40 protein-coding genes, 2 tRNA genes and 2 pseudogenes are annotated in these 48,780 nt (G+C 74.1%); 28 read left to right on the top strand and 16 right to left on the bottom strand.

Annotated elements, in window-relative coordinates; genetic code table 11:
- A partial coding sequence (locus QSK26_RS40345) for a Clp protease N-terminal domain-containing protein (protein WP_285780655.1) occupies positions 1-359 on the bottom strand: 359 nt, incomplete at its 3' end.
- 1 nt (position 360) lies between these two features.
- Complete coding sequence (locus QSK26_RS40340; protein WP_285780654.1) at positions 361-1,470, bottom strand: hypothetical protein; 1,110 nt, start codon at positions 1,468-1,470, stop codon at positions 361-363.
- Positions 1,471-2,068: 598 nt separating this feature from the next.
- On the opposite strand from QSK26_RS40340, the gene QSK26_RS40335 reads away from it, so the two are divergent.
- The 6 genes and pseudogenes from QSK26_RS40335 to QSK26_RS40310 form a co-directional block, all read left to right on the top strand.
- Positions 2,069-2,869, top strand: coding sequence for a sensor histidine kinase (locus QSK26_RS40335; protein ID WP_285780653.1), 801 nt, complete (start codon positions 2,069-2,071; stop codon positions 2,867-2,869).
- Between the two features lie 523 nt (positions 2,870-3,392).
- Positions 3,393-6,050, top strand: coding sequence for a class III lanthionine synthetase LanKC (lanKC, locus tag QSK26_RS40330; RefSeq protein WP_285780652.1), 2,658 nt, complete (start codon positions 3,393-3,395; stop codon positions 6,048-6,050).
- Complete coding sequence (locus tag QSK26_RS40325; protein WP_352244487.1) at positions 5,986-6,147, top strand: SapB/AmfS family lanthipeptide; 162 nt, start codon at positions 5,986-5,988, stop codon at positions 6,145-6,147. The genes lanKC and QSK26_RS40325 overlap by 65 nt, the downstream gene beginning before the upstream one ends.
- Positions 6,148-6,180: 33 nt before the next feature.
- A complete protein-coding gene (locus tag QSK26_RS40320; RefSeq protein WP_285780650.1) occupies positions 6,181-6,321 on the top strand; it encodes a SapB/AmfS family lanthipeptide in 141 nt (46 codons plus the stop codon).
- A 133-nt stretch (positions 6,322-6,454) separates the two neighbouring features.
- On the top strand, positions 6,455-8,149 hold the full coding sequence (locus tag QSK26_RS40315) for an ATP-binding cassette domain-containing protein (RefSeq protein ID WP_285780649.1): 1,695 nt from the start codon (positions 6,455-6,457) through the stop codon (positions 8,147-8,149).
- A gap of 8 nt (positions 8,150-8,157) precedes the next feature.
- Positions 8,158-9,627: pseudogene (locus tag QSK26_RS40310) on the top strand (ATP-binding cassette domain-containing protein); the annotation flags it as partial.
- Between the two features lie 237 nt (positions 9,628-9,864).
- On the opposite strand, the gene QSK26_RS40305 reads toward QSK26_RS40310, so the two are convergent.
- Positions 9,865-10,521: a response regulator transcription factor gene (locus tag QSK26_RS40305; RefSeq protein ID WP_285780648.1), complete on the bottom strand. Its 657-nt coding sequence runs from the start codon at positions 10,519-10,521 to the stop codon at positions 9,865-9,867.
- A 312-nt stretch (positions 10,522-10,833) separates the two neighbouring features.
- On the opposite strand from QSK26_RS40305, the gene QSK26_RS40300 reads away from it, so the two are divergent.
- The 4 genes from QSK26_RS40300 to QSK26_RS40285 all read left to right on the top strand — a co-directional run bounded on the left by QSK26_RS40300 (position 10,834) and on the right by QSK26_RS40285 (position 15,843).
- Positions 10,834-11,529 carry an SDR family NAD(P)-dependent oxidoreductase gene (locus tag QSK26_RS40300; protein WP_285780647.1) on the top strand — a complete coding sequence of 232 codons (696 nt, stop codon included), beginning with the start codon at positions 10,834-10,836 and terminating at the stop codon, positions 11,527-11,529.
- A 776-nt stretch (positions 11,530-12,305) separates the two neighbouring features.
- Complete coding sequence (locus QSK26_RS40295) at positions 12,306-14,093, top strand: discoidin domain-containing protein (RefSeq protein ID WP_285780646.1); 1,788 nt, start codon at positions 12,306-12,308, stop codon at positions 14,091-14,093.
- An 84-nt stretch (positions 14,094-14,177) separates the two neighbouring features.
- Positions 14,178-15,089 (top strand): DUF1996 domain-containing protein, encoded by a 912-nt coding sequence (locus QSK26_RS40290; RefSeq protein WP_285780645.1) that lies wholly within the window; start codon positions 14,178-14,180, stop codon positions 15,087-15,089.
- 112 nt (positions 15,090-15,201) lie between these two features.
- The gene (locus QSK26_RS40285) at positions 15,202-15,843 is read left to right on the top strand and encodes a DUF305 domain-containing protein (RefSeq protein WP_285780644.1); all 642 of its coding nucleotides are present in this window, start codon (positions 15,202-15,204) and stop codon (positions 15,841-15,843) included.
- 10 nt (positions 15,844-15,853) lie between these two features.
- Here QSK26_RS40285 and QSK26_RS40280 read toward each other — a convergent pair whose 3' ends face one another.
- Together QSK26_RS40280 and QSK26_RS40275 are read right to left on the bottom strand one after the other, a co-directional pair.
- Positions 15,854-16,354, bottom strand: coding sequence for a 2-thiouracil desulfurase family protein (locus tag QSK26_RS40280; protein WP_285780643.1), 501 nt, complete (start codon positions 16,352-16,354; stop codon positions 15,854-15,856).
- Positions 16,355-16,435: 81 nt separating this feature from the next.
- Positions 16,436-16,915, bottom strand: coding sequence for an MMPL family transporter (locus QSK26_RS40275; protein WP_285780642.1), 480 nt, complete (start codon positions 16,913-16,915; stop codon positions 16,436-16,438).
- 283 nt (positions 16,916-17,198) lie between these two features.
- Between QSK26_RS40275 and QSK26_RS40270 the strand changes: the two genes are divergently transcribed.
- The 5 genes from QSK26_RS40270 (at position 17,199) to QSK26_RS40250 (ending at position 21,367) form a co-directional block, all read left to right on the top strand.
- On the top strand, positions 17,199-17,561 hold the full coding sequence (locus QSK26_RS40270) for a hypothetical protein (protein WP_285780641.1): 363 nt from the start codon (positions 17,199-17,201) through the stop codon (positions 17,559-17,561).
- Positions 17,558-18,040 (top strand): hypothetical protein, encoded by a 483-nt coding sequence (locus QSK26_RS40265; protein ID WP_502888804.1) that lies wholly within the window; start codon positions 17,558-17,560, stop codon positions 18,038-18,040. The genes QSK26_RS40270 and QSK26_RS40265 overlap by 4 nt, the downstream gene beginning before the upstream one ends.
- An 84-nt stretch (positions 18,041-18,124) precedes the next feature.
- Positions 18,125-18,913, top strand: coding sequence for an SRPBCC family protein (locus tag QSK26_RS40260; protein ID WP_285780640.1), 789 nt, complete (start codon positions 18,125-18,127; stop codon positions 18,911-18,913).
- A 372-nt stretch (positions 18,914-19,285) separates the two neighbouring features.
- Complete coding sequence (locus QSK26_RS40255) at positions 19,286-20,506, top strand: CynX/NimT family MFS transporter (protein WP_285780639.1); 1,221 nt, start codon at positions 19,286-19,288, stop codon at positions 20,504-20,506.
- A 6-nt stretch (positions 20,507-20,512) separates the two neighbouring features.
- A complete protein-coding gene (locus QSK26_RS40250) occupies positions 20,513-21,367 on the top strand; it encodes an alanyl-tRNA editing protein (protein ID WP_285780638.1) in 855 nt (284 codons plus the stop codon).
- 12 nt (positions 21,368-21,379) lie between these two features.
- Here QSK26_RS40250 and QSK26_RS40245 read toward each other — a convergent pair whose 3' ends face one another.
- Together QSK26_RS40245 and QSK26_RS40240 are read right to left on the bottom strand one after the other, a co-directional pair.
- Positions 21,380-22,390, bottom strand: a complete 1,011-nt coding sequence (locus QSK26_RS40245; RefSeq protein ID WP_285780637.1) for a zinc-dependent alcohol dehydrogenase — start codon at positions 22,388-22,390, stop codon at positions 21,380-21,382.
- Between the two features lie 43 nt (positions 22,391-22,433).
- The gene (locus tag QSK26_RS40240; RefSeq protein ID WP_285780636.1) at positions 22,434-23,222 is read right to left on the bottom strand and encodes an IclR family transcriptional regulator; all 789 of its coding nucleotides are present in this window, start codon (positions 23,220-23,222) and stop codon (positions 22,434-22,436) included.
- Positions 23,223-23,351: 129 nt separating this feature from the next.
- On the opposite strand from QSK26_RS40240, the gene QSK26_RS40235 reads away from it, so the two are divergent.
- The 6 genes from QSK26_RS40235 to QSK26_RS40210 all read left to right on the top strand — a co-directional run bounded on the left by QSK26_RS40235 (position 23,352) and on the right by QSK26_RS40210 (position 34,284).
- Positions 23,352-24,290, top strand: a complete 939-nt coding sequence (locus tag QSK26_RS40235; RefSeq protein ID WP_285780635.1) for a hypothetical protein — start codon at positions 23,352-23,354, stop codon at positions 24,288-24,290.
- Between the two features lie 22 nt (positions 24,291-24,312).
- Positions 24,313-25,803, top strand: a complete 1,491-nt coding sequence (gene arfA / locus QSK26_RS40230) for an arabinosylfuranosidase ArfA (protein ID WP_285780634.1) — start codon at positions 24,313-24,315, stop codon at positions 25,801-25,803.
- A gap of 73 nt (positions 25,804-25,876) precedes the next feature.
- A tRNA-Ala gene (locus QSK26_RS40225) sits at positions 25,877-25,949 on the top strand.
- A 636-nt stretch (positions 25,950-26,585) separates the two neighbouring features.
- On the top strand, positions 26,586-28,718 hold the full coding sequence (locus QSK26_RS40220) for an ATP-binding protein (RefSeq protein WP_285780633.1): 2,133 nt from the start codon (positions 26,586-26,588) through the stop codon (positions 28,716-28,718).
- Between the two features lie 52 nt (positions 28,719-28,770).
- On the top strand, positions 28,771-31,035 hold the full coding sequence (locus QSK26_RS40215; RefSeq protein ID WP_285780632.1) for a SpoIIE family protein phosphatase: 2,265 nt from the start codon (positions 28,771-28,773) through the stop codon (positions 31,033-31,035).
- 48 nt (positions 31,036-31,083) lie between these two features.
- On the top strand, positions 31,084-34,284 hold the full coding sequence (locus tag QSK26_RS40210) for an AfsR/SARP family transcriptional regulator (RefSeq protein WP_285780631.1): 3,201 nt from the start codon (positions 31,084-31,086) through the stop codon (positions 34,282-34,284).
- Here the strand turns inward: QSK26_RS40210 and QSK26_RS40205 are convergent.
- The gene (locus tag QSK26_RS40205; RefSeq protein ID WP_285780630.1) at positions 34,277-35,098 is read right to left on the bottom strand and encodes an alpha/beta hydrolase; all 822 of its coding nucleotides are present in this window, start codon (positions 35,096-35,098) and stop codon (positions 34,277-34,279) included. The two genes, QSK26_RS40210 and QSK26_RS40205, sit on opposite strands and share 8 nt — an antisense overlap.
- Before the next feature lie 68 nt (positions 35,099-35,166).
- Positions 35,167-35,658, bottom strand: a complete 492-nt coding sequence (locus tag QSK26_RS40200) for a DUF1990 domain-containing protein (protein ID WP_285780629.1) — start codon at positions 35,656-35,658, stop codon at positions 35,167-35,169.
- A gap of 166 nt (positions 35,659-35,824) precedes the next feature.
- On the opposite strand from QSK26_RS40200, the gene QSK26_RS40195 reads away from it, so the two are divergent.
- Positions 35,825-36,571 carry an SAM-dependent methyltransferase gene (locus QSK26_RS40195; RefSeq protein WP_285780628.1) on the top strand — a complete coding sequence of 249 codons (747 nt, stop codon included), beginning with the start codon at positions 35,825-35,827 and terminating at the stop codon, positions 36,569-36,571.
- Between the two features lie 3 nt (positions 36,572-36,574).
- On the opposite strand, the gene QSK26_RS40190 is transcribed toward QSK26_RS40195, so the two are convergent.
- The 3 genes from QSK26_RS40190 to QSK26_RS40180 all read right to left on the bottom strand — a co-directional run bounded on the left by QSK26_RS40190 (position 36,575) and on the right by QSK26_RS40180 (position 39,862).
- On the bottom strand, positions 36,575-37,744 hold the full coding sequence (locus tag QSK26_RS40190; RefSeq protein WP_285780627.1) for a serpin family protein: 1,170 nt from the start codon (positions 37,742-37,744) through the stop codon (positions 36,575-36,577).
- Positions 37,745-37,856: 112 nt separating this feature from the next.
- On the bottom strand, positions 37,857-38,468 hold the full coding sequence (locus tag QSK26_RS40185; protein WP_352244486.1) for a hypothetical protein: 612 nt from the start codon (positions 38,466-38,468) through the stop codon (positions 37,857-37,859).
- Positions 38,465-39,862, bottom strand: a complete 1,398-nt coding sequence (locus QSK26_RS40180; RefSeq protein ID WP_285780626.1) for a selenium-binding protein SBP56-related protein — start codon at positions 39,860-39,862, stop codon at positions 38,465-38,467. Before QSK26_RS40180 ends, QSK26_RS40185 begins: the two co-directional genes overlap by 4 nt.
- Positions 39,863-40,051: 189 nt before the next feature.
- On the opposite strand from QSK26_RS40180, the gene QSK26_RS40175 reads away from it, so the two are divergent.
- Positions 40,052-41,500 (top strand): vWA domain-containing protein, encoded by a 1,449-nt coding sequence (locus QSK26_RS40175; protein WP_285780625.1) that lies wholly within the window; start codon positions 40,052-40,054, stop codon positions 41,498-41,500.
- 55 nt (positions 41,501-41,555) lie between these two features.
- Here QSK26_RS40175 and QSK26_RS40170 read toward each other — a convergent pair whose 3' ends face one another.
- A complete protein-coding gene (locus tag QSK26_RS40170) occupies positions 41,556-42,101 on the bottom strand; it encodes an EF-hand domain-containing protein (RefSeq protein ID WP_285780624.1) in 546 nt (181 codons plus the stop codon).
- A gap of 220 nt (positions 42,102-42,321) precedes the next feature.
- On the opposite strand from QSK26_RS40170, the gene QSK26_RS40165 reads away from it, so the two are divergent.
- Both QSK26_RS40165 and QSK26_RS40160 read left to right on the top strand, forming a co-directional pair.
- Positions 42,322-42,394, top strand: a tRNA-Ala gene (locus tag QSK26_RS40165).
- Positions 42,395-42,432: 38 nt separating this feature from the next.
- On the top strand, positions 42,433-43,221 hold the full coding sequence (locus tag QSK26_RS40160) for a class I SAM-dependent methyltransferase (protein WP_285780623.1): 789 nt from the start codon (positions 42,433-42,435) through the stop codon (positions 43,219-43,221).
- Here QSK26_RS40160 and QSK26_RS40155 read toward each other — a convergent pair.
- Positions 43,216-43,605 carry a winged helix-turn-helix transcriptional regulator gene (locus tag QSK26_RS40155; RefSeq protein ID WP_285780622.1) on the bottom strand — a complete coding sequence of 130 codons (390 nt, stop codon included), beginning with the start codon at positions 43,603-43,605 and terminating at the stop codon, positions 43,216-43,218. The two genes, QSK26_RS40160 and QSK26_RS40155, sit on opposite strands and share 6 nt — an antisense overlap.
- 103 nt (positions 43,606-43,708) lie before the next feature.
- On the opposite strand from QSK26_RS40155, the gene QSK26_RS40150 reads away from it, so the two are divergent.
- Positions 43,709-44,677, top strand: coding sequence for an NADP-dependent oxidoreductase (locus QSK26_RS40150; protein ID WP_285780621.1), 969 nt, complete (start codon positions 43,709-43,711; stop codon positions 44,675-44,677).
- Positions 44,678-44,847: 170 nt separating this feature from the next.
- On the opposite strand, the gene QSK26_RS40145 is transcribed toward QSK26_RS40150, so the two are convergent.
- Positions 44,848-45,810 (bottom strand): ArsR/SmtB family transcription factor, encoded by a 963-nt coding sequence (locus QSK26_RS40145; protein WP_285780620.1) that lies wholly within the window; start codon positions 45,808-45,810, stop codon positions 44,848-44,850.
- 43 nt (positions 45,811-45,853) lie between these two features.
- Positions 45,854-46,840, bottom strand: a complete 987-nt coding sequence (locus QSK26_RS40140) for a GlxA family transcriptional regulator (protein WP_285780619.1) — start codon at positions 46,838-46,840, stop codon at positions 45,854-45,856.
- Positions 46,841-46,912: 72 nt separating this feature from the next.
- Here QSK26_RS40140 and QSK26_RS40135 point away from each other — a divergent pair, with 72 nt between their 5' ends.
- Together QSK26_RS40135 and QSK26_RS40130 are read left to right on the top strand one after the other, a co-directional pair.
- Positions 46,913-48,211, top strand: a complete 1,299-nt coding sequence (locus QSK26_RS40135; protein WP_285780618.1) for an MFS transporter — start codon at positions 46,913-46,915, stop codon at positions 48,209-48,211.
- Positions 48,189-48,780, top strand: a pseudogene (locus tag QSK26_RS40130) (hypothetical protein); the annotation flags it as partial. The gene QSK26_RS40135 and the pseudogene QSK26_RS40130, both read left to right, overlap by 23 nt.

Genomic DNA, 48,780 nt, shown 5'->3' with positions numbered 1-48,780 from the left:
GCCACACCCTCGCCCTCACGGATGAGACCAAGAAGGATGTGCTCGGTCCCGATGTAGTTGTGACCCAGCTGCAAAGCCTCACGGAGCGACAGCTCAAGGACCTTCTTGGCCCGCGGGGTGAACGGAACGTGCCCCGACGGCGCCGCCCGCCCCCGGCCGGTGAGCTCCTCGACCTCCCGCCGCACCGCGGCCAGGTCCACGCCCGGCCCCAGCACCGCCTGGGCGGCGACGCCCTCGCCCTCGCCGACGAGCCCGAGCAGGAAGTGCTCGGTGCCGATCCGGTCGTGGCCGAGCAGCCGGGCCTCCTCCTGGGCCAGGACGACGACCCGCCGCGCGCGGTCGGTGAACCTTTCGAACATGTCATGCCTCCTGCGGGACCGGCGTGCGGGCGAGGACGAGAAGGCCGGCCGGATCGGCGACGATCTCCACCGGCGCCCGGTCGGGGTGCACCTCGTACGCGCGCGGCGGCCCGCCGTGCTGCCAGACCGCGCCGAGGGCCGTCTCGTCGCGGGCCCAGCGGGCCCCGGTGATCGTGCCGGTGACGCCGGCGTACGGCCCGGCGTTGATGCGCACGCGGGTGCCGGGGGCGTGGCCGTCGTCCGCCACGACCAGCAGGGCGTCGAGGATCTGCCGTGCGCCCCGCAGCGGGAGCGTCGCCCGCCGCAGCGGGTCGTGCAGGGTCAGCGCCCGGCTCAGCCGTTCGGCCTCGTCGCGGGTGCGCCAGTGCGGGTGGGCCCGGCCCGCGGCGAGCGCGGCGCCGGCCCGCCGCCACAGGTGCTCCCCCTCGTCGAGGAGCATCCGGGCCGCGCGGTCCAGCACGGCGCAGGCGGTGTCCACCGCGGTCTCCTCGCCCAGCTCGGCCGTCCAGGCGAGATCGCCCGCCGAGGGCACCAGCGCGGGCGTCTCGACGGCGACCATGGCGTACAGCAGGGCCAGCACGTCCTGCCGGCCCTCGCCGTCGTACAGCGGGCCGGTGCCTTCGTACAGTGGGCCGCTGCCTTCGTGCGGCGGGCCGGTGCCCTCGTGCGGCGGCGGGGAGCCGGGCTCGTCGTGCAGGGGTGGGAAGCGTTCGGCCAGGTGCCAGGCCCGTCCGCGGGGGAGGTCCGCGGCGAGGCGCGCGTCGCGGACGCGCTGGGCGAAGGGGCGGCGCTCGCGCAGGTCGAGCAGCAGCCGCCGGTGCGCGTCGCCGGTCGCGGGGTAGACGGTCCGCCCCCGGCAGGCCGGGGTCCCGGCGCCCTCGGCGGGCGGGGAGTCGAGGAGACGGGCCGCGAGCGTGTAGGGGACGCCGGTCAGCGCCATCCTGGCCCTGATGGCCCGCTTACGGGCTCGCCCGGCCACCGCTCCGCGCCCCTGCCGCTCGCCGGGGTGGTGGTTCCGGTCGCCCGTCACGGGGGTGTGGTCGCCGGGTGGACGGTCGTCGTCGGCGATCTGGGGTCGGTCGTCGCGGGTCTGGGGTCGGTCGTCGGTCACAACGCCCTCCGGGAGGCCCCACGCGTCCTGCCGATCGGGCGGCATGAGCACGCCGCGCACCGCTGCCGGTCGCACTGAGTCGGGGACTCTTGGCCGTCGCGTGCGGGCCGGCGTGGGCGGCCGCACTGGGCGCGGGCGGGTGCTCCGCCTGTCCCACACTCTAAGGTCGCCTTCCGGCATCCGGCCGGAATTCAGCCAATAGCCGAACGAAGCCGTACGGCGGTGGTGGCCGCCGCGGGATCCCGGCGTCCGCCGGTCGCCGGGTCTCCGTCTCGCTCCATCCGTCTCGTGAACCGGGTCTCCGTCCGTCTTGCTCCGTCCCTCTCGTGAAAGGGCAGGTCGGTGCTGAAAAGGGAGGGTTCGCGGGTATGAGAAGAACCGTTTAACGTGACATTTTGTCTACTGTATGGTGGTTCGGGGGTGCGGAATTCGTGTGACCGATGGGACTCAATGGGTGTCGAAATGGTTGCGGGTTTATGGCGCTTTAGCGGTTCACAACGCGCCTTTGTGGAATGACGGTGGTCATTGTAAGGTGCTTCCGGAGTCTCACAGCGGCGGTGAACTGGTGCGTCCGAGAGTTTTCGGTGTGGCGTTCGGCATGTCTGTGGCATTGGGGGGCGCCTCGTTGTCGTCCGCCGTCCTCCTGGCCCGCCGGTTGCGGCGGCTGCGCACGGAGAGTGAGCGGCAGGCCGAGGCGGTCCGGGCGGGGGCGCGGGAGTCCTTCGGGCGGGACGTGCACGATCTGGTCGGGCACTGGCTGTGGTTCGCCTCGGTCAAGGGCGAGCTGGCCCATCGGCTGGCCGAGGGGCATCCCGGGCTCCAGGAGGAGCTGTCCGAGATGATCGCCGCCGTCCAGCACGCCAAGGCCGACATCCGCCGGCTGGCGCACGGCGGCGTCCCGATCTCCCTGCCCGCCGAGGTGGGCCGCGCCCGCAGACTGCTGCGCGCGTCCGGCGTGCGCTGCCTGGTCGGCGACGTCCCCACCACGCTGACGCCCGACGTCAGCGCGCTGCTGGGCACGGTCCTGCGCGAAGGCGTGGTCAACGTGCTGCGGCACAGCAAGCCCGACGTCTGCCTGATCGGCGCCAGCGACCGCGGCGGCAGGGTGCGGCTGGACATCGCCAACAACGGCGCCGGCAGGCGCCCGCGCGCAGGGGAGGACGACGGCGCGAGCGCCGGGGGAGACGCCGGTGCGGGTGAGGGCGTGGCGGCGCCGGCCGGGGGATGGCTGCACGGCACCGGCCTGCGCAGTCTCCGGTTGCGTACGGCGGCGCTGGGCGGCCGGCTGGACGTCGCCGACGAGGAGGGCTGGTTCCGCCTCACCGCCGAACTCCCCGCCCGCCCCCACCCCCGCACCCCCCGCCCCCGCCACCCCACCCGCCGCTGCCCCCCTTCCTGACCACCACCCCACCGCCGATTCCCACCTCCCCGACCCGGCGGCATCCCTTTCCTGACCCCGTTGCCGTGACGTGCCCGCAGCCCGCCCCCATCGGCGATCCCTCTGTCCGACCCGGCCCCCGCCCGGCGGCGTCCCCTCCCTAACCCCGTTGCCGCGACGTGCCTGCGGCCCGGGTCCGTGGTTGTGGAGCTGTGAGGCGGGTCATTCTGGTCACGGTGGGTGGAGCGTCATGGGTGCCGAAATGAACGGCATATCCGTAACCGTGCGCTGCCGTACCGGCTCCCGGGCGTGCGACCCGTCCCCTCTCCACCGCTTGCCGGTTTTATGCTCGATGTGCCTAATGCCCTGTGGTGCCGGATTCCTCCGATGAAGGAAACGCTTCCATGTGCGGTGAAGGCGAAACCTTTTTCACGACCCGTTATTACCGGTGAGTAATTCACAGGCGTTCGTTGGTGTTCGTCACTAGGCGGGGGTGCTCGTCATCCGGAATTCTCTGAGCCATGCGCGGCAGGAGGAAAATCCGGTGATTACCCGATATGAGATCTACTGTCTCGCCGACGCGCTCTTCTATGACACGTTGGAGGCGCGGAGGGCGGAGCACCCCGACTTCCCCATCGCGGCCCGTGACGTGCCGGCCGGGTGGGAGCACCGGGCCACCGACACCTGGCTGCACTACGCCCCGGCGGGGCTGGTGCTGCCGGCGCAGGGATGGAAGATCCACGTGTCCGCCAGGGCGCAGGACGCGGAGCGGGCCGTCGCGGCGGTGTGGGACTACTGCGTCCCGCGCGGCATCGCCTTCAAGTTCCTGCGCGGTCCCCGGGTCCTGATGATGACCAACTCCAAGTACGCCGAGCGCGGCGCCAGCGGCAAGCTCGTCACGATCTACCCGCTGGACGAGACGCAGCTCGAACTCGTGCTCAAGGAGCTGAACGAGATCCTCGACGGGATCGAGGGCCCCTACATCCTCAGCGACCTGCGTTACGGCAGGGGACCGCTGTTCACCCGGTACGGCGGCTTCGCCGAACGGCACTGCGTGACCGGCGAGGGCGCGCGGGTGCTCGCGATCGAGGACCCGGAAGGACGGCTCGTGCCGGACGTGCGGGGGCCCGGGTTCTCCCCGCCGGACTGGGTGCCGACGCCGGCCTTCCTCGCGCCGCACGTCGCCGCCCGCTCGGCGGTCGGCGTCGAGGGCCTGCCGTACCGGATCGACGGCGCGTTGCACTTCTCCAACGGCGGCGGCGTCTACCGCGGGACCGACCTGCGCACCGGGCGCGAGGTGGTGCTCAAGGAGGCCAGGCCACACGCCGGGCTCGACGCCGCCGGGCGGGACGCCGTCTCCAGGCTGCGGCACGAGGCGGCCATCCTGCGGCGGCTGGACGGGCTGGACGCGGCCCCCGCGATCGTCGACACGTTCGCGCTCGGCGAGCACGAGTTCCTCGTCGAGGAGTTCGTCCGCGGCACCACCCTGAACCAGCTCGCCGTGCACCGCCACCCGCTCACCGACGCCGGCCGCGACCCGGCGGCCCTGAGCGACTACGCGGGCTGGGTGCTCGCCATGGTCGGCCGGGTCGAGCGGGCCGTGGCCGCGCTGCACTCCCGCGGTGTGGTGTTCGGCGACCTGCACCCGTTCAACATCCTGGTGGACGAGGACGACGACGACCGGGTCGTACTGATCGACTTCGAGGTCGCCAGTCTCGCGGGGAGCCGCGAACGGCCGACCCTGGCCCACCCGGGATTCCGGCCGCCCGCCGACCGGCTGGGCCTCGCGGCGGACCGGTACGCGCTGGCCTGCCTGCGGCTCGGCCTCTTCGCGCCGATGTCCACCGTGATGATCCCGCTGGACGCCGGCAAGGCGGTGGGATTGGCGAGCCTGATCGCCGAGACGTTCCCGGTGCCGCGCCCGTGGCTGGACGAGGCCGTGCGCACGATCGCGGGCGCCGGGTCCGCGCCCGCCGTACGCCCTGAGCCGCCGCAACCCGGCAGGGCCACCTGGCCCGAGGTGCGTGACGCGCTGAACCGGGCGCTGGTGGCGAGCGCCACCCCCGGGCGCGCGGACCGGCTCTTCCCCGGCGACCCGGCGCAGTTCACCCCCGGCGGCGGGCTCGCCCTGGCGTACGGCGCGGCGGGCGTGCTCTACGCGCAGCACGTCACCGGCGCGGGCACCCTGCCCGAGCACGAGGAGTGGCTGCGCCGGCGCGCGCTCGACCCAGCGGACGGCACCGGGATCGGCTTCTACGACGGCATGCACGGCGTCGCCTACACGCTCGACCTGCTCGGCCACCGCCAGGACGCGCTCGACGTGCTGGAGAGATGCCTGCGCGAGCGCTGGGAACTGCTCGACGCGAGCCTCTACTCCGGGCTGGCCGGCACCGGCCTGAACCTGCTGCACCTCGGCCGCGTCACCGGCGACCCGCTGCTGCGCGGCCTCGCCCTGCGCACCGTGGACATGCTGGCCGAACGGCTCGCCGCCGCCTCCCGCGACCTCCCGCCGGACACCGGCGAGCCGCTGGTCAGCGGCAGCGGCTCGCCGTACGCGGGGCTGATGCGCGGCTGGTCGGGGCCGGCGCTGCTCTTCCTGCGCGCCTACGAGGCGACCGGGGACCCCTCGGCGCTGGACGCCGCCGCGGTCGCGCTCCGGCACGACCTGCGCCGGTGCACCCGGCGCGACGACGGCCAGCTCCAGGTACGGCAGAGCTTGCGCACCAACCCGTACCTCGACGAGGGCTCGACGGGCATCGGCCTCGTCCTCGCCCGCTACCTCGCGCACCGCGACGACGAGACGTTCGCCGCGGCGCTGCGCGACATCCGCCCGGTGACGACCCTGCGGTACTACGCCCAGCCCGGCCTGTTCAACGGCCGGAGCGGGATGATCGCGGCGCGGGCGATGGGACTGGACGGGGGCGCGGCCGAACTCGCGGAGCAGACGTCGCTGCTCCGCTGGCACACCCTGGCGTACCGGGACGGGCTGGCCTTCCCCGGCAACCAGCTCCTGCGCCTGTCGATGGACCTCGCCACCGGAACCGCCGGAGTGCTGTACGCCCTTGGCGCGGCGTCGCACGACCGGCCCCTCTACCTGCCGTTCCTGGAGCCGCACGCGCTGAGGCCCGGGACCGGACATGTCAGCAAGGGAGGTGAAAAGTTCAATGGCCCTTCTCGACCTTCAGAGCCTCGAGGCTCCTGACGGCGGTCACGGCGGCGGTCACGGTGGTGGCAGCTCGCTCAGCCTCCTCGCCTGCACGCCCCATGAGAACAGCAGTCTCAGCCTGCTCTGCGGCTGATTTGTGAACGTTTCTTCGAAAGAGGTGGACGGCATGGCCCTTCTCGACCTGCAGAACATGGAGATCCCCGGCGGCGGTCACGGCGGTGGCGGTGGCCACGGCGGCGGCAGCTCGCTCAGCCTCCTCGCCTGCACGCCGCACGAGAACAGCAGTCTCAGCCTGCTCTGCGGCTGACCTCCCATGACGGCAGGCTCCGGGCGACCCGTCAGTCGCCCGGAGCCTTCCGGCCTTTCCAGCCCGAAACGCCCGAGGGCCCGGCCGCAACGTCAGCGTCCCGGCCCTGTCCCGGCCCGCCGTTCAGGAGGGAATGTTGCGCGACTCCGACCGCCTGATCGTCACCGTGGTACGGCACAGCGGCGCCTGGCCGGCCGTACTCGCGGTCGCCCTGCTCGGCGGGGCGGTCGCCGAGCTGCTGCTGCCCGCCGCGATCGGCGCCGCGGTGGACGGCCTCGTCGCCGGCGGCGACCCCGTCCGGTGGATCCTCCCGTGCGCCGCCCTGCTGGCCGTACTCGCCGGGTGCGACACGCTGGGCGTGCTCGCCGGCGGCGCGAGCGGGGCACGGGCCGCGCGGTGGCTGCGGCGGCGCGCCGTCCGCGCGGTGCTCGGCGCGGGACCGGGCGCGGGCTTCACCGCCGGGGACGTCGCCACCCGGACCGGGATCAACGCCGACGAGACCGCCCGCGCTCCGGAGTCGCTGGTCACAGCCGTCGCGCTGCTCGTCCCCGCCGCCGGCAGCCTGGTCGCGCTGCTGCTCATCGACCCCTGGCTGGCGCTCACCCTGGCCGCCGGGCTCGTCGTCATCGCCGTGGTGCTGCGCGCCTTCGTCCGGCGCACCACCGCCGTCGCGGCCGGTTACCAGCAGGCGCAGAGCGACATCGCGGCCCGCCTGCTTGACGCGCTGACCGGGGCCCGCACGATCGCGGCGGCGGGCACCGCGACGCCGGAACGCGACCGGGTGCTCGCCCCGCTGCCCCGGCTGCGCCGCCACGGGATGGACCTGTGGCGGGCCAACGCGCGGGCCGGCGTGCAGGCCGCCCTCGTGCTGCCGCTCCTGGAGGTGTGCGTACTCGCCGTGGGCGGGATGCGGCTCGCGGCGGGACGGCTCACCGCGGGAGAACTCTTCGCCGCCGCCGGGTACGCCGTGCTCGGCGCGGGCCTCGGCGCCGCGCTGGGCCGGCTCAACGTGCTCGCCCGCGCCCGCGCCGCCGCCGGCCGGATGCGCGAACTGCTCTCGACGGCGCAGATCCCGCACGGCACGGACGCCCTGCCCGCAGGACCCGGCCGGCTGGCCTTCCACGGGGTCTCCGCCGCCGGGGCGCTGCACGACGTCGACCTCGTCGTCCCCGGCGGCTCGGCCCTGGCCGTGGTCGGCCGCTCCGGCAGCGGCAAGTCGCTCCTCGCGGCGCTGGCCGGACGCCTCGCCGACCCCGCCCGCGGCCACGTCTCCCTGGACGGCGTCCCGCTGCCCCGCCTCTCCCGCCCCGCCCTGCGGGCCGCCGTCTCCTACGCCTTCGCCCGCCCGTCCCTGTTCGGCGCCACCCTGTCCGAGGCGATCGCCTTCGGCGTCGCGCCGCAGCCGGACGGCGCCGTCGAGGAGGCGGCGCGGGCCGCGGCGGCGGACGCGTTCATCCGGCGGCTGCCGCACGGGTACGACACGCCGCCCGGCCGGGCGCCGATGTCGGGCGGGGAGGCGCAGCGGGTCGGCCTCGCGCGGGCCTTCGCGCAGGCCCGCGCCGGGGCCCGGCTGCTCGTCCTCGACGACGCCACCTCCAGCCTCGACACCGCGACCGAGCACCAGGTCGGCACGGCGCTCACCGAGGAGTTCCGCGGCTGCACCAGGCTCGTCGTCGCGCACCGGGCGGCCACCGCGGCCGCGGCCGACCGGGTCCTCTGGCTGGAACGCGGCCGGATCCGCGGCCTCGGCCCGCACCGCGACCTGTGGCGCGACCCCGCCTACCGCGCCGTCTTCCAGACCGCGACAGGACGAGAGGAGGACCGGTGACCTCCCGTATGGCGGTGGGGGGCGGGTTGACGCCACGGGTGCTGGTGGTGCGGGCGTTGTGGCGGCGGCCCCGGCTGGTGGGGCGGCTGCTGGGGTGGTCGGTGGTGGAGGCGGCGCCGGGGTTCGCGGCCGGGCACGCGGTGGCGCGGGCGGTCGACGACGGGTTCGCCGCCGGGGACGTGGGCGCCGGGCTGGGATGGCTGGCGTTGCTGGGCGGGCTGTGGGCGCTCGCCGGGGTGGGGGCGCGGCAGAGCCTGCTGACGATCGGGGCGGTCGTGGAGCCGTTCAGGGACGCCCTGGCGCGGTACGTCGTGGCGGGCGCGCTGCACCGCGCGGGGAGCGGGGGAGCGGAGGGGGACGGGGCGGTGGGGCGGCTCAACCATCAGGTGGAGCTGGCCAGGGACTCCCTGGCGGCGGTGATCAGCGTCGTGAGGTCGTTCCTGTTCGCGCTGGTCAGCGTGGTGCTGGGGCTGCTCACCCTGGTCCCGGAGGTGCTGGGGCCGGTGCTGGTGCCGTACGTGGCGGGGCTCGTGCTGTTCGCGTTGTCGCTGCCCGCGCTGGCCCGGCGGCAACGCGAGCTGATCCTCGCCGACGAGCGCACCGCGGCGACGGTGTCCGGTATCGCCGCCGGGCTGCGCGACATCGTGGCCTGCGGCGCGGAGGACCGCGCGGCGGCGCTGGCCGAGCGGGACGTCGCCCGGCAGGCCGCGGCGGCTCTCGGGCTGGCCAGGCTCACCGCCGCGCGTACGGCGCTGCTGGCCGTGGCCGGCGGCCTTCCCGTGCTGTGCGTCCTGTGGGCCACCCCCTGGCTGGTGGCCTCCGGCGCGACCGCCGGGATCCTGCTCGGCGCGCTCACCTACGTCGCCAAATCGCTGGTGCCCGCGTTCGGCGCGCTCGTGCACGGCGTCGGCGTCAGCGGCGTACGGCTGCGCGTGTCCCTCGCCCGCATCCTGGCCACCAGTGGCACGCCGGAGCCCGGCCCGCGGCCGGTCGCCCCGCGCGGGGTCGCGGTGGAGCTGCGGCGGGCGGTGTTCGCCTACGGTCCCGGCGCGCACCCGGTGATCGACGGCCTGGACCTGCGGATACCGGAGGGCGACCACCTGGCCGTGGTCGGGCCGAGCGGCATCGGGAAGTCCACCCTCGCCGGGCTCGTCGCCGGGCTGCTGCCCCCGGACGCGGGGGAGGCGCTGGTCGGCGGTGTGCCGGCGACGCTGGCCGAGCGCGGCGCGCGGGTGCTGATCCCGCAGGAGGCGTACGTCTTCCGCGGCTCGCTGGCGGCCAACCTCGCCTACTACACGACGTCCGCGCCCGGCCCGCGCCGGATGGCGGAGGCGGTGGCGGCCGTCGGGGCGGCGGACCTGGTGCGACGGCTGGGCGGGTACCACGCCGACGTGGACCCCACGGTCCTGTCGGCGGGGGAACGGCAGCTCGTCGCGCTGGTCCGGGCCTACCTGTCGCCGGCCAGGCTGGTGATCCTGGACGAGGCGACCTGCCACCTGGACCCGGCCGCGGAGGCGCGCGCGGAGGCGGCGTTCGCCGCGAGGGGCGGGACGCTGGTCGTCATCGCCCACCGGATCTCCTCGGCCCGGCGCGCCCGGCGGATCCTGGTCATGGACGGCACCCGCGTCCGGTCCGGCACCCACGAGACCCTGGTCGCCGACTCCCCGCTCTACGCGGCCCTCACCGGCCACTGGACCGGCGCGGAACCGCCCGGTTCACCATCTGGCCCGGCCGCGGAGGACGCCCACGGTGTGCCCGTCCTCCTGCCACAGCCAGCCCGACTCGCGGGCGATCCTGATCGCCTCGATCCGGGTGCGCGCGCCCATCTTGGTGAGCACCCGTGACAGGTAGTTGCGCACGGTGCCGGACGACAGGCACAGCCGCTGCGCGATCTCGGCGACGGTCGCGCCCTCCGCGGCCACCCGCAGAACCTCCAGCTCACGCTCGGTCAGCGGGTTGCTCGCCGTGCCGAGCGCGGCGACGGCCAGCTCCGGGTCGATGACGAGCTCGCCGCGCATCACCCGGCGGATGCACTGGGCGAGGTGGCCGGCCGGGGCGTCCTTGACCACGAAGCCGCGGACGTCGGCGTCCAGCGCCCGGCGCAGCGCCGAAGGGGTGCCGAGCCCGGTGAGGATCACCGTCTTGCAGGACGGCAGCCGCCGCTTGAGCTCGGTGGCCGCGGTCAGCCCGTCCATGCCGGGCAGGGCGATGTCGAGGACGGCCACGTCGGGCCGGTGGACACAGGCGGACGCCACGATCTCGTCGCCGCGGGCCACCTGGTCGACCACCTCGATCCCCGGCTCGCTCGTCAGCAGCGCCACCAGCGCGCCCCGGATGAGGTGCATGTCCTCGGCGATCAGAACATGTATCAAGGTGGGATTCTCCCCTGTCGCATGCTCTTGGGCACGTGGAACCGGCGATTCCGTTATACAGGCTGCCCGGATTGCTGTTACTGATTCCACAATTTATGCCTACAAAGCAATGTAGTAAACCATGACAACGGTGAATAAATCACTCTTGGGCCCCTCTGGTTGCCGGGCGCCGGACCGGAATACACCAGGTCGAGGCGCGATTCTGTGCGGCGATGGATCGTCGCGATCTGTCCTCATCCGGACACGGAGCGGGGCCGGGGGTGCGGGTTCCGGTGTCCGGGGGCGCGAGCGGGATGCCGCAAGATGGTCGGCATGGAGAAGATTGAGGTGGCCGGCCGTACGGCGCTGGTGACGGGGGCGAACCGGGGGATCGGGCGGGCGGTCTGCGCGCGGCTGCACGAGCTGGGCTGCCGGGTCGTCGTGGCCGCGCGGGACGAGGCGGAGGCCCGCGAGGTCGCGGCCGAGCTGGGCGGAGACGCGCTGGGTGTCGCGCTGGACGTGACCGGCCAGGAGTCGGTGGACCGGGTCCGCGAGCGGATCGGGCACGCCGACATCGTCGTGAACAACGCCGGCGTCTTGCAGGACCGCGACGAGAAGGCGTCCACGATGGCGCCCGACCTGGTCGACCGGCACGTCGCGGTGAACGTCACGGGGGCGCTGCGGGTCGCCCAGGCGTTCCTGCCGGGCATGGTCGAGCGGGGCTGGGGCCGGGTGGTCATGGTCTCCTCCGGGGCGGGCGCGTTCAGCACCGGCCTGTTGCCCTGGGCGCCCGCCTACTCCGTCTCCAAGGCCGCGCTCAACGCCGTGACCCTCCTGCTCGCCGGTGAGACGCGCGACGCCGGAGTGCTGGTCAACGCCGTCTCACCGGGCGCCGTCCGCACCCGGATGCTGCCCACCGGCACGCGTACGCCCGAGGAGGCCGCGGTGGACGTCGCCGCCCTCGCCACCCTGCCCGACGACGGCCCCACCGGGACGTTCTTCAGGCAGGGCAAGCCGGCTCCCTGGTGACCGGGACGATTCACAGGTCCGCCCACATCCCGAAGAATCGCACTTTATCTGGATAAATCGGTAAGGGTCATTTTGGGGGCGGGCCGCTATTTCTGCGTTCTTGACATCAAGGGGGATCTGAGCGGCCGGAAACAGGGACACCGATCTCCGCCGGCGCCGCGGGTCCTTTGATGGGGTTCTGTCGCCGATGGAGTAAATGTCGCCCGAATCCGGCCCCTTTACCGGCGCGCGCCCGGCCCCCGGCGCATTCGTACGGCAGGCACCGGACCCCGCGCCTCGCATCGGCATCCCACCAGGTGCAGGGCGGCTCCCGGACGGGGGTCGCCCCGCATGGCGTACGGGAACGTTCCCGGTGGCCGGGCAGGAACGTTCCCGGCGGCCGGAGGCGAGCCGGTCCGCCCATCCTGGCAGGAGAGCCCCCGTCTGACGCGGAGGGGCGCCGTGGCGTCGACCGGCCTGACGATCTCCGGGGAGCGCTCCCCTGAAGCTTTCCTCCGCCGGGTCACGCCCCTGGCGCATGGTGCTGATCGAACTTCGGGTTAAGGTCGGCCCGAAATCAGAGAGCGCTCTCTCAGGTCCTGTGGTGTTTCACCAGTTGAAGCCGGAACCCGTCGAATCAGAGAGCGCTCTCTCTCTGGCGTCTTCCGTTACGAGAATGGGTTCACCGTGTTTCGGGTGCGTGAATCGAGGCTTGACAACGGCTTGACAGCGGGAGGACGCTCCGAGCGAGGGAGCGCTCTCTCGACACCCCCCGCCATTCCCGAGGAGATGCCCACATGAGCTCGTCCCGCAGCCCAGGCCGCCGACGCCTGGGGCCCCTCATCGCGGCGGTCGCAGGGCTGATCACGTCGTTGTTCGTGATCGTGCCTCCGGCCGCCGCCGACACCCTGCTGTCCCAGGGCAAGACCGCCACCGCCTCGTCGTCCGAGGCGACCGTCTTCCCCGCCTCCGCCGCGGTCGACGGCGACGAGGGCACCCGCTGGTCCAGCGGCTTCAGCGACCCGCAGTGGATCCAGGTCGACCTCGGCGCCACCGCCAGCGTCACCCAGGTCGTCCTGAACTGGGAGGCCGCCTACGCCCGCGCCTTCCAGGTCCAGGTGTCCGGCGACGGCACCACGTGGACCACGATCCACCAGACCACCACCGGCACCGGCGGTGAGCAGACGCTGAACGTGACCGGCTCGGGCCGCTACGTCCGCGTCCACGGCACGCAGCGCGCCACGCCGTACGGCTACTCGCTGTGGGAGTTCCAGGTCTTCGGCACCACCGGCGGCGGGCCCGGCCCCGACCCCGACCCTGACCCCGACCCTGACCCCGACCCTGACCCTGACCCAGACCCGGGCGCCGCCCGCCTGCTCTCCTACAACAAGCCCGGTGTGGCCTCCACCTCGCAGAGCGACGCGAACTGCTGGGAGTGCACCCCCGCCAGGGCGTTCGACCGTGACCCGGCGAGCCGCTGGGCGACCTCCTCGACCACCGGCTGGGTGGACCCGGGCTGGATCTACGTCGACCTGGGCGCCGTCGCGCAGATCACCCAGGTCGTCCTCCAGTGGGACCCGGCCTACGCCAGGGCCTTCCAGATCCAGGTGTCCAACGACGCCGCGAACTGGACCCCGATCTACACCACCACGACCGGCACCGGCTTCAAGCAGACGCTGAACGTCACCGGCTCCGGCCGCTACGTCCGGATGTACGGCACCCAGCGGGCCAGCGCCTACGGCTACTCGCTGTGGGAGTTCCAGGTCTACGGCACGGGCGGCGCCCCGACCACGCCGCCGCCGCTGCCGCCCGACCCGGCGGACCCGCCGCGGCTCGTGTGGAGTGACGAGTTCAACGGCGCCGCCGGCACCAAGCCCGACGCCGCCAAGTGGACCGCGGACCCCGGCACCGGCCCGAACAACGAGCTGGAGTACTACACCAACCACAACAACGCCGCGATGGACGGCACCGGCAACCTCGTCCTGGAGGCGCGCAAGGAGGTCACCCCCGGTTCGGCCTGCCCGCGCGACCCGCTCACCGGCAGCGGCACCTGCCAGTACACCTCGGCCAGGATGAACACCGGCGGCAAGTTCCACTTCACCTACGGCCGGGTCGAGGCCCGGGTCAAGGTGCCCAAGGGGAACGGGCTGTGGCCGGCGTTCTGGATGATGGGCGCCGACTTCCTCACCGGGCGGCCGTGGCCGTACAACGGGGAGATCGACATTCTCGAGGTGCTCGGCAAGGACACCAAGACGTCCTACTCGACGGTCCACGCGCCCGCCTACAACGGCGGCGGCGGGATCGGCTCGCCCTACACGCTGCCCGGCGGCGCCGACTTCGCCGACGACTTCCACGTCTGGGCGGCCAACTGGAACAGCCGCGGCATCACCTACACCCTGGACGGGCGGACCGTCTTCACCCTGGACAAGGCGCAGGTGGAGGCCACCCGCGGACCGTGGGTCTTCGACCACCCGTTCTACATCATCCTCAACCTGGCGGTCGGCGGTGACTGGCCCGGCCCGACGGACGCGACCACGCCGTTCCCGTCCAGGATGCTCGTCGACTACGTGCGCGTCTACCAGTGATCCCCGTGTAAGTGAGTGTCCAGCCTCCGGTACGGCAACGCCGCGCCGTGCCGGAGGTCCCATCCCCCCACCAGGAGACCCATCATGGATGGACCGCCCAGCACCTCCCTACCCCCGAGAAGCCGCCGGGCCCGCATCATCGGGCTCATCGGCGCAGCGCTGACCCTGCTGGCCGCCAGCCTCGTGACCGCGGGCGGGCAGGCCACCGCCGCGCAGGCGAAGGCCGCCGCCCCCCCGATCGTGCGGGTGGCGGAGTTCCTCGCGGAGTGCCCGTTCAGTCACCGGCTGCCGGACGACCCGATCATCTTCCCCGGGCTGCCCGGCGCCTCGCACATGCACAGCTTCTTCGGCAGCACCGTCACCAACGCGCACACCGACGTCGACGACCTCGTCGGCTCGCGCAGCACGTGCTCCCCGAGCAGCGACGTCTCCTCGTACTGGGTGCCCACCCTGTACGACGGCGACCGGGCGGTCGAGCCGACCGGCACGACGTTCTACTACCTGGGTGAGGGCGTGCGCGACGACATCATCGCCCGCACCCAGCCGCTGCCGTTCGGACTGCGGATCGTGGCGGGCAACGCCCGCGCGACCGGGCCGAGCGAGAGCATCGCCCGCTGGTCCTGCCTGCACGCCGGGCACGTGGGCGCGTCGAAGGACTTCGTGAACTGCCCGTCCGGCACGATGCTGGAGTCCTACCTCGACTTCCCGCAGTGCTGGAACGGCAGGGACCTCGACTCCCCGGACCACAAGAGTCACATGGCCTACCCGGTCGCGGGTGCCTGCCCGTCCACCCACCCGGTCCCGGTGCCCAAGCTGCGCCAGGTGCTGCGGTACCCGGTGAGCGGCGACCCCTCGCGGTTCCGGCTGGCCTCCGGGCCGGGGTACACGATGCACGGCGACTTCTTCAACGCCTGGCCGGTGGCGGAGATGGAGCGCCGGGTGCGTGACTGCATCCGCCCGGTCATCAAGTGCGGTGCCGACGGCCGTCCCTCCTGACCGGGCCGGTCCGCTCCGTACGGCGGGCCCGGTTCGCCGGGCCCGCCCCCACCCCGTGGCGGGCCCGGTGTGCCGGGCCCGCCATTCCACCGCGACCCCGCAAGGAGCAGAGATGAGAACGGTCGCCGTGGCGGCACTGGCCGCCGGACTGCTCGCGACGGGCTGCGCCGCGACCGGTACGGCGGCGCCCGCCGTACCCGGCCCGGCGCCCGCGACGACCCTGCCCGCAACGGGCCTGCCCGCGACGACCCTGCCCGCGACAACCACGCCCGCGACGACCGCGCCCGCGCGGGTGGCGGGCGGCTTCAACCCCACCGACCGGGCGTGGATGCAACTGGTCATCCCGATGATCGAGCAGACCCTGCGGATGCTCGAATCGGCCCGGGACCGGGCGGCGGACCCGGAGGTCAGGCGGCTGGCCGCGGACATCGGCCAGGGCCACCGCGCCGAACTGGACCGCCTCTACGCGCTGCGCACCCGGGCCGGGATCCCCACGACGAACGTGCACCAGGGGCACGACATGCCCGGCATGCCCACCCCGGGGGAGCTCGCGACGCTCGGCCGGGCCAGCGGCGCGGCGTTCCACCGGCTCTTCACGGCCGGCCTGCGCGAACACCTCGAACAGTCCATCGTGATCGCGCGCGGCGAACGCGAGTCCGGCGAGGACGGCGCCACCCGCGCCCTCGCCGCCGACATCGAGAAGGCCCGCCGCGCCCAGCTCGACCGGCTCGACCGGCTCGCCCCGGCCACCTGAGCGGCGGCGATCAGGCCGGATGCTCCAGGCCGGCCAGGTGGCGGGCCGCGTCGCCGATCCGGCTCTCGTCGAAGACGCGGACGCCGTGCAGTTCGAGCAGCGCGGTGGTGACGCCCTGGCCGGGGAGCCTGCGCCCGCGGAAGCCGCCGTCGTAGACGGTCAGCGAGCCGCAGGACGGGCTGCCCTCCTTGAGGATGGCGATCCGCACGCCGAAGGACCGGGCCACGTCGAGCGCGGCCTGCGCGCCGGTCAGGAAGGCGGCGGTGACGTCGGCGCCCTGCGCGGTCAGCACCCGCGCGGCCCCGGCCAGCACGGCGGCCCCGCCGGCGCCGCCCTCGATCTCGGCGGGAGGCCGCGGAACGGGCAGCCCGCACTCGACCTCGGGGCAGAAGGGCACCAGCCGGCCTTCCGCCCGCCAACCGGCCAGCAGCGCGTCGTCACTGCGCTTCGCGCCCCCGTCATAGCGGACCTCACGCCCCATCAGGCAGGCGCTGACCAGAATCCTCTCCACCCTCCCCATCGTATGCAGCCCCGGTGAGACGGCTCCCGGACCGGCGGCGACCGGGACGACATCTCCTCCTCCCGATCCCGGTCACGCCCGCGAGCGGCGCAGGAAGGCGGGGGACCACCAGGCGGCCCGGCCCAGAAGGGCGAGGACGGCGGGCAGCAGGACGGCGCGGACGACGGTCGCGTCCACCACCACGGCGATCGCCAGGCCCACCCCGATCATCAGCATGAGCACCATGTCGGCGGTGAGGAAACCCGCGACCACCACCGTCATCAGCAGCGCCGCGTTGGTGATGACGGGCCCGGTCCGTTGCAGCCCGAGCGCCACGGCCTCCACCGGGTCGCCGCCGCGCCGCCACTCCTCGCGCACCCTGGCCAGCAGGAACACCTCGTAGTCCATCGCCAGCCCGAGCGCGATCCCGACCACGACGCCGGCGTGGACACCCTGCGCGGCATCGCCGTCCTGCGCCTCACCCAGGAGGGCCTGGCCAACGCGGCCAAGCACGCCGGGCCCGCCGCGAGGGTGCGGCTCGGGGTCCGGGTGGACGAGGAGGGCGCCGTCCACCTGGAGATCACCGACGACGGTCCCGCCCCGGCCCCCGCTCCCGGCGGATGGGGCCGCGGATGCTGTGCGAGTCGGCGCCGGACATGCACGTGGCCGGGGACGCCGCCGGCGGGGCCGACGCGGTGCCGGGCCGCCGGGCGGGATGGAAGCGGTCGTCGGACGGCGGGTGGGGTGGGACGTTAGGTGGTCGTTCGGGTGGGGTGGGCGTGGCGGGGAGGGCGGGGGTGGGGGGCGGTAACCTACTGGCCATGTCTGGGACGTGCCCCTTTCTCGTGAGCGTGCCGTGAACGGCGGGGTCGCGGCCGGTGTCATCGCCGGGGCGCTGGTGCTCGCCCTGGTGAGTCTGATCGTCGCGTTCCGGAACCGGGCGATGGGGATGGTCCTGCTCATCGGGTTCGCCGTGCTCGAGGTGGCGGTGCTGGTCCAGGCGGGGCTCGCGGTGGCCGCCGCCGTGGCCGGCGAAGGGCCGTCGGACCAGGTCACCCTGTACGGGTACCTCGTGGGCACGGCGATCATCCCGCCCGCGGGCGTGGTCCTGGCGCTCGCCGAGCGGAGCAGGTGGGGCTCGGCGATCCTGGCGGTGGCCGGGTTCGCGATCGCGGTGATGACCGGCAGGCTGCTGCAGATCTGGCAGGGCGTCGTATGAGCCGCGACGAGAACACCGGCCCGAGCCCCCGTACGACCGGCCGCACGGGCACCGACGGCCGCGACCCGGGCCCGGATGCGAGCCCCGGCGGGGGCGTGGAGCGGGGTGGGATCGGGAGTGGGCCCGGGCGGGCGCTGGTGGCGGTGTACGGGTTGTTCGCGCTGGCGGCGGGGGCGCGGGCGGCGGTGCAGATCGCGACCCGGTTCCAGGAGGCGCCGATCGCCTACACGCTGTCCGCGTTCGCGGCGGCCGTCTACATCCTGCTCACCGTGGCGCTGGCGCGCGGCGCCCGCCGTACCGCCCTGTGGGCCGCGGGGATCGAGCTGGCCGGGGTGCTCCTCATCGGCACGGCGGACCTGATCGACCCGGCGGCCTTCCCCGACGAGACGGTGTGGTCCGGGTACGGCCGGGGTTACGGGTTCATCCCGCTGGTGCTGCCCCTTGTGGGGCTCTACTGGCTGCTGCGCAAACGCCGCTGAGGGGCCGCCGGCCGGGTTTCCGGCCGCCTCGCTCGGGCAGTGCAGGAACTCACATCCGCACAACCGAGCCAGGGAGGAGACCCTGTGAGCACCATAGAGCACGCAGTCGACCTGCGCGTGCCGGTCAGGACCGCCTACAACCAGTGGACTCAGTTCGAGAGCTTCCCCGAGTTTATGGACGGCGTGGAGTCGGTCAAGCAGTTGAACGACACCCGGACCGCCTGGATCACGGAGATCGCCGGGGTGCGCAGGGAGTTCGAGGCCGAGATCACCGAGCAGCATCCCGACGAGCGGATCGCCTGGCGCACGCTGGACCGCCCGCACCAGGCGGGCGTCGTCACCTTCCACCGGCTCGACGAGGGTACCTGCCGGGTCATGCTCCAGATGGAGTTCGACCCCGAGGGCTTCGTGGAGACCGCGGCCGACTGGCTGCAGATCGTCCGGATGCGGGTGCGCGGCGACCTTGAGCGGTTCAAGCGTTTCATCGAGTCGCAGCGCACCGAGACGGGCGCCTGGCGCGGCGAGGTGCCCGCCCCGCACCAGCACGACGGCACCGCGTCCGGCACCGGAACCGGGACCGCGACCGGCACCGGAACCGCCGTCGGGACCGCCATTCCGGACCCGGACTTCGGGCCGGGGCCGCTGCACCGGCCCGGAGGCGTCCAGCCGGCGCCCGGCCCGGACCGCGGCGAGCCCGGCGGCGTGGACCCCGCCCCGGGGCCCGGCCTCGGTCGTGAGCCGATGCCGCCGTCGCCGGTCAGCCCGGAGTATCCGCCGTCGTCCCCGCTGGCCCCGCCCGGCCCCGGCCCGGTGCCGCCGGCCGGCCGCCGCCCGGGCGAGGAGCCCCCGGCGGACCCGCGCCCCGGCATCTGACCCGCCGTCCCGGACCGCGCCCCGGTTCCAGAACACCGGTCCGGAACGCGGCCGGTCCGGAGGAACACCTGCCGGTCCGTAGCGTGGCCGGTCCGGAGCGCGGCCAGTCCGGAACACCTGCCGGTTAGGTGTGCGGCCGGTCCGGAACGCGGCCGGGACACCGGCCGACCGGCTCTTCTTCGTCACCGCCGAGTGTGATCACGGCCCCCGCGCCCGGCGGTGAGCGTGGCCACGGGCCCGCCTGTATGGCGGGCTCGTGGCCGTTTGCCGTCCAGCGTCTGACAGGAACGAAACACGAAAACACTCCTGTTACTCTTGTCGCTAAACATCCTATGAGTGGATAAAACGACAAGAAGGAGTCCGGAACCCGCGATGGTGGTACTCGCACAGGGGAAGAGCCGCACGGGAACGCTCACCTGGTTGCTCGTTCTCGGCATCGTGCTCGCCGCGCTCAACCTGCGGACCGGGGTCACCAGCATCGGACCCGTCCTCGACCAGATCACCGCCGCCCTCGGGCTGAACGGCTTCACCACCGGCCTGCTCACCACGCTGCCCGTCCTGTGCTTCGCCACCTTCGGCGCGCTGACCCCGGCCGCCGCGCGCCGGATCGGCGAGCACCGGCTGCTGCTCCTGTCGCTGGTCGTCCTGTGCGCCGGGCTGGTGATCCGGGTGACCGTCGACTCCGCCGTGGTCTTCCTCGTCACCAGCGTGGTCGCGCTGGCCGGTGGCGCGGTGGGCAACGTGCTCATCCCCACCCTGGTCAAGCGGCACTTCCCGGCCCGCACCGGCGTGATGACCACCGTCTACACCACCGCGCTCGCCACCGGCACGATGCTGGCCGCCGCGGCCACCGTCCCGATCGAGCAGGTCTCCGGCGGTGACTGGCACCTGGCGCTCGGCGTGTGGGGCGCGCTGGCCGCGGTCGCCGCGCTCCCCTGGCTGGTCCTGCTGCGCAGCGAACCGGCCAGGGACACCGGCCGGGGCGACATGGGGCCGCGGTTGCTCGTGCGCAGCCGCCTCGCCTGGTCCATGGCGGCGTACTTCGGCACGCAGTCCATGGTCGCCTACATCATGTTCGGCTGGCTCGCCCAGATGCTGCTCGACCGGGGGTACACCGCCGGGGGCGCGGGCCTGGTGCTGGCCGTCTTCACCGGGCTCGGCATCCCGGTCTCGCTGGTCGTGCCCTCCATCGCCGGCCGGTTCGCCGACCAGCGGCCCGCCGTGGTCGTCTTCGTCGCCTTCTATGTCGTGGGCCTGACCGGGCTCTGGCTGGCGCCCGGCGGCACCGCGTGGATCTGGGCGATGTTCGTCGGCGTCGGCATGGGATCCTTCCCGCTGGCGCTGACCATGCTCGCGCTGCGCACCCGGGGCGCGGAGGCCACCGCGGCGCTGTCGGCCTTCGGGCAGAGCGTCGGCTATCTCATGGCGGGCGCGGGCCCGCTGCTCATCGGCGTCCTCTACGCCGCCACCGGCGGCTGGACCGCGCCCTTCGTCCTGCTGTTCGCCATCGTCGTCGCCCAGCTCGGCTTCGGCTGGTACGTCGGCGCCGACCGTTATCTGGAGGACGAGCCCGTTTCCCGTACGGCAGGATAGGCGGACATGAGCATCGGAAAGTCGACGGCGGTCACCTATCCCGCCGGAGAGGTCACCGGCCGGTCCGCGATCGTCGCCACCGTGCCCGCGCCCGGCGGAACCGGTGTCGTCGTCGCCGAGACCCCCTTCCACCCGCTGGACCACACCTGGCCCGACCAGCCCGCGGACTCCGGCACGCTGGCCGGCCTGCCGGTCGCCGACTGCGTCACCGGCGCGGTGGCCGACGGCGGCGACGAGGTGTTCCTGGGCGCGGACATCCCGGTGCGCAGAGGCACGCCCGGCTGGCACTGGCTGGTCGTGCACGTCGTCCCCGGCTCGCCCGGTCAGGTGGGGGACGAGGTGGAGCTGGTGGTGGACGCCGCCGGCCGGCGCGCCCTGTCCGCCGGTCACACCGCCTGCCATCTCACGGCCCTGGCGCTCAACGCCGCCCTGGCCGGCCGCTGGCGCAAGGAGGCGCCCGCCGACGGCCTGGGGCACCCCGACTTCGACCAGACCGCGATCACGTCGTCCCGGATCCTCCCCGGCGGCAGTGTGGACGTCTACCGGCTCGGCAAGTCGCTGCGCAAGAAGGGGTTCGTGACCGAGGACCTCGCCGGGGAACTGCCGGAACTCGCCGGGCGGGTCAACGACCGGCTGGCCGGGTGGATCTCCGGCGACGCGCCGGTACGGCTGGGCGTGCCCGGCCCCGAGCTGACCGCCCGGCGCACCTGGCACTGCGCCCTGCCCGAGGGCGAGGCCGTCATCCCGTGCGGCGGCACCCACCTGCGCCGCACCTCCGAGCTGTCCGCGGTCACCGCCGCCTTCGAGCTGTCCGAGGACGGCACGCAGCTCACCATGCGCACCACCACCGCGGGCGTCTGAGGCCCCCGCGCCTCACGGCCGCAGCAGGATCTTGCCGGTCGCGGGCTCGGCGAGCAGTTCCAGCGCCCGGGAGAACTCGGTGAGCCCCAGCTCGTGCGTGACCAGCGGCCGCAACGCCAGCAGCCCGGCGTTGAAGGCCCGTACGGCGTGCGCCCACGCCCGCGACGACGCCCCGAACACGCCGGACACCGTGAGCTGCCCGCCCACGACGGCCAGCGGGGAGATCCCGGCGGGCTCCGTGCCGGGGATCCCGGTCAGCACGACCCGCCCGCCGCGCCGCGCCAGCCGTACGGCGTCGGCGGCGCTGGACGGCACGCCGGCGGTCTCGATGACCGCGTCGAACCGGGCACTGTCGACCCCGGCGCTGTAGGACGCGGGCGGGACCAGTGCGGTCGCGCCCGAGTCGGTGGCGAGGCTCGCCCGGGACGGGCGGGGGTCGAAGGCGACCAGCTCGGCGGGGGAGAGGGCGGCGAGCAGTTGGACGGTGAGGACGCCGAGGGTGCCCGCGCCGACCACGGCCACCCGTTCACCGGGCAGCACACCGGCGCGCAGCACGGCCGCGGCGGCCACCGCGGCGGGTTCCAGCAGGGCGGCGGCGGCCAGGTCGGCGCCGGGGGACAGGCGGTGCAGCAGCCGGGCGGGCAGCAGCAGATGCTCGGCGAAGGCGCCGGGACGGGTGAAACCGGTCTCGTCGTAGCCCGCCGAGCACAGGTTCGTGTCCCCGTCGCGGCAGCGGTCGCACACCTGACAGTTGCGGAACCCCTCCCCGGTGACCGGCGCGCCGGCCAGCCCCGGATCGACTCCCTCGCCGACGGCGGCGACCGTCCCGGACCACTCGTGGCCGGGCACGATCGGATAGCTGCGGAAGGGTTCCGGCCGGGTCCCGTCGTACAGTTCCCTGTCGCTGCCGCAGATGCCGGACGCGGCGACCCGGACCAGCGCCTCGCCGGGCCCGGGCGCGGGCGGCTCGGCCTCGGTCACGAGGTACCGCCCCGGCGCTCTGAGGAGCAGCGATCGGCTCACGGTCTCCCTCCCGGGACGACCGGCGCCGGACGGGTGACGTGGATCATGGTTCCTCCAGGTCGGCGGGGGCGGGGCGGTGGCCCAGCCGTTCGGAGAGCGCGCGGGCGCCCTCGCGGACCAGGGAGGTCCAGGCCCGGCGGCGCTGTTCGTCCCAGCGCAGGATGGGCACCGAGATGCTCATCGCGGCGACCATCGCGCCGTGCTGGTCGCGGACCGGCGCGGCCACGCAGTTGACCGCGTCGTTCGACTCGCACTCGTCGTAGGCGAGGTCCTCCTCGCGGATCCGGGCGAGGGCGGCGCGGAGCGCGGCGGGTGAGGTGATGCTGTTCGGCGTCATGCCGGGCTGCTCGACGCCTGGCGGGTAGCGTGCGTCCAGGGCCTCTTCGCCGAGGCCGGACAACAGCATCTTGCCCACGCCGGTGCAGTGGGCGGGCAGGCGGCGGCCGACGGCCGAGACCATCCGCACCGAGTGGGTGCTGTCCACCTTCGCGATGTAGACCACCTCGTCCTCCTCCAGCACCGCCACGTGCACGGTCTCGGCGCACCTGGCCGCGACCTCCCTGGCCGCGAGCAGCGCCTCGTGCGCCAGGTCGAGCTGCTCGGCGAAGACGTTCCCGAGCTGGAAGAGCCGCATGCCGAGCCGGTAGCGCGTCGGCTGCTCGTGCAACACCGTCAGGTAGGACCGCCCGGCCAGCGTCGTCACCAGTTCGTGCACGGTCGTGCGGGGCAGCCCCGTGCGGTCGGTGATCTCCCCGGCGGACAGCGTCTCCCCCCGGAGGAAGAGCTCCATGATGTCCAGTGCCCGGGACACGGCGGGGACGGTGCGCACCACGACCACTCCTTCCGAGATCTCGCACAATATCCGACATTTCGTAATAAATATTGACCTTCCATCGTATATCTGTCTACAGTCGCGTCAGCATGTCGCAGGCCGTACGAGATCTCGAACACCGGAGACACGTTGGACCAGCGCCGAACGCCCGGAGAACGAGCCCTGGACCTCCTCGGGCACCCGACGGCCAACGCCCCCGTGCCCGCCTCCCCCCTCGCCTTCCCCGACGGCGGCACATGGCGCACCGAACTGCCCTCCTGCGAGGGCCCGGCCGTGCTGGAGGCGGTCCTCGCCGAGAGCGCCCGGCTGGCGGTGCCGCTGCACCGGGTCAGCCAGGGCAGCGGGGTGTGGATGCTCACCGACGCCGAGATCGCCGAGATGGTGGCCGCCTGCGCCGCCGCCGGCGCCGAGCTGTGCCTCTTCCTCGGCCCGCGCGGCTCCTGGGGGCCCGCGCCGGTGGCCGCCGCCGGGGTCCGCGCGAGGGGCCGCGACCAGGTGGCCGGCTGCCTGGACGACGCGCTGCGCGCCGCCGCGCTCGGCGTGCGCTGCCTGCTGGTCGCCGACGAGGGCGTGCTGTGGGCGCTGCACCGGCTGCGCGCGGCGGGCGAGCTGCCGGCGGACACCACGTTCAAGGTCTCCGCGCTGGTCGGGCCGGTCAACCCGATGACCTACGCCGTGTGGGAGCGGCTGGGGGCCGACTCGATCAACGTTCCGGGCGACCTCACCCTGCCCGAGCTGGCCGACCTGCGCGCCGCCTCCGCCGCGCCGATGGACTTCTACGTCGAGGCGCCCGGCGCCGTCGGCGGCCAGGTGCGCCTGCCCGAGGCGGCCGAGGTGGTCCGCTGCGCGGCGCCGGTCTACCTCAAGTTCGGCCTGCGCAACGCGCCCGACGTCTACCCGGCGGGCGCCCACCTGCGCGAGGCCGCGGTCAGCACCGGCCGGGAGCGGGTACGGCGGGGCCGTCTCGTGCTCGACGCGCTGGCCAGGCGCGGGGCGGACGGGGGCATGTCGCCGCCCGGCGCCCGCCTGCCCGGCAAGCTCCTCCGGTTCGCCGGGACCGAGGGGTAGCCACTCACGTCCGAGGAGCCCGATGAGCGAAGCCACCCTGACCATCGACCCCGCCTTCACCGTCGGCGACGTGGACCCCCGGCTGTTCGGCTCCTTCGTGGAGCACCTCGGCCGGTGCGTCTACACCGGGATCTACGAGCCGGACCACCCTGCCGCGGGCGCGGACGGCTTCCGCCGCGACGTCCTCGCCCTGGTCCGCGAACTCGGCGTCACCACCGTCCGCTACCCCGGCGGCAACTTCGTCTCCGGGCACCGGTGGGAGGACGGCGTCGGCCCCGAGCGCCGGGCCCGCCTGGACCCCGCGTGGCGCTCGATCGAGCCGAACACCTTCGGCCTCGGCGAGTTCATGGCCTGGACCCGGGCCGCCGGGGTGGCCCCGATGATGGCGGTCAACCTCGGCACCCGCGGCCTGCGGGAGGCGCTCGACCTGCTCGAATACGCCAACCACCCGTCCGGCACCGCCCTGTCGGACCTGCGGCGCGCCCACGGGGCGGCGGAGCCGTACGACATCAGGCTGTGGTGCCTGGGCAACGAGATGGACGGGCCCTGGCAGCTCGGCGAGCGGACGGCGGAGGAGTACGGCAGGCTCGCCGTGCGGACCGCGAGGGCGATGCGCATGATCGACCCGGACCTGGAGCTCGTGGCGTGCGGGAGTTCGGGCGCGGCGATGCCGACCTTCGGCGCGTGGGAGGCGACCGTCCTCTCGCACGCCTACGAGGAGGTCGACCACCTCTCGCTGCATGCCTACTACGAGCCGCTCGACGGCGACGTGGCGTCGTTCCTCGCCTCCGGGGCGCTGATGGAGTCCCAGATCGAGGACGCCGCCGCGACCTGCGACCACGTCCGGGCGCTCACCCGGTCGAAGAAGCGCGTCAACCTGTCCTTCGACGAGTGGAACGTCTGGTACATGACGCGGTCGCGGGCCGCCGCCCAGGAGCCGTGGCGGCACGCCCCCCGGCTGCTGGAGGACCACTACGACGTCACCGACGCCGTCGTGGTGGGCAGCCTGCTCATCGCCCTGCTCCGGCACGCCGACCGGGTGCGGATGGCCTGCCAGGCGCAGCTCGTCAACGTGATCGCCCCCATCCGCACCGAGCCCGGCGGCCCGGCCTGGCGGCAGACCACCTTCCACCCCTTCGCCCAGGCGTCGAGGCACGGCAGGGGACGGGTGCTGCGGGTGGAGCCCCGCTCGCCGGTCTACGAGTGCGCGGCGGGCGAGGTGCCGCTGCTGCACGCGACAGCCGTGCAGGGGCGGGACGGGACGGTGACGCTCTTCGCGGTGAACCGGTCGCGGGACGAGCCCCTCGACCTGGCCGCCGGCGTCCGCGCGCTCGGCGACGCGCGCGTGCTGGAGCACACCGTGCTCGCCGACGCCGACCCGGCCGCGCGGAACACCGCCGCGGACCCCGCCCGGGTCCGCCCCCGCCCGGCGCACGGTGCCGCCGTGGACGCCGGAACCCTGCGCGCCACCCTCCCCCCGGTCTCCTGGAACGTGATCAGGCTCGGCCGCTGACCCCTCTGACCAGCCCGTCCCTCTTCGATTCCGCGTCCGCGCCCCGAGTCCGATACACTCGATCCATCCCAACGGGGCTATGGCGCAGCTGGTAGCGCGCCTCCATGGCATGGAGGAGGTCTGGGGTTCGAATCCCCATAGCTCCACGACAGGATCGCCGAAGGGCGGTCGGCAGGCGGTTTTCGCCGGTCGGCCGCCCTTGATCGTTTCCTGGCCGCGGTTTCCGGAAAGTCTTTCAGGATTACGGCCCCGGGAATGGGACGCCGTCGCCGTTCCGGGGGCGCGGAGGCGGTGAATGGGGGATTCCGGCGGTCATTGTTCGTAAGGGCGTTCCGGTGTTGTTCGGCGGTCGCGTCCGGATGGCCGGTGCGGCCGGCGTACAACGGCCCGGAAACGCTCCATGTGGATGGCCGAAATCCGCTGGACGAAAGACCGATTCGGGCTTCCCTTCCTGCTCCAGGGCCGCTCGGCGCCCGGGGGAGCGGGCATCGGGCGAGGTCGCGGAACCCCGTCACGGCCGGGCATGTCCCATTCCGGTCAGCGTGGCACTTTGCCCGAGTCAAGTGCCACGCCGAATGGACTTGCGCGGTGAGGGCGGCCCATGATGACGTTTATGTCGCGCGTCCGGACCGGTGACGCGGCGTCCGGCGCCGGGCCGCCCAAAGGGCCGGTGAGTTGGCGGAAACGAGGTGCCGGAAAACGGCGACAAAGGACTTGCCGAATGTTCGACCGCACCACGGATCGCCGGGTTAGGCTAAAGAACTTACCAACGCTACGCCACCGTGCGGACACGTGAGGTGATCATGGGTGAACTCGGCAGTCGGCGTAAGGGCAACCCGCCGGCCGAGGTTTCAAGTTTCGTAGGGCGCAGGGCCGAGCTGGCCGAGATCGAGCGGCTGCTCGCCGCCTCCAGACTGGTCACGGTCACCGGAGTGGGCGGGGTCGGCAAGAGCCGGGCGGCGCAGCGGGTCGCCTCCCAGGCGCTGACCGCCTATCCCGACGGCGTCTGGTTCGTGGAGCTGTCCGGCCTGCGCGAGGGCGGCCTGCTGCCGCACGCCGTGGCCGACGCCCTCGGGCTCGGCGACCAGACCGCGCGGTCGCAGGTCGACGTGCTCGCCGAGTTCCTGGCCGAGCGGCGGCTGCTGCTCGTGCTGGACACCTGCGAGCACCTGCTCGGCGCCTGCGCGCTGCTGGCGCAGGTGATCCTCTCCGCCGCCCCGCAGGTGCGCATCCTCGCCACCAGCAGGCGGCCCCTCGGCATCGAGGGCGAGCAGATCTTCCCCATGCCGCCGCTGCCGGTGCCCGCCCTCGACGGCACCGAGACCGACGGGGAGGCCAAGCACGAGGCCCTGGTCGGCAACGACTCGATGGTGCTCTTCCAGGCCAGGGCGGGCGCGGTCGACCCGGCCTTCGACCTGACGCCGGGCAACGCGCTCGCCGCCGCCCGCCTGTGCCGCCGCCTCGACGGCATCCCGCTCGCCATCGAGCTGGCCGCCGTCCGGCTGCGCGCGCTCACCCTGGAACAGATCGTCGAGCGGCTCGACGACCGGTTCCAGCTCCTCACCAGGGGCGACCGGGCCACCGTGCCCAGGCACGAGACGCTGCGCACCGCGATCGGGTGGAGCCACGAGCTGTGCGAGCCGCCGGAGCGGCTGCTGTGGGCCCGGCTGTCGGTGTTCGCCGGCGCCTTCGACCTCGCCGCCGTCCGGGCGGTCTGCGCCGACGACCGGCTCCCCGCCGGCGAGGTGGGCGGGCTGGTGGAGAGCCTGGTGGAGAAGTCGATCCTGTGGCAGGAGCCGGGCGACCGCTTCCGGATGCTCGACACGCTCCGCGAGTACGGGCAGGAATGGCTCACCTCCCTCGGCGAGGACGAGCGGCTCGTCCTGCTCCGCCGCCACCGCGACCACTACCTGCGCCTGGCCAGGCAGTGCGAGGACGAGTGGTGCGGCCCCGGGCAGGTGGAGTGGTCGCGGCGGTTCAAGGCCGAGCACGCCGACGTGCGCGCCGCGCTCGACTTCTGCCTCGCCGACCCGCGCGAGCATCGCAGCGCGCTGGAGCTCGCCGGCGCCCTGCGGTTCTTCTGGTACGCCTGCGGCCTGCTCCGCGAGGGCCGGCACTATCTGGCGGCCGCGATCAACCTCAGCCCCGAGCCCGGCCCCGCGCTGACCAAGGCGCTGTGGGTGTCCGCGCAGTTCACGATGTCCCAGGGCGACCTGGGCGAGACGGACGTCTGGCTCGCCCGGTGCCGCCCGCACCTCGCAGAAGACGACGTCGAGGCGGCGGCCTGGATGTCCTACATCGCCGGCGGCGCCGCCGTGCTGCGCTCCGAGCCCGCCGAGGCCATAGCGCTCACCACCCGCGCCGTCGAGCTGCACCGGCGCGGCGGCGACACCCGGCACGGGCTGCTCCTCGCCCAGGCCACCCAGGGCATGGCGCTCATCTTCGGCGGCCAGAGCGAGCGCGGGGTGGCCGTGCTCACCGAGGTCCGCGAGACCTGCCAGCGGTACGGCGAGCAGTGGGTGTGCTCCTGGACCGACTACGTCCAGGGACTCGCCGAGATCGCGCACGGCGACATCGAGGCGGCCATCGCGCACAGCCGCGAGTCGCTGAAGGTCAAGTGGCGGCTCAACGACAGCACCGGCATCGCCCTCGCGCTGGAGCTCCTCGCCTCCGGCTGCGCCGTGCACGGCGACGCCGACCGCACCGCCAGGCTGCTCGGAATCGCCCACCAGGTCTGGCACACCTTCGGTCTCCCCGGCCTCGGCTCGCAGGACCTCGTCGCCATGCGGACCAACAGCGAGGCCCTCGCCCGCAAGGCGATCGGCGACGACGCCTACGACGCGGCCTTCGAACACGGCACGGAGCTCGACCTGGACGACGCGCTCTCCTACGCTCTGGCACAGAAGGGCGGTTGAGCGGGAGCGCCCTTCCACCCCTCATGCCCACCTCTCCCAGCCGGAGCAGACGATGGCCAAGCCGGCCTCCGCACTTCCTCACGGTTCTCTCGCCCGAGAGGAGAAGCCCACGCGCATAGACGGCCTCCTCGACCCGGCCAGGATCGCCGCCCGGCTGGCCAGGGCGATGGTGCCGCGCTTCGCGGACTTCGCGGCGATCCAGCTGCTGGACGAGGTCGTCACCGGCGGCACCGAGTCGCTCACCCCGAAGGAGCAACTCGTCCTGCGCAGGGTCGCCGTCTGCGACGGAGGCACCGAGCGGCGGCTGTCGGACCTGTTACCCGAGGGCGAGATCGTCCGCTGGCCGAGGAACAGCCCGCTCCTCGTCACGCTGAGCGGCGGCGCCAGCGTCCACGTGCCGTACATCGACGACATGACGGGCGACCACCTCGCCGCCCAGCTCGCCACGCCCGGACTGGGCGGCGTGCTCGGCCGCCGTCCGGTGCTGATCGTGCCGATGCTGGCCGGCGGGACCATGATCGGTGTCGCCCTGCTCGCGGGCGACACCGACAGGCGGCGGTTCGGCGAGGCGGACATCGCGGCCGTCGAGGCGCTCGCCCAGTGGGCGGCCGACTGGATCGACGACGCCGGGCCGTGTCGCGGCGAGCACGACATCGCCCGCGAGCTGTGGCGGGAGGCCCGGCCGGAGATCCCCCAGCGGGTGGCGAGGGCCGAGCTGTGCCACCGTTACCTGCCCAAGAGCCGCTCGGCCGACCTCGGCGGCGACTGGGTGGACGTGATCCCGCTGCCCGGCGACCGCGTCGCGCTGGTCGCGGGCGACGTCGCCGGGCACGGCGTCGACGCGGCGGCCCTGATGAGCCAGTGCAAGACAGTCGTGCGCACCCTCGCCGCGCTCGACCTCCCTCCGGGCGAGCTGCTGCGGCACTTCGACACCGTGCTGTCCAGGTCGGCAGGCGAGCCGGGCGAGCGGCTGGTCACCTGCGTGTACGCGGTGTACGACCCGGCCGCCGGCGAGGGCGTCTTCGAGAGCTACCGGGTGCCGGTGGGCGACGGCGCGCTGCTCGCCCTGTGCACCGACGGGCTGGTGGAGGCCACCACCCGCGACGTCGGCGAGGGCCTGGAGCTGCTGCGTGCCGAGCTGGCCGACCCCGGACGCCACCTGGAGCGGATCTGCGACGGCGTGATCGCCAGGCTGGCCGGCGGCGAGCGGCGCGACGACGTGGCGCTGCTGCTGGCCCGCCTGCTCGGTCCCGCCACCTCCCTCGCCGTCTCCTCCGCCATGGCCGCCGGTGACGGCTTCGCCGCGGGATCCGCCGCGGCGCCGCCCAGCCGGCCCGCCCGTCTCATCGGGCGCGACCGGGAGCTCGGCAGGATCGCCCGGCTGCTCGGCGCGAGCAGGCTGGTCACGCTGACCGGCCTCGGCGGGGTCGGCAAGTCCCGCCTCGCCGCGTACGCCGTGGACCGGCTGCGCGGCGACTTCCCCGACGGCGTGGCGTTCGTCGACGTGGCCACGGTGCGGACGCCCGACCTGCTGCTGCACGCCGTGGCGGACGCGGTCGGCGCGCCCGACGTGCCGGGCCGGCCCCGGCTGGAGGCCGTGCTCGACCACCTGGCGGACAATCGGGTGCTGCTCGTGCTGGACACGTGCGAGCACCAGATCGACGCCTGCGCCGAGCTGACCACGACGTTGCTGCGATCCTCGCACCGCCTGCGGGTGCTGGTGACCGGCCGCCAGCCGCTGCGCGCCGCGGGCGAGCACATCCTCGACGTCGCGCCGCTGGCCCGCACCGTCCGCGGCTCCGCCCGGTGGTCCGACGCCGCCCAGCTGTTCGCCGAGCGGGCGGCCGAGGTGCTGCCCGGTTTCACGCTGTCGCCGGACAACTCCGCCGCCGTGCTGAGGATCTGCCGGGTGGCGGAGGGCGTCCCGCTGGCCATCGAGCTGGCGGCGGGCCGGCTGCGTTCGCTCACCCTGCGGGAGGTGGCCGAGGGCACCCGCGACAGGTTCGGGCTGCTGGTCGCCGAGACGCCCGCGGCGACGCCCCGGCACCAGAGCCTGCGCGCCTCGCTCGACTGGAGCCACCGCCTGTGCGACCCGCAGGAGGCGTTGCTGTGGACCCGGCTCTCGGCGTTCACCGACCCGTTCGACCTCGGCGCGGTCGAGGCCGTCTGCTCGGACGAGCTGCTGCCCGCCGAGGACATCATCGATCTGCTGTCGGCCCTGCTGGAGAAGTCGGTCGTGCTCCGCGAGACGAGCGGCGAGCGCACCCGCTACCGGATGCCCGACGCCGTCCGCGACTACGGCGCCGAGCACGGCTGACCGTCTGGGAGATCATGTTCCGAGCGCGCGGTGGGCGATAATCGGGGCATGCGGTTCGGCATTCTGGGCGCCACCGAGGTGCTGTTCGACGACGGGCGTCCCCTCGCGCTCGGCGGTCCCAGGGCCCGGTCCCTGCTCGCGCTGCTGCTGCTCGACGCCGGGCGGATCGTCACCGCCGAGCGGCTGATCGACGGCCTCTACGGCGACGAACCGCCGGGTGGCGCGACCAACGCCCTGCAGTCGCACGTCTCCCGGCTCCGCCAGACGCTCCGCCCCCTCGCCGGGGCGGTCGTGGAGTTCCACCCCGCCGGTTACCGGCTGGCGATCGAGCCGCAGGCCGTGGACGCGCACCGGTTCGAGCGGCTCGCGGCCGAGGGCCGCCGGGCGCTCGCCGCCGGCGACCACGGTCTCGCCGCCGGCACGCTGCGCGACGCGCTCGCCCTGTGGCGCGGGCCGGCGCTCGCCGACGTCCGCGACGCGCCGTTCGCCGCGGGGCAGGCGGCGCGGCTGGCGGAGCTGCGCCTCGCCGCCGTCGAGGACCGCGTCGAGGCCGAGCTGGGACTCGGCGGGCACCGGCCGGTCGCCGAGCTGCGCGACCTCGTCGCCGCCCACCCGCTGCGCGAGCGGTTACGCGGCCAGCTGATGCGCGCGCTGCACGCGGAGGGCCGCCAGGGCGAGGCGCTGGCGGTCTTCGAGGACGCCCGGCGGGTGCTGGCCGAGGAGCTCGGCGCCGACCCCTCCCCGGAGCTGGCGCGCGTCCACCTCGCCGTCCTCCGCGCCGCCCCCGGCCCCCTCACCCCCGCCGAGACCGCCCCGCCGCCCGCGCAGCCGGTACGGCCGGCGCCGCCCCGCCAGTTCACCAGCTTCGTCGGCAGGGCCGAAGAGCTGGAACGCCTCGGCAAACTCCTCCAGGAGACCCGTCTCGTCACGCTCACCGGTCCCGGCGGCGCCGGCAAGAGCAGGCTCGCCATCGAAGCCGTGACCCGGACGGCGGACGAGGTCTGCTACGTCCCGCTGGCGTCGCTCACCGAGGGCCGGGAGATCCCGCGGGCCGTGCTGGCCGCGCTCGGCCTGCGCGAGTCCGGGCTCCAGCCGCTCGGCCCCGAGGCTGCTCCCGCCGACATCACCGACCGGGTGGCCGCCGCGCTCGCGGAGCGGAGGACCCTGCTCGTCCTGGACAACTGCGAGCATCTCGTGGACGACGTGGCACGGCTGGCCGACCGGCTCCTCGGCGCGTGCGCCGGGCTCACCGTCCTGGCGACCAGCCGCGAGGCCCTCGGCATCACCGGGGAGACGCTGTGCCCGGTGCCGCCGCTGTCGCTGCCCCCGCAGGGCGCGGAGCTCGTCCAGGCCCGCGCCTGCCCGTCGGTCCAGCTCTTCGCCGACCGCGGCGCGGCCGTGCGGCCGGACTTCGAGGTCGCCGAGGACACCCTCGACGCGGTGGTGCGGATCTGCCGCACCCTGGACGGCCTGCCGCTGGCGATCGAGCTGGCCGCCGCGCGGCTGCGCTCGCTGCCGGTGACGGAGGTGGCCGACCGGCTGGCCGACCGCTTCCTGCTGCTGTCCCGCGGCAGCCGTACGGCGCAGCCCAGGCACCAGACGTTGCGCGCGGTCGTGGCGTGGAGCTGGGACCTGCTGGACGAGGCGGAGCAGACGCTGGCCAGGAGGCTGACCGTCTTCGCCGGCGGGGTCACCCTGGAGGGTGCGGCCCGGGTCTGCGGCCTGCCGGAGGGCGACGTGGTCGAGCTGCTGTCCAGCCTGGTGGACAAGTCGCTGGTGGAGGCGGCCGGGCCGCGGTACCGGATGCTGGAGACGATCCGGGCCTTCTGCGCGGAACGGCTGGCCGAGGCGGGTGAGGAGGAGCGGCTGCGGCACGACCACGCGGAGCACTACCTGCGCCTGGCCGAGGAGGCGTCGCCGTACCTGTGCGGCGGGGAGCAGCTCGCCTGGCTGGCGCGGCTCGCCGACGAGCACGACAACCTCTACGCCGCGCTGCGCTGGACCGTGCACGCCGGGGACGCGGTCGCCGGGCTGCGGCTCGTCGCCGCGCTGTCGCCGTACTGGTGGCTGCGCGGGCAGCGCAGCGACGCCGCCCCGCTGGCCGCCGCGCTGCTCACGCTCATCGGTCCCGTGCCACCCGCCGGCCGGCACGAGGAGTACGTGCTGTGCATGCTGACCGCCTACGTGACGGGCGCCGGCGGCGACGACCGCGAGGCGCGCAGGCGGCGGGTGGCCGAGATCTTCGTGGGGCTGGCGTTGCCGCTCAGACATCCGTTCCTGCTGCTGCTGTGGGCGACGTTCATGGGGCTGCCGAAGGACGACGACCTCGGCGACCCGGACATGCGGAGGCTGCTGGAGAACAGCGGCGGCCCGTGGGTCAGGGCCGTCTACCACCTGGGGATGGCGTTCCAGATGCTCTACGCGCACGCGCGGGCCGCGGCGGCCGAGGAGGAGTATCTCGTGGCGCTGGCGGCGTTCCGGTCCTGCGGCGAGCGCTGGGGGATGGCGACCACCCTCGGCGAGCTCGCCAAGCTGGCCGACTGGCGCGGCGACCTCGACCGGGCGCTCGCGCTGTCGGAGGAGGCGCTCATGCTGATCGAGCAGCTCGGCGCCCGTGAGGACACGCCCGAGATCATCTGCTCGCGGGCCCAGGTGCTGCTGCGCGCCGGGCGCCTCGCCGAGGCGGAGGCGGAGTTCGGCCGGGCCGCCGAGCTGGCCCGCCGTACGGCGTTGCCGAACGCGCTGGCCAGGGCGTCCCGCGGGCTGGGCGACGCGGCGCGGCTGCGCGGCGACCTCGCGGGCGCCCGGCGGCTGGCCGAGGCGGGGCTGGCGCTGGTGCCGGGGCTGTCCTTCGGCATGGACGAGATGGAGGCGGAGCTTTACATCACGCTGGGCCGGATCGCCGCCGCCGAGGGGGACGCCGGCGCCGCGCGGGCGATGTGCCTGCGCGGCCTCGCCGCCGCCGTGCGCAACCCCAGCTTCCCCGTGGCGGCCGAGGCGGCCGAGGCGCTGGCCGGCGTCGCGGTGCTGGCCGGGCGGCCGGAGCGGGCCGCCTTCCTGTTCGGCGCGGGGCGCGCGCTGCGCGGCAGCGTCATCAGCCCCGGCCCGGATGTGGCACGGGAGTCCGCCCGGGCCCGCGAGCTCCTCGGCGGCCCCGCCTACGACGCCGCCTGCGACCGGGGCGCCGCCCTCACCCGCGCCGAAGCCCTCGCCCTGCTCGTGGACGGGCCGGAGAGCGAGGTCAGGTGATCTCGTCGGCCAGGTCGGTGACCGCTTCGACGAGTTCCCTGCCGTAGACGAAGGCGACGTCGTTGTGCCCGGCGCCCTCGATCTCGATCGCCCTGACCCGGCCGCCGGCGGTTCGCGCGGCGGCCACCACCGCGCGGCTGAGAGCGGCGGGCACCGTGCGGTCGCGGGTGCCGTACAGGATCGTGGTGGGCACCCGGACCCGGGTGATCAGCTCGGCGAGCGGGTAGCGCTCGCCGAGCAGCGGGCGGACCGGCAGGAAGGGATAGTTCGCCTGCCCGGCGTCGGCGAGGTCGGTGAACGGCGAGCGCAGCAGCAGCGCGTCCGGCGGATGCTCGGCGGCCAGCTCGGTCACCACGGCGGCGCCCAGGCTCTCGCCGAAGTAGATGACCGGCTCGCCGGTGCGCAGCAGGTGCTCGCGCGCCGCGCGGACGTCCAGGGCGAGTCCCGCCTCGTCCGGCGCCCCCTCGTTGCCCCCATAGCCGCGGTAGTCCATCAGCAGCACGTCGAGACCCCGCTCGGCGAGCACCTTGGCCAGCGGCGCCCGCCCGGCCCGGTTGCCCGCGTTGCCGCCCGCGACCAGCACCCACACGCCGCGCCGCGGCTCGGCCGCGGGCACGGTCCAGGCGGCGAGGCGCAGCCCGTCGCGGGTGGTCAGCGTGACGTCCCGCGCCCCGGGGAGTACCGACGCGGCCGGCGGCACGGCACCGTGGTCCGGCAGGTAGATCAGCTTGCGCTGGAACGCCCAGGCCATCCCGACGATGAGGATCGCCACCCCGCCGGCGGCCGCCGCCGCCCGCCAGAGCCAACCCGCCACGGCACCCTCCCCTCCCGGCCCCCACGATGCCCCGCCCCGCCCGCCGGGGCAAGCACCGGGTGGCGGGGTCAACGGCGCAGGCCGTATCTGAGGGAGAGGGTGTAGAGGCGGGCGAAGAGGTGCTGGCCGATCGCCGCGGCCGGGCCGGTCAGGCGGGGGAGGCGGGCCGGGCGGGAGAAGGCGGTGAGGGTGAACCACAGCGTGCCGCCGGCGTCCCGCTCCACCATGAAGGACTCCTCGCCGATCTCCGGGTGGCCGGGCAGCGTGCCGTACGCGAAGCCGGCCCGCCGGTCCTCCTCGACCGTCCACACCACCCGGCACGGGATGCGCAGCGGGCCGAGGCGGCAGACGACGGTCACGCCGGGGGCGGCGCGCGGCGCGGAGGCGACCGGGCGCAGGCCGAGCCGGGCGTGCACCCGCCAGGTCAGCAGCTCCTCGGCGGCGCGGGGCAGCGAACCGTGCGACAGCCGGGCGCGGTGGCGCAGGTGGTGGTAGCCGGGCGGCAGCGGAGGCTCGCGGGTGGCGCCCGCCTCCGGATACGTCAGTCCTGTCTCGGTCATCGACGGCTCCCTTCCCCGTCGCCCGCGCTCCGGCGACCCCGCGCGGACGGCCCGCCCACCCCTATGCCCCAGGCGACCGCGACCGCACCCTCCCACCGCCGACCGGGCCCGGCGAGGCGGGGAAAACCGGTTGGTGGGCGGGTGGCGGAGTGGTGAGGATGGCCGCATGTCGCTACGCCTGCATGAGATCGCGGAAGGCCGGAACCGCATCCTCAACCCGTTCACCGACGACAAGCTGGAGCTGCTGGGAGAGGTCGCGCGGCTGCGGCCGGGGACGCGGCAGCTCGACCTGGCCTGCGGGAAGGGGGAGATGCTGTGCCGGTGGGCCGACCGGCACGGTGTGGAGGGCGTCGGCGTCGATCTGAGCGAGGTCTTCCTGACCGCGGCGCGGGCCAGGGCGGCGGAGCTGGCGGTCCAGGACAGGGTCAGGTTCGAGCACGGCGAGGCGGCGGCCTACCTGCGCACGTGCGCCGGCCGGTTCGACGTCGTGTCCTGCGTCGGGGCCACCTGGATCGGCGGCGGCCTGCGAGGCACGATCGAGCTGATGCTGCCCAAGGTGGAACCGGGCGGCATCCTGCTGGTCGGCGAGCCGTACTGGATCTCCGAGCCGCCTCCCGGGGCCGCCGAGATGCTGGGCTTCCGCCGGGAGGACTTCGGGACGCTGGGGGACACGCTGGACCGGTTCGACGCCGCCGGGGTCGAGCTGCTGGAGATGGTGCTGGCCGACCACGACAGCTGGGACCGTTATGTCGCCGGCCAGTGGTGGACCATGAGCGACTGGCTGGCGGCCAACCCCGGCGACCCGGACGCCGGGGCGCTGCGCGACATGCTCGACCGCTCCCGCCGGTACCACCTGCGTTACGGCAGGCAGCACATGGGGTGGGGCGTCTTCGTGCTGCGGCCGGTGGCCTGACCCTCACCTGGACGGGTCGGCCACCTGCCCGATGAACAGCGGCGTCCGGGTCTCCGTGTGCACGACGGCGAAGGCGAAGGGGCGGTCGGCCCGGAAGGTCGCCTCGGCGCTGGGGCCCGCCGAGACGGGGAACGCCAGCCCGGTGACCGCCGCCGCCTCGGTGCCCCACTCGTCCACCGAGATGTTCGCCCGGTGCACGGCCTGGTCGAGGGTGAGGCCGTCGGCGATGCCGGAGAAGTCGGCGCCTGGCCGCAGCACGGACGTCCCGAGGTCGATGTCGGTGGCGAAGTCCCAGCGGGGTATCGCCAGGGCGACGACGGTCTGCCGCAGGCCGTCCGCGACCTGGGCGAACGTCGCCGGGGTCAGCAGGTCGCCGGGTGTGCCGCCGGCCCGGGGGAGCAGCAGCCACATGGCCAGTTCGCCGCCCGCGTAACGCAGCTCCACCGCCTGCCAGCCCGCGCCCTCGGCGTAGCGCCTGGCCCCCACGTCGCCGATCAGCTCGACCCGCGTGGTCGTGCCGTCCGCGCGGGTGAAGACGCCGGGCCCGGGAGAGGATCCCGAGACGAGCGGGTGCTCCCAGTCGGCCTTGAGGTAGAGGGCGTTGGCGAGGACGAGCCGGGTGTTCGCCGGTAGCCGTTCGAAGAGCTTCGTGATCCGGCCGGCGGTCTGCCGGTCGGTCCACGCGTTGATCTCGTCGGCGGCCTCGGCTCCGAAGTCGACGGTGTGCACCCCGGTGCCGTACTGCGCGGTGACCGTGCGCAGGAAGTCCTGTTTGACCGGCAGGCCGTCCTGGGCGAACAGGCCGTGGGCCAGGCCGACGACCGGCGGCGCGGGCGGTCCGCTGCCGTCCCCGCGGGTCTCCTGGCCGGGCGGCGGTGGCGGCGTGCCCTCCTCGATGGTGACGATCCGCCTGGTGATCGTGTTGAACGCGGTGTGCGGGCCGGCGGCGGGGAAGCCGAACACCCGGTCCAGCTCCGCGCCGGCGGAGGCTCCCGCGCCGGCCCGGGCCATGCCGTAGGCGACCCCGACGCTCAGCGGCGAGAGCACCGTGTTGGCGAGCGGTCCGGCGTTCGCGGTGTACAGGGAGTGGCCGAAGGCGGTCAGGCCGCGCACGGCCTCCTCGACGGGGGCGTCGGCCGGGGTCTGCCTGCTCACTCCTTCTGCGGTCAGCACGCGTGATCCTCCATCCTCGGTGAACGGGGCACAGGCGGTGAGGGCCGCGGCGAGTACCACCGCGGCGAGGTACGGGCGCATAGCCCTAAGACGTGTCCTACCCCGTAATGGTTCACGCGGTCAGGGCCAGTGCCCCGCCGGCGACGATCAGGGCGACCGCCCAGACGAGGTCGAGGTTGAACCACGCCTTACGCAGGACGGCCACGCCGAGCCGCTCGTAGACGATCACGGCCAGCAGGGTCATCACGGCCAGCATGGCGGCCGTGTGCACGGCGGTGGCCGTCACCGCCTCCGTGGTGAGGGCGAGCGCGGCGGTGTCGCCGGCGCGCAGGGTGACCGGGAGCAGCATGAGCCCGGCGCCGTGCGCGGAGGCCATCAGGAACGACCAACCGGCGAGTTGGCGGGAGGTCACCCGCATGCCCACCCAGCGCGGGTGCCGCCGCCGCAGCAGCTTGTGGACCCCGAAGCCGCAGACCAGGGCGGCGACCGCGTAGGCGACCGGGCGCGGCGGCACGGCCAGCCGGGCGAGGGTGACCAGGCCCAGCGTGACCAGCACAGATCCGGCGTGGCCGAGCACGATCGGGGGCAGCGCGCGCAGCACGGCGGCCCGGGAGCGCTCCTGCAACCCGAGGGCGACGGCGAAGAGCCAGCCCATGGCCGGGTTCAGCCCGTGGAAGGCGCCGAGCCCGGCCAGGAGCAGTAACGACGTCAGGTCCCAGGTCACGGGAAGCAGTAGGAGTCGGAGGAGGCGTCGCCGCCCTGCAGGCGGATCTGGTGGGCGCGGCGGCCGTCGGCGGCGAAGTCCACGAAGAACGCGGGATCGAGGGCGAGCGAGCCGTCCTCGCCGAGGTCGGCCCGCACCATCCAGCCGGAGATGCCGCTCGGGTAGAACACCTCGTCCCAGGTGCGGTAGAGCGAGTTGGTGAAGTAGGCCCGCCGGCCGTCGCGGCTGGTCTCCACCATCTGCGGCCCGCCGTTCAGCGGGCGGCCGGGCACGGCCGGGTGCGCGGCGCGGCCGGCGATGCCGCCGAGCCGCACCGACCCGGTCTTTTTGGGATGGAACGGATCGGAGACGTCGTAGGCCAGCAGTTCGCCGGTGCCCCACGCGGAGATCAGCAGGAACCTGTCGTCCAGCGTCAGGGAGATGTCGGTGACCAGCGGCGGCACGGCGCCGAACTGCCTGAGCGGCTCGGGCAGCAGGTCGGGCGGGGCGGGCTCGGCCGGGACGGTGACGGTCTTCTTCGCCCGCCAGACGCCGTCGTCGAGGTACCAGGTGAAGACGCTCGCCGACAGGTCCTCGGCGTTGATCACGGTGTTGACGAAGCCGTACGTCTTCGTCGGGTCGTGCGCCGGGCGCAGCTCCAGGGCCATCTGGTGCTCGTCGCCGAGGTCGATCTCCTGGAGGTGCACGCGTCTGCGCAGGTCCCAGACGTGCAGCCGGTGGCCGTACCGCCGGTTGACCAGCAGGTCGAGGTCGGGGCCCGCCTCGATCATGTTCGGGGTGCCCCACTCGCTGGTGAGCATCGTGTCGTGCCCGAGGTGCCACCAGAAGTCGTAGTGCAGCCGCTGCGGCCCCCGGTCCACCTCCCAGCGGCCGAGCGGCTCGAAGGTGTCGTGGTCGAGCATGAACACGCCGCCCGGGGCGTCGCCGTCCGCGTCGCCGAGCGCGCTGACGTAGATCGCGTCGGTGCCGCAGTGCACGGTGTGCGGGCGGCTGTACCCGGTCCGCTCGATCACCGTCTCCGGCTCGATCGTCTTGACCAGCTTGGGTGTCCTGGGATCGTCCTTGACGTCGAAGACGTAGATCCGCGAGGAGCGCAGGCCCGGCACGACGAGGTAACGCCGCTCCACGTGCGGGTGCGGGGCGTAGGGGCACAGGGCGGCGCTGCACACGTTCCAGCCGAAGTGGTGGAACTCGTCACCGGGTACGGAGGCGTCGTGCACGTGCACGATCGTGCCGTAGCCCGGGGAGTCCGGGTCGAGGTCGACCGTGGCCAGTCCGTCGGGCCGCCCGCCGCCTCCCGCATCCAGCAGGGCGACGTAGGCCAGTCGCTCGCGCGGCCCGCGCATCGCCTCGCGAGGCGAGGGGTAGAAGGTGGGATCGGGTTGAACGAGCATGTGTTCCCCTCCTGTGGGACGTTGCGGGGGGTCACGGAGAAGAGTTGCCCGATCGCGCAGCGCTCAAGCGCCCCCGGAGGTGAGCGGTCACGGACCGGGCACGGTATGCGTTCGCTTGGGTGAAGGACCCGGCGGAGCCGGCCGGGCCGTCGTCGAACGAGATGACGCCGAACCCCTGGAGGCGACATCGTGACGTCACGTCCACTCGTGATCGTGTTCGCGGCCGCGACGCTCCTGCTGCTGGCGGCGTGCGGCGGCGGGGCGGGGGAGCACGACCGGGGGAGCCCGGGCAAGCCCGCCGCCCAGGAGGCGCCCGGCGCCGTGTCCGGCGACGGACCCGACTCGGCGCAGATCTCCACGTTCGCCCTGGACGTGGACACCGCGTCGTACGGCTACGCCCGCCGTACCCTCCAGGAGGGGCGGCGGCCCGATCCCGGCGCTGTGCGGGTGGAGGAGTTCGTCAACGCGTTCCGGCAGGACTACGCCGAGCCGGAGGGCGACGAGTTCGCGGTGCACGTGGACGGCGCCCGGATGCCGGAGAACGACGTGGCGCTGCTCCGGGTCGGGCTGCAGACGCGGTCGGCGGGCGAGGCGGCGCGGCGGCCGGTCAGCCTCACCTTCGTCGTGGACGTCTCCGGCTCCATGGCCGAGCCGGGCCGCCTCGACCTCGTCAGGTCGGCCCTGCACCGGCTGGTGGACCGGCTCGCGCCGGGCGACCAGGTCTCGATCGTGGCGTTCAGCGACGAGGCCAGGGTGGTCGCCCCGATGACCCCGGCGGGCTCCCGGGCCGCCCTGCACGAGGCGATCGACGGTCTCGCCGTGGAAGCCTCGACCGACCTCGCCGCCGGGCTCACCGCCGGCTACCGGGAGGCGTCCCGCGCCCGGCGTGACATCGCCACGAACCGGGTCGTCCTGCTGTCCGACGGCCTCGCCAACACGGGGGTGACCGCCTGGCAGGCCATTCTCGACCAGGTCGAGGAGCACGCCGGGCGGAAGATCACCCTGCTGTGCGTGGGCGTCGGCCGGGAGTACGGCGACGAACTGATGGAACGGCTGGCCGACAACGGCGACGGCGCGGCGGTCTACGTCAGCTCCGAGGAGCAGGCGCGCGAGGTGTTCGGCGACCGGCTCACCACCCACCTCGAACTGCGCGCCCGCGACGCCAAGGCGCAGGTCGTCTTCAACCCCTCCGTGGTGGAGTCCGCCCGGCTGCTCGGCTACGAGAACCGCGCGCTGGCCGACGAGGAGTTCCGCGAGGACGCGGTGGACGGCGGCGAGATCGGCCCCGGTCACTCGGTGACCGCGCTCTACCGGGTCACACTGCGCCCCGGCGCGCGCGGGCAGGTGGCGATGGCCTCGGTCCGCTGGCAGGACCCCGACACCCGGCAGCCGGCCGAGATCAGCGAGTCGGCGGACACCGGGGCGCTGGCCGGGTCGCTGTGGCGGGAGGCCCCCGCCCGGCTCCAGGTGGCCGCCGTCGCCGCGACGTTCGCCGGACACCTCCGCGGGGACGCGGGCGAGCGGCCGTGGCGGCTGGACGAGCTGGCCGGCCACGCGGACAGACTGGCCGCCGAGACCGGGGACCCGGCGGTCACCGAACTGGCCGAGCTCATCCGGCGGGCCGGCGAGGCGTCCTGACGGGTGCCCCCGTCCGGGATCGGCGAGGTGCCCCGTCCAGGATCGGCGAGGTGTTCTAGCGGGTGCCCTCGCCCAGGATCGGCGGTCCTCCGCGCACCTCGCGGCGGTAGTAGAAGTCGTACATCGCCTGGGCGAACTCGTCCTTGGACAGGCGGCCGTCGCGGTTGACGTCGAGCAGGTCGAACGCCCGCCGCGCGGCCCGCCCCTCGACGTCGAACGCCGCCCACAGCTGCTGGTACTCGGCACGGTCGAGGTGCTCGTCGCCGTCCCGGTCCATCGCGTCCCACAGGGCGTCGGTGATCGGCCAGACCACCGACGCGACGAACGCCATCCGGTCCAGCCCCGGCTGCAACGCGTACCCGACGTACTGCTTCCTGGCGATCCGCCCGTGCCGGTCGCCGTCGATCAGCGTGATCGCGTTCTCCCAGGCCGTGGCGTACCCGTTGTGGATCAGCCGACTCTCCCGGGCGGGGACGGAGAACCCGAGCCGGTAACACAGCATCGACGCCACCGTCGCCATGTCGTCCTTGTCCAGGAAGCCGTCATGATCCATGTCGCTGGTGTCGAAGGCGGAGCCCACGTTCCGTTCTCGGCGCCCCATGGGTAATGCTCCTCTTCCAGTCCGGACATTCCGGCTTTTTCCGGCTTTATGGGTCGCGACGACAGGCGGCGCGACTCTCTCACGGACACGCAAGGTAGCAGGCCGGTCGCATCATGCATCTGTATACGGGGTGGCTGATCAAACGGTTACGGCCATGTGCCCGGAGTCCTATACACTGGCGTCGTGCCGCCCGGGCGTACGCCGGGGGCGGGCACACCAAGGGGCTATGGCGCAGTTGGTAGCGCGCCTCCATGGCATGGAGGAGGTCTGGGGTTCGAATCCCCATAGCTCCACCTCTTGGGGGCCGAAGTCGCGGGTCTATCTTGGGCGTGTGAGCGACTTCGGCATGCATCGTGACATTTCCCCCGACACCTTCCAATCGCACGCCTCCTCCTTCGGGCAGGAGGCGGCGCTCTACGCCGAGTCGCGGCCCGACTATCCCGACGCGGCGGTGCTCTGGGCCCTGGAGCCGGTCGCCGGGCGGTCGCCGTTGCGGGTGCTGGACCTGGGGGCCGGGACGGGGAAGCTGACCGAGGCGCTGCTGCGGCACGCGGGCGAGGTCGTCGCGGTGGAGCCGGACCCGGCGATGCTCGGCGAGCTACGCCGGTGGCTGCCGGAGGTGCGCGCGCTCGGCGGCTCGGCCGAGGAGATCCCGCTGCCCGACGGCTCGGTCGACGCCATCCTGGTCGGGCAGGCGATGCACTGGTTCGACCTCGACCGCGCCGCCCCCGAGATGGCCAGGGTGCTCACCCCGGGAGGCGTCCTCGCCGGGCTGTGGAACACCCACGACGACCGCGTCCCGTGGGTGGCCGAGCTGTCGCGGGTGTCGGACCGCAGCATCCGCACCTTCCGCGACTGGAGCCCCGAGGGCTTCGACCTGGCCATGCCGCGCTTCCCGGCGATCGAGCACGCCGCCTTCCCGCACGCCCACCGCAGGACGGCGGAGTCCCTGGTCGCGACGATCGCCACCCACTCCCAGGTGCTGCTGCTCCCCGAGGCCGACCGGTCCGCCCTGGACGGGCGGATCACGTCCTATCTGCGGTCGCTCCCGGAGACGGCCGAGGGCGAGTTCGACGTGCCCCTGGTCACGGCGGTGATCCGGGGCGTCGTCGCGTCATGACACCGGCTGGATCTCGTCCAGGTGGTCCTCGACCCAGGCGCGCAGCCCGGCGAGCGGGATCGCGACGCTGCGGCCGAGGCCGGTGAGGGCGTACTCGACGTGCAGGGGGACCGCCGGGTAGATCGTGCGCGCCACGAACCCGGCGCTCTCCAACCGGCGCAGGGTCTGGGTGAGCACCTTCGGGCTGACCCCCTGCAACCGCCGCTGGAGGTGGCCGAACCGCTGCGGCCCCTCCTCCATGGCGCCGATCGCCAGCGCCGACCACTTGTTCGCCAGCAGGTCGAGCACCTCCCGGCACGGGCACTGGGCTGCGTAGACGTCGTGGGGGTCGTGCTTTCCCGTGGCGCACTCCATCGTCATCGCGCGGCCTCCCTCGCTTTTCACTTCCCAACGGATAGTAGTCGCCCTTGATAGTTACTACCACTCTTCGGGTAGCTTCCAGCTGATCAGGAAGAACACCGAGAACGGCAAGGTCAAGGAGATCGACATGTCCGCATCCACCATGCGCGCCGTGACCCAGGACGCCCTCGGCGGCCCTGAGGTGCTGCGCCTCACCGAGGTGCCGAAGCCGCAGCCGCTGCCGACCGAGGTGCTGGTGCGGGTGCACGCCGCCGGGGTGAACCCGGTCGACTGGAAGACCCGCTCCGGCGGCGGCATGGCCCACGTGCTGGGTGAGCCGCCCTTCATCCTGGGCTGGGACGTCTCCGGCGTCGTCGAGGAGGCGGGCTTCGGCGTGACCACCCTCGCGCCCGGGGACGAGGTGTACGGCATGCCGTGGTTCCCGAGGCAGGCCGGGGCCTACGCGGAGTACGTGACCGCGCCCGCGCGGCAGTTCGCCCGTAAACCGGCCTCGCTGGACCACGTCCGCGCCGGCGGCGTGCCGCTGGCCGTGCTGACCGCCTGGCAGACGCTCGTCGACACCGCCCACGTCGAATCCGGGCAGCGGGTCCTCGTGCACGCCGCGGCCGGCGGCGTGGGCCACTTCGCCGTGCAGATCGCCAAGCACCTGGGCGCGCACGTCATCGGCACGGCCCGGGCCGCCAAGCACGACTGGCTGCGCAAACTGGGCGCGGACGAGCTCGTCGACTACACCACGACCCGCTTCGAGCAGGCGATCGGTGACGTGGACGTCGTCATCGACCTCGTCGGCGACGCCCACGACGCCACGAGCACCCGCTCCCTGGAGGTCCTGCGCCCCGGCGGCCTGCTCGTCGCCGTGCCCTCCGGCGCGGCTCCCGAGCTCACCGCCGAGGCCGAGTCGCGCGGGCTGCGCGCCACCGCCTTCCTGGTGGAACCCGACGGCTCCGCCCTCACCCACATCGCCCGCCTCGTCGACGACGGCGTACTCGACGTCGAGGTCAGCGACGTCTTCCCGCTGGCAGCGGCCGCCACCGCCCACCGCCAAGGCGAACAGGGCCGCAACCAGGGCAAACTCGTCCTCCAGGTCACCACCTGACCCCGGGGGTTCAGCCCGCGGCCCGTGGCGGGATCCTGCCCGCGTGGGCGTCGCCGCCTCGGCAGAGCGTGCGTCCGCGCCCGGACCGACAGGGGGTTGTGCGCCAGGTTGCCGGAGAGCGTGTGTGGGTGTCCCAGGGGTTCGGAGGAGGGGCGCTTGTGGGGGTGGGGTCAGGAGGCGTCCATGAGGGCGTCGCCGAGAGGGGTGCGGCGGTAGAGGACCGTGCGGCCGCTGCGGGCCTTGGAGACCAGGCCGGCTCTGCGCAGGACCGCCAGGTGGTCGCCGACGCCGCCGATCGTCATGCCGAGGCAGGCCGCCAGGTGGGTGGTCGCGGCCGGTGAGTCGAGCGCCCCGAGTACGGCGGCGCGGCCCTTGCCGAGCAACGCGCCCAGGCTCTCCGGGGCGACCGGTTCGCTCTCCCACAGGGCGGCCACACCCCGTGCCGGATAGACCAGTCCGTAAGCGCGAGGCGGATCGAGGTAGACGCAGCCACCGCCGAAGGCGCCGGGCATGAGGACCAGGCCGACCCCGCCGAGCCGGTGCGAGGGCCCGCCGGTCGTCCCCAGGTGGATCCGGCTGTCCGGGCGCATCCGCATCTTCACGTCGAGCCCTTCGAAGGTGTGCGCCCAGCCGTACACGGCGAGCTGCCCCGCCCGCCGTACGATGTCGCGCTCCAGCACCGCGCGCACCCGTGGCCACGACGGCGCGATCAGCGCGGCCCACACCGCCTCCAGCGCGTCCGCGACCCTCGCCGCCGCGTCCTGCCCCGCCAGAGCCCGGTCCACGGGGCGGTCGCGGTGGCTCAGCTCCAGGTCGGCGCGTGCCCGTTCGGGGGGCGTGCGACGGACCTGGGCCAGTTCCTCGGCGAAGGTGACATCCGTGCGGTCCGGCGGCACGCAGAAGAAGTCCGGGAGGTAGTCGGTGAAGCCGAACAGCCTGTCCAGGGCGCGCAGGGCGGGGTCGGCGGCCAGCAGCACGCGGTAGCGGTCACGGGCCCCGCGCGCCCAGATCGCCGCCCCCGGCTGCCGCGCCTGCCCCGCCAGCACGGTCAGCGCCCCGACGACCTGAGCCATCGGCGACAGCCCGAACCGCGTCCTGGCCAGATCCTCACTGGTCACGTCCAGATAGGCCATGGGCCCCCTCTCCGCGGCCTCCGCCGTGGAGGCCCCGGCGGTCTCATCGGGTTCCCGCGGTCGCGAGGGGGGTGGACGCGCGGAAGGTGCGGCGGTAGGCGAGGGGGGTGACGCCGACGGCGGCGTGCAGGTGCTGGCGGAGGGAGACGGCGGTGGCGAAGCCGGAGCGTCGCGCCACCTCGTCCACCGGCAGCGCGGTGGTCTCCAGCAGCTTGCGGGCGTGGTCGACGCGCCGCTGGGTGAGCCAGCGCGCCGGGCTGAGGCCGGTCTCCTCGCGGAAGCGGCGGGTGAAGGTGCGCACGCTCATCCGCGCGTGCGCGGCCAGGGTGGCGAGGTCCAGGGGCTCGTGCAGGCGTTCCAGCATCCAGACGCGGGTGGCGCCGGTGCTGGCGTCCATGCCGCAGGGCAGCGGGCGTTCGATGAACTGCGCCTGGCCGCCCTCCCGCCACGGCGCCACGACGCAGCGGCGCGCGGCGGTGTTGGCGACCTCGCTGCCGTGGTCGGAGCGGACGAGATGCAGGCACAGGTCGATGCCGGCGGCCACCCCGGCGGCGGTGAGGATGTCGCCGTCGTCCACGAAGAGCACCTCCGGGTCGAGCAGCACCCGGGGGAAGAGCCGGCGGAACCGGTTCGCGTGCCGCCAGTGCGTGGTGGCCGGCCGGCCGTCGAGCAGCCCCGCCCCGGCCAGCACGAAGGCCGCCGTGCAGATCGACACCAGCCTGGCCCGCCCGGCGGCCTCGCGCAGCGCGCCGAGCACCGGCTCGGTCACGATGCCCGAGCGCAGCGCGGCGCCGCCGTGGATGCCGGGCAGCAGCACGGTGTCCGCCTCGCGCAGCACCTCCAGCCCGTGGTCCGGCACCAGCGTGTACCCCGACGAGACCCGGACCGGCGCCCCGCCGGGCGTGCAGACGGCCAGCTCGTAGAGTGGACGGCCGGTGGCGTCCTTGGCCGTGTCGAGGATCTCCGGCCCGGCTCCGAGGTCGAACCCGGCGACCTCGTCGAGGGCGAGCACCGCCACACGATGTGTCATGGCCGGATTCTTACACATAATGGCTATCGGGCCACTCGTCATGACATGGCGGTCATCGTGATGATTGCCGTCATGACTTTGACGGCCGACGGCAAGAACCGGCGCACCCGTCCGCGCCTGCACCGCGCCTGGCTGGTCGCCGCCGTGGCCCTGGTGGCACTGGTGGGCGGCGCCGGGTTCCGGGCCACCCCCGGCGTGCTCATCACACCGCTCCAGGACGAGTTCGGCTGGTCCAGCGGGACCATCTCGCTGGCGGTCTCGATCAACCTGCTCCTCTACGGTGTGACCGCCCCCTTCGCGGCGGCGCTCATGGACCGTCTCGGCATGCGCCGCGTGGTGAGCTTCGCGCTGCTGCTGGTGGCTTTGGGCAGCGGGCTCACCGTCTTCATGACCGCGAGCTGGCAGCTCGTCCTGTGCTGGGGCGTCCTCGTCGGCCTGGGCACCGGCTCGATGGCGCTGGCCTTCGTGGCGACCGTCACCGACCGCTGGTTCGTCCGGCACCGGGGCCTGGTCACCGGCGTGCTCACGGCGGGCGGCGCGGCGGGGCAGCTCGTCTTCCTCCCGGTGCTGGCCGCCCTGGCCGGGAACCAGGGCTGGCGGACGGCGTCGCTGGTCGTCGCCGCCGCCGCGCTCGCCGTGGCGCCGTTCGTCTGGGGACTGCTGCGGGACCGCCCCGAGGAGATCGGCCTCACCGCGCTGGGCGCCGACCCGGCCACGCCGAGGCCGGCGCCGCCCCGGGGCGGCGCCGCCGCCAGGGCAGTGAAGGTGCTCGGGAGGGCCGCGCGCACCAGGCCGTTCTGGCTGCTCGCGGGCGGCTTCGCGATCTGCGGCGCGAGCACGAACGGCCTGGTCGGCACCCACTTCATCCCCGCCGCGCACGACCACGGCATGGCCGAGCCGACGGCCGCGGGCCTGCTCGCCCTGGTCGGCGTCTTCGACATCGTCGGCACGATCGCCTCGGGCTGGCTGAGCGACCGCGTCGACTCGCGGATCCTGCTCGGCGCCTACTACGCGCTGCGCGGCATCTCGCTGCTGATCCTGCCCAGCCTGTTCGCGGCGACCGCCGAACCGAGCATGCTGATCTTCATCATCTTCTACGGCCTGGACTGGGTCGCCACCGTGCCGCCCACCGTCGCGCTCTGCCGGCGCATCTACGGCCCCGACGGCTCGGTGGTCTTCGGCTGGGTCTTCGCCTCCCACCAGGTGGGCGCCGCGATCGCCGCCACCGCCGCCGGCCTCACCCGCGACCACCTCGGCAACTACGACGCCGCCTGGTACGGCGCGGGCTTCCTGTGCCTCGTCGCGGCCATGATGTCGGTGCGGCTCGCGGGGAGGGCATCCTTGGATGGTGAACGAGTCCGAACAGCATGACAAGCGTGCGCTGCCGATCGTGGTCAGGATCGAGCGCGCCGACCCCCCTCAGCGGACCGACGCGCTGGAGGCCGCCGCGCTGGCCGTGCTGACCCTGCTCACCGATCCCCGGGCCACCGGCGAGGGGGAGTGGGCGCCGGCCGTGGCCGCCTGGGAGACCGTCGGCATCAGGAAGGTCGTGCGCCGGGCGCGCGGCGCGGAGTGGCGCAGGGTGCTCGACCTGCCCGGCATCACCGTCGCCGTGCGCACCGCCGAGGTGCGGGTGCACCCGCCGGTCCCGCTCGACGACTGGCCGCGAGACCTGTCCCGCCTCCAGGTCAAGGGCACCGAACTGACCGACACCAACCCACCCGCGCCACTCGCCCCCTCCGCCGAGCCGTCCGCCTCCGCCGTTGAGCCGCCCGCGCCGCTTGCCCCCGCTGTCGGGCCGCCCGCGCCACTCGCCCCGGCCGCCGGGCCGCCCGCGCTGCTCGCCTCCGCCGTTGAGCCGCCCGCGCCGCTTGCCCCCGCTGTCGGGCCGCCCGCGCCACTCGCCCCGGCCGCCGGGCCGCCCGCGCCACTCGCCCCGG

This window comes from Microtetraspora sp. NBRC 13810 (assembly GCF_030268685.1).
Taxonomy (GTDB): domain Bacteria; phylum Actinomycetota; class Actinomycetes; order Streptosporangiales; family Streptosporangiaceae; genus BSRQ01.
Note: the sequence above shows the minus strand (reverse complement) of the source record. Positions and strands in the feature narration are given on the sequence as shown.

What these genes read in the sequence shown, in the direction of transcription:
- QSK26_RS40335 (WP_285780653.1), top strand. Translation starts at nt 2,069, where the DNA reads ATGTCTGTGGCATTGGGGGGCGCCTCGTTGTCGTCCGCCGTCCTCCTG.
- QSK26_RS40325 (WP_352244487.1), top strand. Translation starts at nt 5,986, where the DNA reads ATGTCAGCAAGGGAGGTGAAAAGTTCAATGGCCCTTCTCGACCTTCAG.
- QSK26_RS40320 (WP_285780650.1), top strand. Translation starts at nt 6,181, where the DNA reads ATGGCCCTTCTCGACCTGCAGAACATGGAGATCCCCGGCGGCGGTCAC.
- QSK26_RS40315 (WP_285780649.1), top strand. Translation starts at nt 6,455, where the DNA reads ATGTTGCGCGACTCCGACCGCCTGATCGTCACCGTGGTACGGCACAGC.
- QSK26_RS40300 (WP_285780647.1), top strand. Translation starts at nt 10,834, where the DNA reads ATGGAGAAGATTGAGGTGGCCGGCCGTACGGCGCTGGTGACGGGGGCG.
- QSK26_RS40295 (WP_285780646.1), top strand. Translation starts at nt 12,306, where the DNA reads ATGAGCTCGTCCCGCAGCCCAGGCCGCCGACGCCTGGGGCCCCTCATC.
- QSK26_RS40290 (WP_285780645.1), top strand. Translation starts at nt 14,178, where the DNA reads ATGGATGGACCGCCCAGCACCTCCCTACCCCCGAGAAGCCGCCGGGCC.
- QSK26_RS40285 (WP_285780644.1), top strand. Translation starts at nt 15,202, where the DNA reads ATGAGAACGGTCGCCGTGGCGGCACTGGCCGCCGGACTGCTCGCGACG.
- QSK26_RS40265 (WP_502888804.1), top strand. Translation starts at nt 17,558, where the DNA reads ATGAGCCGCGACGAGAACACCGGCCCGAGCCCCCGTACGACCGGCCGC.
- QSK26_RS40255 (WP_285780639.1), top strand. Translation starts at nt 19,286, where the DNA reads ATGGTGGTACTCGCACAGGGGAAGAGCCGCACGGGAACGCTCACCTGG.
- QSK26_RS40250 (WP_285780638.1), top strand. Translation starts at nt 20,513, where the DNA reads ATGAGCATCGGAAAGTCGACGGCGGTCACCTATCCCGCCGGAGAGGTC.
- arfA (WP_285780634.1), top strand. Translation starts at nt 24,313, where the DNA reads ATGAGCGAAGCCACCCTGACCATCGACCCCGCCTTCACCGTCGGCGAC.
- QSK26_RS40215 (WP_285780632.1), top strand. Translation starts at nt 28,771, where the DNA reads ATGGCCAAGCCGGCCTCCGCACTTCCTCACGGTTCTCTCGCCCGAGAG.
- QSK26_RS40210 (WP_285780631.1), top strand. Translation starts at nt 31,084, where the DNA reads ATGCGGTTCGGCATTCTGGGCGCCACCGAGGTGCTGTTCGACGACGGG.
- QSK26_RS40200 (WP_285780629.1), bottom strand. Translation starts at nt 35,658, where the DNA reads ATGACCGAGACAGGACTGACGTATCCGGAGGCGGGCGCCACCCGCGAG.
- QSK26_RS40195 (WP_285780628.1), top strand. Translation starts at nt 35,825, where the DNA reads ATGTCGCTACGCCTGCATGAGATCGCGGAAGGCCGGAACCGCATCCTC.
- QSK26_RS40180 (WP_285780626.1), bottom strand. Translation starts at nt 39,862, where the DNA reads ATGCTCGTTCAACCCGATCCCACCTTCTACCCCTCGCCTCGCGAGGCG.
- QSK26_RS40170 (WP_285780624.1), bottom strand. Translation starts at nt 42,101, where the DNA reads ATGGGGCGCCGAGAACGGAACGTGGGCTCCGCCTTCGACACCAGCGAC.
- QSK26_RS40150 (WP_285780621.1), top strand. Translation starts at nt 43,709, where the DNA reads ATGTCCGCATCCACCATGCGCGCCGTGACCCAGGACGCCCTCGGCGGC.
- QSK26_RS40145 (WP_285780620.1), bottom strand. Translation starts at nt 45,810, where the DNA reads ATGGCCTATCTGGACGTGACCAGTGAGGATCTGGCCAGGACGCGGTTC.
- QSK26_RS40140 (WP_285780619.1), bottom strand. Translation starts at nt 46,840, where the DNA reads ATGACACATCGTGTGGCGGTGCTCGCCCTCGACGAGGTCGCCGGGTTC.
- QSK26_RS40135 (WP_285780618.1), top strand. Translation starts at nt 46,913, where the DNA reads ATGACTTTGACGGCCGACGGCAAGAACCGGCGCACCCGTCCGCGCCTG.